This is a genomic window from Acidovorax sp. Leaf191, from assembly GCF_001424425.1.
Classification (GTDB): Bacteria; Pseudomonadota; Gammaproteobacteria; order Burkholderiales; family Burkholderiaceae_C; genus Acidovorax.
The window spans coordinates 227,784-283,522 of record NZ_LMPT01000001.1; the positions used below are offsets into that span (position 1 = coordinate 227,784).

At 68.1% G+C, this 55,739-nt stretch carries 53 protein-coding genes (2 of these 53 cut by a window edge); 30 read left to right on the forward strand and 23 right to left on the reverse strand.

Features of this window, described 5'->3' with window-relative positions; genetic code table 11:
* The 4 genes from ASG27_RS00965 to ASG27_RS00980 form a co-directional block, all read left to right on the forward strand.
* Positions 1-44: the end of a PPK2 family polyphosphate kinase gene (locus tag ASG27_RS00965; RefSeq protein ID WP_056410380.1), read on the forward strand. It extends 850 nt beyond the left edge of the window; only the last 44 of its 894 coding nucleotides appear in the window; its start codon lies off the left edge, out of view; its stop codon occupies positions 42-44.
* 164 nt (positions 45-208) lie between these two features.
* Complete coding sequence (locus ASG27_RS00970) at positions 209-1,528, forward strand: Glu/Leu/Phe/Val family dehydrogenase (protein WP_056410382.1); 1,320 nt, start codon at positions 209-211, stop codon at positions 1,526-1,528.
* A 531-nt stretch (positions 1,529-2,059) separates the two neighbouring features.
* Positions 2,060-3,718 (forward strand): class I adenylate-forming enzyme family protein, encoded by a 1,659-nt coding sequence (locus ASG27_RS00975; protein ID WP_056410384.1) that lies wholly within the window; start codon positions 2,060-2,062, stop codon positions 3,716-3,718.
* On the forward strand, positions 3,718-5,115 hold the full coding sequence (locus tag ASG27_RS00980; RefSeq protein WP_056410385.1) for an MFS transporter: 1,398 nt from the start codon (positions 3,718-3,720) through the stop codon (positions 5,113-5,115). The genes ASG27_RS00975 and ASG27_RS00980 overlap by 1 nt, the downstream gene beginning before the upstream one ends.
* 103 nt (positions 5,116-5,218) lie before the next feature.
* Here the strand turns inward: ASG27_RS00980 and ASG27_RS00985 are convergent, their stop codons facing one another.
* Positions 5,219-6,043, reverse strand: coding sequence for an EAL domain-containing protein (locus ASG27_RS00985; protein ID WP_082485694.1), 825 nt, complete (start codon positions 6,041-6,043; stop codon positions 5,219-5,221).
* Positions 6,044-6,153: 110 nt separating this feature from the next.
* Entirely contained in the window at positions 6,154-7,278 is a 1,125-nt protein-coding gene (locus tag ASG27_RS00990; protein WP_056410388.1) for a hypothetical protein, read from the reverse strand.
* A 350-nt stretch (positions 7,279-7,628) separates the two neighbouring features.
* On the opposite strand from ASG27_RS00990, the gene ASG27_RS00995 reads away from it, so the two are divergent.
* The gene (locus tag ASG27_RS00995; RefSeq protein ID WP_442854064.1) at positions 7,629-8,120 is read left to right on the forward strand and encodes a low molecular weight protein tyrosine phosphatase family protein; all 492 of its coding nucleotides are present in this window, start codon (positions 7,629-7,631) and stop codon (positions 8,118-8,120) included.
* A gap of 129 nt (positions 8,121-8,249) precedes the next feature.
* Here ASG27_RS00995 and trhP read toward each other — a convergent pair whose 3' ends face one another.
* The 3 genes from trhP to ASG27_RS01010 all read right to left on the reverse strand — a co-directional run bounded on the left by trhP (position 8,250) and on the right by ASG27_RS01010 (position 12,088).
* Positions 8,250-9,692, reverse strand: coding sequence for a prephenate-dependent tRNA uridine(34) hydroxylase TrhP (gene trhP, locus ASG27_RS01000; protein ID WP_056410392.1), 1,443 nt, complete (start codon positions 9,690-9,692; stop codon positions 8,250-8,252).
* Positions 9,693-9,881: 189 nt separating this feature from the next.
* Positions 9,882-10,832, reverse strand: coding sequence for a tRNA 2-thiocytidine(32) synthetase TtcA (gene ttcA, locus ASG27_RS01005; RefSeq protein WP_056410393.1), 951 nt, complete (start codon positions 10,830-10,832; stop codon positions 9,882-9,884).
* A 191-nt stretch (positions 10,833-11,023) separates the two neighbouring features.
* The gene (locus ASG27_RS01010) at positions 11,024-12,088 is read right to left on the reverse strand and encodes a homocysteine S-methyltransferase family protein (RefSeq protein ID WP_056410394.1); all 1,065 of its coding nucleotides are present in this window, start codon (positions 12,086-12,088) and stop codon (positions 11,024-11,026) included.
* Positions 12,089-12,436: 348 nt separating this feature from the next.
* Here ASG27_RS01010 and ASG27_RS01015 point away from each other — a divergent pair, with 348 nt between their 5' ends.
* From ASG27_RS01015 to ASG27_RS01050, 9 genes are all read left to right on the forward strand, one after another.
* Positions 12,437-12,676, forward strand: coding sequence for a hypothetical protein (locus tag ASG27_RS01015; protein WP_200912359.1), 240 nt, complete (start codon positions 12,437-12,439; stop codon positions 12,674-12,676).
* Between the two features lie 118 nt (positions 12,677-12,794).
* Positions 12,795-13,145 carry an RNA recognition motif domain-containing protein gene (locus tag ASG27_RS01020; RefSeq protein ID WP_056163143.1) on the forward strand — a complete coding sequence of 117 codons (351 nt, stop codon included), beginning with the start codon at positions 12,795-12,797 and terminating at the stop codon, positions 13,143-13,145.
* A 267-nt stretch (positions 13,146-13,412) separates the two neighbouring features.
* A complete protein-coding gene (gene recQ / locus ASG27_RS01025) occupies positions 13,413-15,305 on the forward strand; it encodes a DNA helicase RecQ (protein ID WP_235503855.1) in 1,893 nt (630 codons plus the stop codon).
* Positions 15,306-15,446: 141 nt separating this feature from the next.
* Positions 15,447-16,307: a hypothetical protein gene (locus tag ASG27_RS01030; RefSeq protein ID WP_235508462.1), complete on the forward strand. Its 861-nt coding sequence runs from the start codon at positions 15,447-15,449 to the stop codon at positions 16,305-16,307.
* Positions 16,308-16,487: 180 nt separating this feature from the next.
* Positions 16,488-17,711: a hypothetical protein gene (locus ASG27_RS01035; RefSeq protein ID WP_056410395.1), complete on the forward strand. Its 1,224-nt coding sequence runs from the start codon at positions 16,488-16,490 to the stop codon at positions 17,709-17,711.
* A 52-nt stretch (positions 17,712-17,763) separates the two neighbouring features.
* Complete coding sequence (locus tag ASG27_RS01040; RefSeq protein WP_056410400.1) at positions 17,764-18,963, forward strand: threonine ammonia-lyase; 1,200 nt, start codon at positions 17,764-17,766, stop codon at positions 18,961-18,963.
* Between the two features lie 130 nt (positions 18,964-19,093).
* Positions 19,094-19,243 (forward strand): hypothetical protein, encoded by a 150-nt coding sequence (locus ASG27_RS27210; RefSeq protein ID WP_200912360.1) that lies wholly within the window; start codon positions 19,094-19,096, stop codon positions 19,241-19,243.
* A gap of 67 nt (positions 19,244-19,310) precedes the next feature.
* Positions 19,311-20,018 carry a 7-cyano-7-deazaguanine synthase QueC gene (queC, locus tag ASG27_RS01045; protein ID WP_056410405.1) on the forward strand — a complete coding sequence of 236 codons (708 nt, stop codon included), beginning with the start codon at positions 19,311-19,313 and terminating at the stop codon, positions 20,016-20,018.
* Between the two features lie 441 nt (positions 20,019-20,459).
* The gene (locus tag ASG27_RS01050; protein WP_056410406.1) at positions 20,460-22,331 is read left to right on the forward strand and encodes a phosphoenolpyruvate carboxykinase (GTP); all 1,872 of its coding nucleotides are present in this window, start codon (positions 20,460-20,462) and stop codon (positions 22,329-22,331) included.
* Between the two features lie 213 nt (positions 22,332-22,544).
* Here the strand turns inward: ASG27_RS01050 and ASG27_RS01055 are convergent, their stop codons facing one another.
* The gene (locus tag ASG27_RS01055) at positions 22,545-22,985 is read right to left on the reverse strand and encodes a hypothetical protein (protein ID WP_056163122.1); all 441 of its coding nucleotides are present in this window, start codon (positions 22,983-22,985) and stop codon (positions 22,545-22,547) included.
* Between the two features lie 137 nt (positions 22,986-23,122).
* Here ASG27_RS01055 and ASG27_RS01060 point away from each other — a divergent pair, with 137 nt between their 5' ends.
* The 4 genes from ASG27_RS01060 (at position 23,123) to ASG27_RS01075 (ending at position 26,121) form a co-directional block, all read left to right on the forward strand.
* Positions 23,123-24,082 (forward strand): LysR family transcriptional regulator, encoded by a 960-nt coding sequence (locus ASG27_RS01060; protein WP_056411561.1) that lies wholly within the window; start codon positions 23,123-23,125, stop codon positions 24,080-24,082.
* A gap of 32 nt (positions 24,083-24,114) precedes the next feature.
* The gene (locus tag ASG27_RS01065; protein WP_056410407.1) at positions 24,115-24,960 is read left to right on the forward strand and encodes a metallophosphoesterase; all 846 of its coding nucleotides are present in this window, start codon (positions 24,115-24,117) and stop codon (positions 24,958-24,960) included.
* 116 nt (positions 24,961-25,076) lie between these two features.
* Complete coding sequence (locus ASG27_RS01070) at positions 25,077-25,499, forward strand: universal stress protein (protein WP_056410408.1); 423 nt, start codon at positions 25,077-25,079, stop codon at positions 25,497-25,499.
* 166 nt (positions 25,500-25,665) lie between these two features.
* Positions 25,666-26,121 carry a fasciclin domain-containing protein gene (locus ASG27_RS01075; protein ID WP_056410411.1) on the forward strand — a complete coding sequence of 152 codons (456 nt, stop codon included), beginning with the start codon at positions 25,666-25,668 and terminating at the stop codon, positions 26,119-26,121.
* 87 nt (positions 26,122-26,208) lie between these two features.
* Here the strand turns inward: ASG27_RS01075 and ASG27_RS01080 are convergent, their stop codons facing one another.
* Both ASG27_RS01080 and ASG27_RS01085 read right to left on the reverse strand, forming a co-directional pair.
* Positions 26,209-26,832: a TetR/AcrR family transcriptional regulator gene (locus ASG27_RS01080; protein WP_156370394.1), complete on the reverse strand. Its 624-nt coding sequence runs from the start codon at positions 26,830-26,832 to the stop codon at positions 26,209-26,211.
* Between the two features lie 113 nt (positions 26,833-26,945).
* Positions 26,946-27,857, reverse strand: a complete 912-nt coding sequence (locus ASG27_RS01085; RefSeq protein WP_056410413.1) for a LysR family transcriptional regulator ArgP — start codon at positions 27,855-27,857, stop codon at positions 26,946-26,948.
* A 117-nt stretch (positions 27,858-27,974) separates the two neighbouring features.
* Between ASG27_RS01085 and ASG27_RS01090 the strand changes: the two genes are divergently transcribed.
* From ASG27_RS01090 to ASG27_RS01100, 3 genes are read left to right on the forward strand one after another with little or no spacing between them, the layout of a single operon-like run.
* Positions 27,975-29,312 carry a D-amino acid dehydrogenase gene (locus tag ASG27_RS01090; RefSeq protein WP_056411565.1) on the forward strand — a complete coding sequence of 446 codons (1,338 nt, stop codon included), beginning with the start codon at positions 27,975-27,977 and terminating at the stop codon, positions 29,310-29,312.
* 38 nt (positions 29,313-29,350) lie between these two features.
* Positions 29,351-29,911 (forward strand): NAD(P)H-dependent oxidoreductase, encoded by a 561-nt coding sequence (locus tag ASG27_RS01095; RefSeq protein WP_056411566.1) that lies wholly within the window; start codon positions 29,351-29,353, stop codon positions 29,909-29,911.
* A gap of 51 nt (positions 29,912-29,962) precedes the next feature.
* The gene (locus ASG27_RS01100) at positions 29,963-30,310 is read left to right on the forward strand and encodes a hypothetical protein (protein ID WP_056410416.1); all 348 of its coding nucleotides are present in this window, start codon (positions 29,963-29,965) and stop codon (positions 30,308-30,310) included.
* A gap of 9 nt (positions 30,311-30,319) precedes the next feature.
* Here ASG27_RS01100 and ASG27_RS01105 read toward each other — a convergent pair whose 3' ends face one another.
* Together ASG27_RS01105 and ASG27_RS01110 are read right to left on the reverse strand one after the other, a co-directional pair.
* Positions 30,320-31,093, reverse strand: coding sequence for a YdcF family protein (locus ASG27_RS01105; protein ID WP_056410418.1), 774 nt, complete (start codon positions 31,091-31,093; stop codon positions 30,320-30,322).
* Positions 31,094-31,222: 129 nt separating this feature from the next.
* Positions 31,223-32,011 carry an alpha/beta fold hydrolase gene (locus tag ASG27_RS01110; protein ID WP_056410420.1) on the reverse strand — a complete coding sequence of 263 codons (789 nt, stop codon included), beginning with the start codon at positions 32,009-32,011 and terminating at the stop codon, positions 31,223-31,225.
* 188 nt (positions 32,012-32,199) lie between these two features.
* Between ASG27_RS01110 and ASG27_RS01115 the strand changes: the two genes are divergently transcribed.
* Entirely contained in the window at positions 32,200-32,721 is a 522-nt protein-coding gene (locus tag ASG27_RS01115; protein ID WP_056163102.1) for a flavin reductase family protein, read from the forward strand.
* 73 nt (positions 32,722-32,794) lie between these two features.
* On the forward strand, positions 32,795-33,370 hold the full coding sequence (locus tag ASG27_RS01120; protein WP_056410422.1) for an MOSC domain-containing protein: 576 nt from the start codon (positions 32,795-32,797) through the stop codon (positions 33,368-33,370).
* 54 nt (positions 33,371-33,424) lie between these two features.
* On the opposite strand, the gene yccS is transcribed toward ASG27_RS01120, so the two are convergent.
* The 7 genes from yccS to ASG27_RS01155 all read right to left on the reverse strand — a co-directional run bounded on the left by yccS (position 33,425) and on the right by ASG27_RS01155 (position 39,617).
* Positions 33,425-35,698: a YccS family putative transporter gene (gene yccS / locus ASG27_RS01125; RefSeq protein ID WP_235503856.1), complete on the reverse strand. Its 2,274-nt coding sequence runs from the start codon at positions 35,696-35,698 to the stop codon at positions 33,425-33,427.
* Positions 35,699-35,787: 89 nt separating this feature from the next.
* A complete protein-coding gene (locus ASG27_RS01130) occupies positions 35,788-36,180 on the reverse strand; it encodes a VOC family protein (protein WP_056410426.1) in 393 nt (130 codons plus the stop codon).
* Positions 36,181-36,255: 75 nt separating this feature from the next.
* Positions 36,256-36,522, reverse strand: a complete 267-nt coding sequence (minE, locus tag ASG27_RS01135) for a cell division topological specificity factor MinE (protein WP_056163087.1) — start codon at positions 36,520-36,522, stop codon at positions 36,256-36,258.
* A gap of 3 nt (positions 36,523-36,525) precedes the next feature.
* Positions 36,526-37,344, reverse strand: coding sequence for a septum site-determining protein MinD (minD, locus tag ASG27_RS01140; protein ID WP_056163081.1), 819 nt, complete (start codon positions 37,342-37,344; stop codon positions 36,526-36,528).
* 4 nt (positions 37,345-37,348) lie between these two features.
* Positions 37,349-38,155: a septum site-determining protein MinC gene (minC, locus tag ASG27_RS01145; protein WP_056410431.1), complete on the reverse strand. Its 807-nt coding sequence runs from the start codon at positions 38,153-38,155 to the stop codon at positions 37,349-37,351.
* A 211-nt stretch (positions 38,156-38,366) separates the two neighbouring features.
* Positions 38,367-38,684: a hypothetical protein gene (locus ASG27_RS01150; RefSeq protein WP_056410432.1), complete on the reverse strand. Its 318-nt coding sequence runs from the start codon at positions 38,682-38,684 to the stop codon at positions 38,367-38,369.
* Positions 38,685-38,840: 156 nt separating this feature from the next.
* Complete coding sequence (locus ASG27_RS01155) at positions 38,841-39,617, reverse strand: hypothetical protein (protein WP_235503857.1); 777 nt, start codon at positions 39,615-39,617, stop codon at positions 38,841-38,843.
* A 199-nt stretch (positions 39,618-39,816) separates the two neighbouring features.
* On the opposite strand from ASG27_RS01155, the gene ASG27_RS01160 reads away from it, so the two are divergent.
* Positions 39,817-40,746: a DMT family transporter gene (locus ASG27_RS01160; protein WP_056410435.1), complete on the forward strand. Its 930-nt coding sequence runs from the start codon at positions 39,817-39,819 to the stop codon at positions 40,744-40,746.
* A 66-nt stretch (positions 40,747-40,812) separates the two neighbouring features.
* Here the strand turns inward: ASG27_RS01160 and pssA are convergent, their stop codons facing one another.
* Positions 40,813-41,439 (reverse strand): CDP-diacylglycerol--serine O-phosphatidyltransferase, encoded by a 627-nt coding sequence (gene pssA / locus ASG27_RS01165; protein WP_056410436.1) that lies wholly within the window; start codon positions 41,437-41,439, stop codon positions 40,813-40,815.
* A 251-nt stretch (positions 41,440-41,690) separates the two neighbouring features.
* Between pssA and ASG27_RS01170 the strand changes: the two genes are divergently transcribed.
* Entirely contained in the window at positions 41,691-43,673 is a 1,983-nt protein-coding gene (locus ASG27_RS01170) for an acyl-CoA synthetase (protein WP_235503858.1), read from the forward strand.
* A gap of 124 nt (positions 43,674-43,797) precedes the next feature.
* Positions 43,798-44,835 (forward strand): Bug family tripartite tricarboxylate transporter substrate binding protein, encoded by a 1,038-nt coding sequence (locus ASG27_RS01175; RefSeq protein ID WP_056410437.1) that lies wholly within the window; start codon positions 43,798-43,800, stop codon positions 44,833-44,835.
* A 273-nt stretch (positions 44,836-45,108) separates the two neighbouring features.
* Here ASG27_RS01175 and ASG27_RS01180 read toward each other — a convergent pair whose 3' ends face one another.
* Both ASG27_RS01180 and ASG27_RS01185 read right to left on the reverse strand, forming a co-directional pair.
* Positions 45,109-47,301: an acetoacetate--CoA ligase gene (locus ASG27_RS01180; protein ID WP_056410438.1), complete on the reverse strand. Its 2,193-nt coding sequence runs from the start codon at positions 47,299-47,301 to the stop codon at positions 45,109-45,111.
* Between the two features lie 195 nt (positions 47,302-47,496).
* The gene (locus tag ASG27_RS01185; RefSeq protein WP_235503859.1) at positions 47,497-48,327 is read right to left on the reverse strand and encodes a M48 family metallopeptidase; all 831 of its coding nucleotides are present in this window, start codon (positions 48,325-48,327) and stop codon (positions 47,497-47,499) included.
* A 469-nt stretch (positions 48,328-48,796) separates the two neighbouring features.
* On the opposite strand from ASG27_RS01185, the gene ASG27_RS01190 reads away from it, so the two are divergent.
* From ASG27_RS01190 to ubiM, 4 genes are all read left to right on the forward strand, one after another.
* Positions 48,797-49,408 (forward strand): TetR/AcrR family transcriptional regulator, encoded by a 612-nt coding sequence (locus ASG27_RS01190; RefSeq protein ID WP_056410441.1) that lies wholly within the window; start codon positions 48,797-48,799, stop codon positions 49,406-49,408.
* Between the two features lie 387 nt (positions 49,409-49,795).
* Complete coding sequence (locus tag ASG27_RS01195) at positions 49,796-50,752, forward strand: alpha/beta fold hydrolase (RefSeq protein WP_056410442.1); 957 nt, start codon at positions 49,796-49,798, stop codon at positions 50,750-50,752.
* 188 nt (positions 50,753-50,940) lie between these two features.
* The gene (locus tag ASG27_RS01200) at positions 50,941-51,372 is read left to right on the forward strand and encodes a hypothetical protein (protein ID WP_056410443.1); all 432 of its coding nucleotides are present in this window, start codon (positions 50,941-50,943) and stop codon (positions 51,370-51,372) included.
* Positions 51,373-51,694: 322 nt separating this feature from the next.
* Positions 51,695-53,047 (forward strand): 5-demethoxyubiquinol-8 5-hydroxylase UbiM, encoded by a 1,353-nt coding sequence (ubiM, locus tag ASG27_RS01205; protein WP_056410446.1) that lies wholly within the window; start codon positions 51,695-51,697, stop codon positions 53,045-53,047.
* Between the two features lie 261 nt (positions 53,048-53,308).
* On the opposite strand, the gene ASG27_RS01210 is transcribed toward ubiM, so the two are convergent.
* From ASG27_RS01210 to ASG27_RS01220, 3 genes are all read right to left on the reverse strand, one after another.
* Positions 53,309-54,139 carry a class I SAM-dependent methyltransferase gene (locus ASG27_RS01210; RefSeq protein WP_235503860.1) on the reverse strand — a complete coding sequence of 277 codons (831 nt, stop codon included), beginning with the start codon at positions 54,137-54,139 and terminating at the stop codon, positions 53,309-53,311.
* A gap of 435 nt (positions 54,140-54,574) precedes the next feature.
* Positions 54,575-54,754 (reverse strand): hypothetical protein, encoded by a 180-nt coding sequence (locus ASG27_RS01215; protein ID WP_056410448.1) that lies wholly within the window; start codon positions 54,752-54,754, stop codon positions 54,575-54,577.
* Between the two features lie 28 nt (positions 54,755-54,782).
* On the reverse strand, positions 54,783-55,739 hold the 3' portion of the coding sequence (locus tag ASG27_RS01220; protein WP_156371482.1) for a hypothetical protein. 753 nt of this gene lie beyond the right edge of the window; the window shows 957 of its 1,710 coding nt (coding positions 754-1,710); the start codon falls outside the window, past its right edge; it ends in the stop codon at positions 54,783-54,785.

Below are 55,739 nucleotides of genomic sequence, written 5' to 3' on the forward strand. Positions count from 1 at the left end.
ACCCCGAGGGCGACCCGGCCCTGGCACAGCTCAAGGTCGAATGACCCGCAGTGGAGAGCGCCGGTTTTGCTGCAATGCCGCATGGACAGGCGCTTTCGGCTGGTTATGCATCAAACGCATAACCCGCAAACACTCCGGCCTTAGACAGCGTGAGGGCACAGGCATAAGCTTCGCAGCCTGAACTGATCGATCCCACAAGGAACTCACCATGTCTTCATCCACCGGCGCCCCTGGCACCACCGCTGCGGGCGCCGTCCACAGCCTGCCCTCCTACCTGCAAGCCGATCACCTCGGCCCCTGGGGCAACTACCTGCAGCAGGTCGACCGCGTCACCCCCTACCTGGGCAACCTGGCGCGCTGGGTGGAAACGCTCAAGCGCCCCAAGCGCATCCTGATCGTGGACGTGCCGATCGAGCTCGATAACGGCACCATCGCCCACTACGAAGGCTACCGCGTGCAGCACAACCTGAGCCGCGGCCCCGGCAAGGGCGGCGTGCGTTTTCACCAGGACGTGACGCTGTCCGAGGTGATGGCCCTGTCGGCCTGGATGTCGGTGAAGAACGCCGCGGTGAATGTTCCCTACGGCGGCGCCAAGGGCGGTATCCGCGTGGACCCCAAGAAGCTGTCGCTGGGTGAGCTGGAGCGTCTGACGCGCCGCTACACCAGCGAGATCGGCCTGCTGATCGGCCCCTCCAAGGACATCCCCGCACCCGACGTGAACACCAACGGACAGGTCATGGCCTGGATGATGGACACGTATTCCATGAACACCGGCGCCACCGCCACCGGCGTGGTCACCGGCAAGCCCGTGGACCTGGGCGGCTCGCTGGGCCGCGTCGAGGCCACCGGCCGCGGCGTGTACACCGTGGGTGTCGAAGCCGCCAAGCTGACCGGCCTGGCGCTCAGCGGCGCCCGCGTGGCGGTGCAGGGCTTTGGCAACGTGGGCGGCATTGCAGCCAAGCTGTTTGCCGAAGCCGGCGCCAAGGTGGTGGCCGTGCAGGACCACACCGGCACCATCTTCAACGGCAACGGCCTGGACGTGCCGGCCCTGCTGGCCCACGTGAAGACCCGCGGCGGCGTGGGCGGCTTTGCCGGCGCCGACGTGATGAAGCCCGAGGAGTTCTGGGGCGTGGACTGCGAGATCCTGATCCCTGCGGCGCTGGAAGGCCAGATCACCAAGGACAACGCAGGCCAGATCAAGGCCAAGCTCGTGATCGAAGGCGCCAACGGCCCCACGACCACCGAAGCCGACGACATCCTGAACGACAAGGGCGTGCTGGTGCTGCCCGACGTGATCGCCAACGCCGGTGGCGTGACGGTGAGCTATTTCGAGTGGGTGCAGGACTTCTCCAGCTTCTTCTGGAGCGAGGACGAGATCAACGCCCGCCTGGTGCGCATCATGCAGGAGGCCTTCGCGGGCATCTGGCAGGTGTCGCAAGAGCACAAGGTGAGCCTGCGCACCGCCACCTTCATCGTGGCCTGCCAGCGCATCCTGCATGCGCGCGAAATGCGCGGACTTTACCCTTGACCCCCCTGAGCGGCTGCGCCGCTTCCCCCCGAGGGGGACGCACCCGGTGGACTGGCAGAGCCAGATCCACGGGTACGCTGGTGGGGGGAGCGCCCTGTGGTGGGGCGGTATGAGTTGAAAATGGCCCGGTCCCTTATTCGGGAGCTGGTCTTGAGAAAACCGCCAGTGCCGTGATCCGGTGCTGGCGGTTTTTTTTTGTCTGCGGGCCGGGGGCATGCGGTCTGGACCTGCGTGTTGCTGGAGCGGCAGTTGTAACTTCGAGGGTCGTGCGCAGGCTGACCGTCACTGCGCAATGACGTTCGGTGGCCGCTCCATTTCCGGTGATTTTCTGCACGGGTCAAGGCTGGGGTTGGCCTGCTGTTGCGCGGTGGTGACGCTGTTGGCGGTGCCACCGACCGTTTGACAAGGGAAACTTACCGCAGAGGCGAAACGGAAACCAATAGATACGCATACGTACAAATCGTCATCTCTTGCTACGAGCAGTCGTGAAAAACTTCCTTGTTTTCTTCACGGCAATTTCGGGAGATTCCGGTGGCTTTACCTTCTTTGCGCAGTTTTGTGGCGCGCTTTCTCCTCAACCGCCTGCGCACCGCGCGCTCCGTGGCCCGCCTGGCCTACCGGAGGCACCCGCACAAGCCGGCGCTTATCGACCGGCGCGGCACGCTGACGTATGCGCAGCTGCAAGACCGCGTGTACCGGCTGCAGGCCTGGATGCAGGCGCAGGGTGTGAAGAAGGGCGACGTGGTGTTCACGCTGCTGCCCGAGACCGGCGAGCAGTACGAGGCGCGCCTGGCCACATTCGAGAACGGCACCATCTTTGCCAGCTTTCACAAGCACCTGCCGGCCGACGCGGCGCTGACCACCATCGGCCGCGTCAAGCCCACGGTGTTCATCCATGACCCGGAGCTGAGTGCCCCCATCCTGCAGGCCGTGCGCGAGAAGCTGCCCGGCCTGCGCACGCTGGCCATCGGCCCGGAGTACGAGCAGGCGCTGGCCCAGCACCCGCCCTCGCCCAGCACCGTGGATGTGCACGAGGACGATATCTTCGCGCTGCACATGACCTCGGGCACCACCGGGCTGCCCAAGTCCATCGGCTACAGCAACCGCAAATACCTGGACAGCGTGCGCTTCATCGCCCGGTCCATCAACTTCACGCCGCCGGTGGGCGGGCCCGATGTGAACATGCTGGGCCTGCCGCTCACGGGGCCGGGATCGGGCCTGGTGCTGCCCACGCTGCTGTCGGGCGCCGCGCTCGTCATGCCCGAGGACTTCAGCGCCACGACGCTGGCCGCCCTCATCCAGAAGCACCGCGTGTCGCGCGCCTTCCTATCGCCCTCGGCCATCATCGACCTGCTGGACGAGCCCACGCTCGACCAGTACGACCTGTCGTCGCTGACGCATGTGCCCTACGGCTCGGAGATGACGCCCGCACCCAAGATCGCCGAGGCCATCCGCCGCTTCGGGCCGATCTTCCAGCAGGGCTACGGCTGCCTGGAGGCGCTGCCGCCCATCACCTGGCTGCTGCCGCACCAGCATGTGGATGGAGAGGGCAACCCGCTGGGGCTGGAAGTGCTCTCCACCGTGGGCCGCGTCATGCCCGGCGTGCAGGTGGTCATCCGCAGCGACGACTTCAAGCCGCTGCCGCAGGGCGAGATGGGCCTGATCACCGTGCTGACGCCCGTGCGCTTCGACGGCTACTGGCTCGACCCCGAGAAGACCAGCGAGACCCTGCGCGACGGCTGGGTGGTGATGGGCGACCTGGGCTACTTCGACACGGCGGGCTACCTGCACGTGCTGGGACGCAGCGCGGACCGCGTCTCGCGCAACGGCCAATTGCTCAACCCGCGCGAAGTGGAAGAGGTGGCGCACACCCACCCCTCGGTCAAGGAGGCCTGCCTGGTGCAGCATGGTGCGCAGGCCGTGCTGGTGCTGAGCCTGCGCCAGAGCTGGCGCAAGGAGCACGACTGGCGCACGCTCGAAGGCGAGATCGCGCAGTACCTGGTGCAGCAGCTGCCCGCCCACCTGAAGCCGGACGATGTGCGCATCGTCGAGGAGATTCCGCGCAGCTTCCTGAACAAGATGCTGCGCCGCGAAGTGCGGCTGATGCTCGAAGCCGCGCCGCCGCGCGCAGCCGCCCCTGCGCCCACATCCGCCGCAGTGCCCGCGTCCGTCTCGGCGGTGGCACCGTGATGCACCCCAGCCACGCGCCTGGCAGCACCACGCCATCGCCCCTGACCCTCGGCACCAAGCTCAGCTACGCGGTCGGCAACATCGGCCTGCAGATGCTGGTCGCGGCGATGAATTTCATGCTCATGATCTTCTACACCGACGTGGCCCTGGTCGCGCCTGCCGTGGCCGGCGCGGCGCTGCTGGTGGGCAAGGTGTGGGACACCGTCAACGACCCGCTGTTCGGCTGGGTGACCGACCGCACGCGCTCGCGCTGGGGCCGCCACCGCGTCTACCTTATCTACGGTGCGATCCCGCTGGGCATTGCGGCAGCCGCTGTGTGGATGGTGCCGCCGGGCCTGTCGCCCGTGGCCGCGTTCCTGTGGATCGCCATCACGTACACGGTGTTCGACACGCTCATGACGCTGGTGCAGCTGCCCTACCAGGCCATGGCCGCGAACATGACCACCGACTACGACGAGCGCACCAGCCTCACGGCCTATGCATCGATGGGCGCGCTGATCGGCTTTTTTGCCGGCAGCGTGTTCATGCCGATCCTGGTGCGCGCCGCGCCCGACGCGCGCACCGGCTACGCGCTGGCGGGTTCGTGCTTCGGCCTGGTGGCCGGTGTGGCGGTGGCCGTGGTGGCCTGGCGCGTGCGCGAGCCCCAGGGCAGCGCCGCACCCACCGCGCAGACCGACGCCCCCGCCGACGCACGACCCATGTGGGACAGCGTGCGCGAGACCCTGCGCACCACGCTGCGCAACCGCCCCTTTTTGCTGCTGATGAGCGCCGCGACCCTGGTGCGCCTGGGCCTCACGCTGGTGCAGGCCTCGCTCGCGTACTTCGTGATCTACCAGCTGCAGGGCGACAAGGGCGACCTGCCGCGGTACATGGGCACGCTGCTCGGCGTGGTGGGCCTGTCGCTGTTCGGGTGGAAGTACGTGGTCGACCGCTGGGAGAAGAACTGGGCGTACGTGCTGGGCCTGGTGCTGTGCGCCGGCGGCTTGGTGGCGCTGTACTGGGTGGGGCCGGGCGACCAGCGCATGGTCATGGCCATACTGGTCGTCATCGGCATCGGCATGGGTGCGCACTGGATCGTGCCCTTTGCCATGGTGCCCGACACCATCGACCACGGCCACATGCAGGCCGGCGAGCGCAAGACCGGCATGTACTACGGGCTGTACGGCCTGATGGACAAGCTGGCGCGCACGCTGGCCACGGTGATGGTGGCCGGCATGCTCGACGTGACCGGCTACGTGCCCAACGTGGCGCAGTCGGCCAGCGCGCTGCAGGGCATCACCCTGATGACCGGCGTGCTGCCCGCGGCATGCCTGGTGCTGGCGATTCCGCTGCTGGTGGCCTACCCGATCACCCGCGCGCGGCATGCAGGCATCCTGTCGCGCATGGGCACGTCCTGAGCCACTGAGCCGACGAGCTTCTGCGCCATTGCGTCGCCCCCACTGCAGACCGCGCAACGCCCGGTCTGCGGTGCGGCACCGGCACCCGGGTTCAGCGCCTGAGCTACGGGCGCGGCCTGTCGAACGCTGACGCGTTCAGCGCAGCCACCGCGCGATAGGCCGGCCTGGCAAACAGGTAGCCCTGCATCAGGCGAATGCCGGTGTCGGCCAGGAAGTCGCGCTCACCAGGGGTTTCGATGCCTTCCGCGATCACCTGGATGTGCATCTCCTCGCACAGGCGCACCAGGCTGCGCACGATGGCCTGGCGCGCGCGGTTGGTGTCGACGTTGCGGATCAGGTCCATGTCGACCTTGATGATGTCGGGCTGAAAGTCCGACAGCAGCTTCATGCCCGCATAGCCGGCACCGAAGTCGTCGATGGCGGTGCGAAATCCGCAGCGCTTGTACTCGCGCAGGATGCTCGCAAACCACGGGCCGTCTTCGACACGCTCGCCCTCGGTGACCTCGAAGATGATCTGCTCGAGCGGAAAGCCGTGCGCCCGGGCCGCCTCCAGCGTGGTGCGGATGCAGACCTCGGGCCGGTAGATCGCGTTGGGCAGAAAGTTGATGGACACCGGCTGCGCCAGCCCCAGCCGGGCAGCGCCCTTGATGGCCTTGACCCGGCAGGACTGGTCGAACCGGTAGCGGTTGCGGTCGTTCACCTGCGACAGCACGGTCATCGCGCCTTCGCCGCCCGGGCCGCGCACGAGCGCCTCGTGGGCATAGACCTCGCGGCTGTGGACATCCACGATCGGCTGGTACGCGAAGTCGAACTGAAACCCCAGGCCCTCGCCCCTGCCGCAATCCTCGCAGTCCTGCCGTGTGCCCGCCAGCGGAACGAACCCGACGGGAAACGCGGCGTGGGCGGACAGGGAAGGAAGTGCGTACATGGCTGGGTGGTCCGTTCGGTTCGTAAATTATCAGCGCTGCACCTGAACGGCCGGGCCACCACTGCGCCCGCTGCAAGCACGCGCACAGCCCGGCGATGCGCACACGGGCTCTAGGCAGTGGGTGACGGCCCCACCGGATCTGCCGGCACCACGCCCCGCATCGCCAGGCAAAACGGCTGCACGCATTCGGCCCGCGCGGCATAGGGGCAGCCCACGGTCTCGCACAGGCCGGACGCGCCGTTGCGTGCCCGGTCTTCCTCGCGCGGCACCTGGCCGCTGGCCTGCAGCACGGCCATCTGCGTCCAGGGGTCCAGGCGGCCGGCCTGTTGCTGCGCCAGCATGTCGCGGCCATACACGGTGGCGGCCAGCTGGGGTTGAAAGTCCAGCACCAGCAGCGCGCTGGTGCGGGCTGATGCGGCATCGGCCCCCTGCAGCACCAGCGCCATCACGCCCGACTGCAGCGCCTGGCCCCCGCCCGCAAAGGGGACCTGCAGGGCGCCCCCGGGCAGCGCGGCGGCCGCGGTGGCTGCGGAGGGGGCTGCCTGCGCGGCCAACCAGGGCACCGGCACGCGCAGCGTGAGCGCAAAGCCGCGCGGCCCCTCGGGCGTCTGCGCCGTGCCCTGGCGCACCAGCCAGGTCTGCAGTGGGGGCTGCTCCGGGTCGATGGAGCCGTTCTCCAGCGCCTGCGCCAGGCCCACCGGCCAGGGCTGCGCGGACACCACACGCTGCGGCGCACCGCTGCCGGCCGTGACCTGCTGCACCAGCGCGCTGACCATGCGCATCAGCGGCGCGCCGAGGCCGGTGGAGGGCCAGGCAGCGCTGCCCGCTGCGGATGTAGCCGACGCCCCGGCAGGCTCGGCCGACGCGGGCGCGCCCACGGGCAGCGGTGACGGCGCCAACGGCCGCAGGGCGCTACCGGCGCTTGCGCCAGCCTGTGAAATGCTGCCCTGTGCGGCCTCCGCTGCCCCACGCCGGGGGTCGAACGCCACACCCAGTTGCTCCCGCGCTTGCGCTGAAATGCTGGCCTTATCGGCTAGCACAGGCTGGGGAGCAACAGGGGTAGGTGACGCCGTAGGCACCGGCAGCGCTGGCGGGTCGCCAGGGCGCTGACCAGGCGTGGCACCGGCCTTGTCGAGTCCCAGCAGGGACGCCTGACGCTGCAGCGCAGCTTCTGCCAGAAACTGGGCCACCGGAGGCAGCCCGGTGCGGGAGGAGGAATCAATGGGAGCAGCCATACGGGGCGGTGGTCGCGGCACCTTATTCTGGATCGATTCTCCGGGTCTGAACAGCACAGCTGCCGCACCAACCCGCCGGCTGACCCGCACGCCCCTACGCAAAATGGCAGGAATTCAAGGTCGATTGCTATGGAACCTATAGCTTCCGACGCTTTCCCATCATTCAGTAGGCAGTATCCAGCTTCAAAATAGAGGCGCCCTCTGTTCAGCGTAAACCCGCACCGCCCCGCTCCAGTTGTCAACCCAGTGACAATCCGACCTGAAGCTGCGCCTGTCTCTGCCCAGAGTAGCTCTCCAAAGTGCGATCACGCATTTCTTCATCAACACCTTCTGGCTGCACGAAGATTTCCATGTCCAACAAAGATGATTTTCCGCGCGAGAAGCAGTGGAAGAATTTGTACACACGCTCAGACAAGCTGGCTCGGGCCCAACAGTTGGGGTTCGAATATCCGCGGACCACGGAAAAGCAACTGGTGCAAGAGGAGACCATGACCGCGTCGAAAGAGAGGCTCAATGTGCTGTTCATCTGCAGCAGGAACCAATGGCGCAGCCCCACTGCCGAGCAGCTGTGGCGAAAGCACCCGAAAGTCGCGGCCCGCTCGGCAGGAACGAGTCCCAATGCCCGCCACACGGTATCCATCGACGATGTGCGATGGGCCCAGGTCATCCTGGTCATGGAAGAGAAGCACAAGTCCCGTTTGGTCGCGGAATTCACCAGGCTTCTGGAAAACAAGCCTGTGCATGTCCTCGATATTCCGGACGAATACAAATTTATGGACCCCGAGCTGGTCGAGATGCTGGAGCAGTCGGTCAACAGTCTCCTGGGGTTGGATGAGCGTTAGGCAGTGCGCCACCCGACCGCAGGCGCTGCACGAATCTCACCTTCGCCGGCAAACTCAGTGATGGGGGCGGCATGCGCACCCATGTAAGGCGCCGGTGTTGCACAGCACCTGAAAGCTGCTCGACACCACTCAGGCAATCACGGCGGGCTCCGCATTGCCTGCGGCAGTCTGCGCCTCGACCACCCGCGCCAGCAGCGCGCCTTCGTAGCGCGCAGGCAGCGGTATCCACACGCGCACCGGGTTGCCCTGCGCCACGGCGATGCTCTGGCCGTCCACGTTGCGCATCTGCTCGAGCCGGAGCGTGAGGTTGCCACTCGGGTGCACCACTTCCAGCAGGTCGCCCACGGCGAAGTGGTTCTTGGTTTCGACCTGCACCCAGTCACCGCTCAGGCCCGCTGCAGCCAGGCCCTCGGCGCCCAGCACTTCGCCCACGAACTGGCTGCGCTGCGTGGCCGAGTGGCCGTTGATGTAGTTCTGGTAATCGTTGCTGGGGCGGCGCTCCAGCAGGCCGCCGGTGTAGCCGCGGTTGGACAGGCCTTCGAGCTCGATGAGCAGCTCGGGGTTGAACGGCCGGCCGGCCACGGCGTCGTCGATGGCGCGGCGGTAGACCTGGGCGGTGCGGGCCACGTAGTACAGGCTCTTGGTGCGGCCTTCGATCTTGAGCGAATCGACGCCGATCTGCGCCAGGCGCGCCACGTGCTCCACCGCGCGCAGGTCCTTGCTGTTCATGATGTACGTGCCGTGCTCGTCCTCCATGATGGGCATCATCTGCCCGGGGCGGCCGGCTTCCTCGATGAGGTAGACCTTGTCGGCCTTGGGGTGGCGCTCGCCGTTGCCGGTGGTCGATGCAAAGGCTTGCTCCGCTTTCTGCTGCGCGGCCTCGAAGTTGAAGTCGCCCTCCATCTTCTGGGCGATGGCTTCGCCCGTGGTGGGGTCGATGTCGGCGTCGTGGGTGGCGTAGCTCCAGCGGCAGGCGTTGGTGCAGGTGCCCTGGTTGGGGTCGCGGTGGTTGAAGTAGCCGCTGAGCAAACACCGGCCCGAGTACGCGATGCACAGCGCGCCGTGCACGAAGACCTCCAGCTCCATGTCGGGGCATTCCTGGCGGACTTTCTCGATCTCGTCGAGGCTCAGTTCGCGCGACAGGATGACGCGCTCCACGCCCATCTTCTGCCAGAACTTCACCGCCGCCCAGTTGGTGGTGTTGGCCTGCACCGAGAGGTGCACCACCTGCTCGGGCCACTTCTCCTTGACCATCATGATCAGGCCCGCGTCGGCCATGATGAGGGCGTCGGGCCGGCAGTCGATCACGGGCTCGATGTCGCGCAGGTAGGTGCGGATCTTGTCGTTGTGCGCAATGAGGTTGCTGGTGACGAAGAACTTCTTGCCGCGTGCATGGGCCTCGCTGATGCCTTGGCGGATCTGCTCGAGCTTGAACTCGTTGTTGCGCGCGCGCAGGGAGTAGCGCGGCTGGCCGGCGTACACGGCGTCGGCGCCGAAGTCATACGCGGCGCGCATCTTGTCGAGCGAGCCGGCGGGCAGCAGGAGTTCGGGGGCTTTGAGGAGGGTGGTCATGGGGTGCCTCTGGATGCGTGGTGAGGGCGGATGAGGACGGACGGGTGCGGATCTGCCAGTTCACACCCCACCCGTTCGGCCTGAGCCTGTCGAAGGCTGGGCCCTGGCTTCGACAGGCTCAGCCCGAACGGTCCGGGGGGTGCAAACGCAGTCAGTAAAACCATGGCGATGGAGTGCATCGGACAGGGGTCAGCGGGGCATCACCGACAGGCCCGCCAGCGTGCCCACGGCCTGCGCCGGAAACTCTGGCGCATCGAACGCCTTGTCGCCATCGGCGTCCTGCACGCCATTGGGCACCATGCCCTTGAAGTCGAAATGGCGCGGGTCCATGAAGTGCGAAGGCACCAGGTTGCGCAGGGCCACGGCCATGTTCTCGATGCGGCCGGGGTACAGCTGCTGCCAGTCGCGCAGCATCTGGCCGATCTGCTTGCGCTGCAGGTTCTCCTGGCTGCCGCACAGCGTGCACGGGATGATGGGGAAGGCGCGGATGTCCGCCCAGCGGCTGAGGTCGTCTTCGGCCACGTAGGCCAGCGGGCGGATGATGAGGTGGTCGCCGCGGTCGCTCTGCACCTTGGGCGGCATGCCCTTGAGCTTGCCGCCGAAGAACATGTTCAAAAAGAACGTCTGCAGCATGTCGTCGCGGTGGTGGCCCAGCGCGATCTTCGTACACCCCAGCTCGTCGGCCACGCGGTACAGGATGCCCCGGCGCAGGCGGCTGCACAGGCTGCACATGGTCTTGCCTTCGGGGATGTGCTCCTTGACGACGCTGTAGGTGTCCTGCGTTTCGATGTGAAAGGGCACGCCGACCTGCGCCAGATACTTCGGCAGCACATGGGCCGGAAAGCCGGGCTGCTTCTGGTCGAGGTTGACGGCGATCAGCTCGAACTTGTGGCCGTTGCGCTGCTGCAGCATGCGCAGCACGTCGAGCATGGCGTAGCTGTCCTTGCCGCCGGAGACGCACACCATGACTTTGTCGCCGTCTTCGATGAGGCCGAAGTCGCCGATGGCCTGGGCGACCTGGCGGACCAGGCGCTTTTCGAGCTTGAGCGCGGCGTGGGCGGCGGTTTTCTCGGCGGCGGCTGCGCTGTCTTCTGCGCTGGGGACCGCAGGCGTTTCAAGGAGGGTGGCGGGTTCGGACATGGAAAAGCAGGCCGGGGTGTGGGGCAAGGGAAAAGACAAAGTTCAGCCGAAGGCGTCAGAGCCTGTGGAATGTGCCGCAGAGTCGGTCGCCCGGCAATGCGCTACCGCACGGCAGCAGTTTTCAGTTGCTACTGTTTTTATAGCTACTACCGTTGGATCAGCAAGCGGTAGCAGCCAATTCCATCCAAAAATCAGGCTTCGGCGGGGTAGAACATCTTGCGCGTGGGCACGGTCTCCACCGCCTTGGCGATGGCGCCGATGTGGTCCGGCGTGGTGCCGCAGCAGCCGCCCAGGATGTTGACCAGCCCCTCGGCCGCGAACTCGTGCACCAGGCGGCTGGTGATCTCGGGGGTTTCGTCGAAGCCGGTGTCGCTCATGGGGTTGGGAAGGCCGGCGTTGGGGTAGCAGCTGATGAAGGTGTCCTCGGCCACGCGGTTGAGCTCCTGGATGTAGGGGCGCATCAGCGTGGCGCCCAGGGCGCAGTTCAGGCCGATGGCCAGCGGGCGCGAATGGCGCACGCTGTGCCAGAAGGCGGTCACGGTCTGGCCGCTCAGGATGCGGCCCGACGCGTCGGTGACCGTGCCGCTGATGATGAGCGGCAGCCGCTGGCCGCTGTTCTCGAAGTACTCGTCGATGGCGAACAGCGCGGCCTTGGCGTTCAGCGTGTCGAAGATCGTCTCGACCAGCAGCACGTCGGAGCCGCCCTCGACCAGCGCCTCGGTCTGCTCGTAGTACGCGGCGCGCAGCTGCTCGAAGTCGACATTGCGCGCGCCCGGGTCGTTCACGTCAGGGCTGATGCTGGCCGTCTTGGGCGTGGGGCCCAGGGCGCCGGCCACGAAACGGGGCTTGTCGGGCGTGCTGTATTTGTCGCAGGCGGCGCGGGCAAGCTGGGCCGAGCGCAGGTTCATCTCGCGCGCCAGCCCGGCCATGTGGTAGTCGTCCTGCGCGATGGTGGTGGCGCCGAAGGTGTTGGTCTCGATGAGGTCGGCGCCGGCGGCGAGGTACCGCTCGTGGATGTCGCTGATCACGTCGGGCCGGGTGAGCGAGAGCAGCTCGTTGTTGCCCTTGACGTCGTACGCAAAGTCTGTGAACCGGCTGCCCGCCCCGCCGGGGCCGCTGTAGCCCTCGCCCCGGTACTGCGCCTCGCCCAGCTTGAAGCGCTGGATCATGGTGCCCATAGCGCCGTCGAGGATGACGATGCGTTGGGCAAGGATGTCGGGCAGCTGCGCGGCGCGGGTGTAGTGAAGGGCTTGCATAGCCCCGTATTGTAGGAAGCCGGGCGCGCAGGGCCGTGTGCAGGGCTGCTGCAGTGCCCGGGGTGCGGAAACGGGTAGAAAAACCTTCCAGGACGCACCCGGCGCTTTTTAGAACCATCAATAATATTGATCGACTTTTAAATTCCAATGGGATATAATTTGCCTTGCTGCAGTCACGGCTTCCGAGCCGCGCCGCCGCAGCAACGCCTGCTCAGAGACCGCTAGCAACACGTCTTTGCCACTGCAGGTGCGTTGTGCGACATGTGTCGCCCCAGTGGGCCTGCTAGAGCTGCAGCCCGCCGAGCCCCTTGATGCTCACGCAGGCCAATGTTCCGCCTGCGATATTGAATGAACCAGATTTCACAGACCGCCATTTCCATGGGCAAGTACGTCGTTTCGCCCGCGACACACCCGACCGACTGCGGCCGCTTCCGCGCCTCCTTCTCGGTCCATCGTTCAGAGAGCAAGGGCAGCTACTGCCGCGTGTTCCGTTTTGACAAGGTCTTTGCATCGCGCGAAGCCGCCCGGCTGTTCGCAGTCACCCAGGGCTGGCTGCAGGCGTGCATGCCGCACCCTCCGATGTGCTGATGGTCTGCACGCTGCAGATTCCATCCGCCTTCCCCGTGGTTGCGGGCTCCTCCCGGTCCGCACACCCACCCCAACGGTACGCCCTTCGCTGCGCGCCATCCTTTAGAAAGACTCTCCCATGAGCACCAAGATCTATGTGGGCAACCTGCCCTACTCCGTGACCGATTCCAGCCTGGAAAGCAACTTCGCCGAGTTCGGCGGCGTGTCTTCCGCCAAGGTCATGATGGACCGCGAAACCGGCCGCTCCAAGGGCTTCGGCTTTGTCGAAATGGCCAACGCCGAAGTCGCCCAGGCCGCCATCACCGCGCTGCACGGCATGTCGGTCGACGGCCGCTCCATCGTCGTGAACCTGGCCCGCCCACGCGAAGACAACCGCAGCTCGGGTGGCTACAGCGACGCAGGCTACAACGCCGGCAAGCGCTCGGACGTGGGCTACGGCAACGGCGGCTTCGGCGGCGGCCGCTACTGAACCGGGTCTTCCCGTGTCCTGAAAACCGGCTCTGTGGAGCCGGTTTTTTTTCGCCCCGGCCACGGCGCCCCGCCAGCCGCTGTGCCGCGGCCGGGGCCCTTGCGGGGCTTGGCCGCGGCGGTCCTGATGCCGGCTGTGGGGACGTACGCGGTGCCCGGCGCACAATAGCCCCTTCGCCTGCGGGCGCGCCTGCCGCGAAATATTGATCCAATTGGCCTCTACCGCTTGCCAGGCAAGCGCTGGCAGCTATCAAATTCAGAGTATCCGTTGTCGTCCTCCCGCCTGTCCTCCGCCCCCTCCGCATCCCCCGCCCACACCGTCCTGCAGGACGTCTTCGGCTACGAGCAGTTCCGCGGCCCGCAGCAGGCCATCGTCGAGCATGTGATCGGCGGGGGCGACGCGCTGGTGCTGATGCCCACCGGGGGCGGCAAGAGCCTGTGCTACCAGGTGCCGGCCATCGTGCGCCAGCAGCAGGGGCGCGGGGTGACCATCGTGATCTCGCCACTGATCGCGCTGATGCACGACCAGGTGGGCGCGCTGCACGAGGCGGGCGTGGAGGCGGCGTTCCTCAACTCCACGCTGAGCTACGACGAAGCGCAGGACGTGGAGTTTCGCCTGCAGACGGGCGCCATCACGCTGCTGTATGCCGCGCCCGAACGGCTGAACACGCCGCGCTTCCTCGGTCTGCTGGACGACCTGTACCAGCAGGGCGTGCTGAGCCTGTTTGCCATCGACGAGGCGCACTGCGTGAGCCAGTGGGGCCACGACTTCCGCCCCGAGTACCGGGCGCTCACGGTGCTGCACGAGCGCTATGCGGGCGTGCCGCGCATCGCGCTCACGGCCACGGCCGACGACCTCACGCGCGCCGACATCATCGAGCGGCTGCAGCTGGAAGACGCGCGGCTGTTCATCAGCAGCTTCGACCGGCCCAACATCCGCTACCGCATCGAGGAAAAAAAGGACGTCACCACGCAGCTGCTGCGCTTCATCGAGCGCGAGCATGCGGGCGAGGCCGGCGTGGTGTACTGCCAGTCCAGAAAGCGCGTGGAAGAGCTGGCGACCACGCTGAGCGACGCGGGCGTCAATGCCCTGCCCTACCACGCGGGCCTCGATACCAAGGTGCGCCAGAAGAACCAGGACCGCTTCTTGCGCGAAGAGGGCATCGTGATGGTCGCCACCATCGCTTTCGGCATGGGCATCGACAAGCCCGACGTGCGCTTCGTGGCGCACGTGGACATGCCCAAGAACATCGAGGGCTACTACCAGGAGACCGGCCGCGCGGGCCGCGACGGCCTGAATGCCGACGCCTGGATGGCCTATGGCCTGAACGACGTGGTCAACCAGCGCCGCATGATCGACGAAAGCCCGGCGGGCGAGGAGTTCAAGCAGGCGCTGCGCGGCAAGCTCGACGCGCTGCTGGCGCTGGCCGAGGCCACCGACTGCCGCCGCGTGCGGCTGCTGGCCTACTTCGGCGAACAGTCCACGCCCTGCGGCAACTGCGACAACTGCATCAGCCCGCCCGCGGTGTGGGATGCCACCGATGCCGCGCGCAAGCTGCTGTCCACCATCTACCGCGTGAACCAGGCCAGCGGCATCAGCTTTGGCACGGGGCACATCATGGACATCCTGCGCGGCAAGAAGACCGAGAAGGTCGCGCAGTTCGGGCACGAGAAGATCTCCACCTTCGGCATCGGCGCGGACCTGACCGAGCCCCAGCTGCGCGGCGTACTGCGCCAGCTGATCGCTACCGGCGCGCTGGGCCTGCAGAAGGTCATGCTGGACAGCGGCCACAGCTTCGACACCCTGTGCCTCACCGAAGGCTCGCGCGCCGTGCTCAAGGGCGAGGTGCCGGTGCAGCTGCGCGAATCGGTGTCGTCCGCACCGGCCAAGCGCGCCCGCAAGGGCAGCGCCCCTCCGGCCGCCGCCGCCAACCTGGGCCCGGACGCCCAGGTGCGCTTCATCAACCTCAAGTCCTGGCGCGCCGAAGTCGCGCGAGAGCACAACCTGCCCGCGTACGTGATCTTTCACGACGCCACGCTGGCGGCAATTGCCGAGCGCAACCCGACCACGCTGGACGACCTGCAGGGCATCAGCGGCATGGGTGCGAAGAAGCTCGATGCCTACGGGGCCGAGGTGCTCAGGGTGTGCACGAACGCCTGATCGCCGGGGGTTGAAGCCCTGATGCCGCGTTGGGTTTCATCGCCCGGTGCCGGACATTCGGCAGTGTCTCCTGCCGTTGCAGGCAGAGACCGTCTTGCGGATCGGCTATAACCTTCCTCGCCTCGAAGGGAGGTTCAACCAATGAGAAAGACGCGGATGTTCAAGAAAATTCTGGGGGTCGTCGCACTGTTGGGTGCAGGTCTGGCGCAGGCGTTCTCCCCCCAAGCGGGTACCTGGATCGTGACGTCGGAGATGGACGGCAAGCCCGGCCGGGGCTTCGGCATCGACGTGCAGAACACCACGCTGGTGATGCAGATGTATGCGTACGAGAACAGCGGCCAGTCGACCTTCTACCTCGCCGTGGGCGACATGGTGGACAACAAGGTGACGGCACCGCTGAACAAGTACACCGGCGGCCGCTTCTTCGGCAGTGGTGCCCGCTCGGGCACGGCGGCAGGAAGCCCGGGCAATGTGACCGTGCGATTCACCACGGGCACGACTGGGTTCATCACCTTTCCGAACGAGCCCGAAGTGGCGATTGCACGCTTCAACTTCGGTTACGGCGCCGTGGCGGAGAGCCTGCGCGGCTTCTGGACGCTGAACTCCATCGGCAGCGAAGGCCTGCAGTCGGACCTGGTGGAATTCAACACCAACCTGGGCGCGACCAGCAACGGCAACGGCCTGATGGCCAACACCGCCCAGAGTTTCGGTTGCGAGCATCAGGTGCGTGGCGCCCTGAGCGGCAATGTGCTGTGCGTCAAGATCAATTCCAGCAACCAGGTCGTGCGCACCTATGTCTTCATCTACAGCGTGAACGAAGGCGAAGGCTACTCGGTGGCGTCTGCCAACAGCGCCCAGCAGACGCTGTACATCCGCCGCCTGACCACGCCCAAGGGTGTGGGCACCGGCCTGCTGTACAAGAATGCGGAAGTGGGCTCGGGCAATGCATCCGCCTTGCAGCAGCACATCGAACACATCTCCCAGTTCGGCGTGCCCCAGTAAACACGCAGCGTCTTTGGTGTGGCGGGTGCCTCTCAGGCAACCCGCACCCGGGGCCGAGCCCTGCGCGGTGGGGCACGGCCCCACACCACGCCGGCGCAGCCCGGTGCTGCACCGTTGCCGATGCATCGGCGCCTGGCATGCCCCCGGGCGCCTCTATCGCCACACCCACTGCCAGACACCGTGCTCAATTTCTTCAAGAATCTCTTTCACCGCCCCCTCAGCGCAGACAAGTTCGCCGACATCGCGCTGGAGGCACTGCGGCGCACCTGGCCAGAACACACCTTCACGCTGGACCGGGAAAGATTCCAGATCCGGCAGTCCGACGGGCTGTTGATCAATCTGCACAACATCTTCACGGACTACCGCCGTGCCGACCCGGCGATGCGACAGCAGCAGCTGGACCGCTTCGTCCGGGGCATGGTGTCTGCAGGCAGCTCGGAGGATGTCTACGAAGAGGTCAAGGACCGGCTGCTGCCCGTGCTGAGAAACCTGTCGGGTGTGGATCTGATGCGCATCGATGCAGGCGATGAAAAAGCACTGTCGGACATCATGTGCTTTCGCCCCTTGTCGAACGACCTGGGCATTGCCTTGGCCATCGACAGCGAGCTGAACATCAAGCAGATCGGCGACGATGCGTTGAAGCGCTGGAACAAGACATTCGACGAAGTGCTGCTGGTGGCCGTCGACAACCTTCGCCACCAGGCGGCTCCCGCGTTCCATGAGATCAGCCGCGGGCTGTTCGGGTCGCACTACGGCGACTACTACGACGCCGCACGCATCCTGGTGCACGAGCTGGTCTGGCAGTTGCCCGTCGGCGCGCAGCCGGTGGCGATGGTGCCCAACCGCAGTTGCCTGCTGGTCTGCGGCGCAGACAACGAAGCCGCCTTGATCGAGATGGTCGGCCAGGCCCGCCGCATCCTCTTCGAGGAATCGCGGCCCTTGTCCGCCGACATGTTCACCCTGACCGACAAGACCTGGGCCCCGTGGACGCCACCCGGCGAGGCGGGGCAGGCGCTGAAGCGTTTGCAGCGCGAGCTTCTGGCCAGCGGCTACGCCGAGCAGAAGCAGGCGATGGACATCGCGCAAGAGCAGGCGGGCACGGATGTGTTCGTTGCCACGCACACGCTGGTGGAAAGGTCTGCAGACGGGCAGCTCATCAGCTACGCCGTCCTGCCTCGGGACGTCCATACCTGGCTGCCCACTGCGGATCTGGTCCTGCTGAGTGAAGGGGAAGGTGCAGATCCGCTGATCGTCACCATGGCGGACTTTCTGGAGATTGCAGGCTCCGGTGCCCAGCGGTTGCCGTATGTGCTGCCGCGGTATGAGGTGGTGAAGTTCCCGGATGCGGGGTGCATGGAGAGGCTGCGGGCCAGGGCCACCAGCATGGACGCGGTCAACGCGTGATGGCGTACCCGCCCTGCGGCCACCGCGCCCCGGGCTGCGCCACAATGGCGCCATGCTGACCCTCCAAGACATCCGCGACGCCGCCACCCGCCTGCAGGGCCATGTGCTCGATACCCCTTGCGTGGAGTCCAAGACGCTCTCGCAGATCGTGGGGGCGCAGGTGTTCCTCAAGTTCGAGAACCTGCAGTTCACCGCGTCCTTCAAGGAGCGCGGCGCGTGCAACCGGCTCACGCTGCTGTCCGACGAAGAGCGCGCCCGCGGCGTGGTGGCCATGAGCGCCGGCAACCACGCGCAGGGCGTGGCCTACCATGCGCAGCGCCTGGGGCTGCGCGCGGTGATCGTGATGCCGCGCTTCACGCCCGGCGTGAAGGTGGAGCGCACCCGCGGCTTCGGCGCCGAGGTCGTGCTGCATGGCGATACGCTGGAAGAAGCCCGCGCCCATGCCTATGCGCTGGCCGATGCGCAGGGGCTGACCTTCGTGCACCCCTACGACGATGAAGGCGTGGCGGCCGGCCAGGGCACGCTGGGCCTGGAGATGCTGCAGGCCGTGCCCGACCTGGACACGCTGGTGATTGCGGTGGGCGGCGGCGGGCTGATCTCGGGCGTGGCGACGGCGGCCAAGGCCATCCAGCCCGGCATCGAGATCGTGGGCGTACAGACCACGCGCTTTCCGGCCATGGTGAATGCGGTCCAGGGCACCCGCCACCCGCAGGGCACCTCGACCATCGCCGAAGGCATCGCCGTGGGCACGCCCGGCAAGATCACGCAGGAGATCGTCAAGCGCCTGGTGGACGACCTGGTGCTGGTGGATGAGGGCGACATCGAGCAGGCCGTGCTGATGCTGCTGGAGATCGAGAAGACCCTGGTCGAAGGCGCGGGCGCTGCGGGCTTGGCCGCATTGTTGCGCTACCCCGAGCGCTTCAGGGGCAAGCGCGTGGGCCTGGTGCTGTGTGGCGGCAACATCGACCCGCTGCTGCTGGCCGCGATCATCGAGCGCGGCATGGTGCGGTCCGGCCGCCTGGCCCGCATCAAGGTCAGCGCGCGCGACGTGCCCGGCGTGCTGGCGCGCATCACGGCCACCGTGGCCGACGCGGGCGCCAACATCGAAGAGGTGCACCACCAGCGCGCCTTCACCATGCTGGCGGCGCAGAACGTGGAGATCGAACTGGTGCTGCAGACCCGGGGCAAGACGCACATCGACGACGTGCTGGGCCGCCTGCGCGAGGCGGGCATGGAGGCGGCGCTGATCTGAGAACCGGCCGGCGATGGGCAGGGTTTGCGCTGGCGTGATCGTCTGCGGCGCGGCGAACCGGTCCCGCCGTTTGGAGTGTGCGCCGCTCGCGGCTAGAATTGCGCAAGTTTTAAGCATCTGGAGCCGCCCCATGTCCGAACACAACACCGCACACGCACCCGCCGAATCCCACCCCCACGACCCCGTGGAGAACGTGGTCCACGTGGCCCCGGTCGTGCTGCCCGTGGTGGGCGGCGTGCTGATCTTCCTGCTGGCGTTCATCGCCGTGTACATGGCCTGAGCCACCGGAACATCGCCACAAGCCCCGCGCTGCGGGGCTTTTTTTTGCCCTCGCCAGGAGCCTTGCCATGCGACCCGGACACGCCCTCGTTCTTTTCTCCGGTGGACAGGACTCCACCACCTGCCTGGCCTGGACGCTCACCCAGTTCGCCCATGTGGAGACCATCGGCTTCGACTACGGCCAGCGCCACCATGTGGAGCTGCAGGCGCGCCAGACGGTGCTGGCGCAGATGCGCGAGCGTTTTCCGCAGTGGCGCGAGCGCCTCGGCGAGGATCACATGCTCGACCTGGCCGTGCTGGGCCACATCAGCGACACCGCGCTGACCAGCGATGCCGAGATCCAGATGACGGCCGCCGGGCTGCCCAACACCTTCGTGCCCGGCCGCAACCTGCTGTTCTTCAACCTGGCGGCTGCGGTGGGCTACCGCCGCGGCCTGCACACCCTGGTGGGCGGCATGTGCGAGACCGATTTTTCAGGCTACCCCGACTGCCGCGACGACACGCTCAAGGCCCTGCAGGTGGCCGTGTCGCTGGGCATGGGGCAGCGCTTCACGTTCGACACGCCGCTCATGTGGCTGGACAAGGCCGACACCTGGGAGCTGGCCCGCACCCTGGGTGGGGACGCGCTGGTGGACCTGATCATCACCGAGTCGCACACCTGCTACCACGGCGTGCGCGGCACGCTGCATGCCTGGGGGCATGGCTGCGGCACCTGCCCCGCCTGCGAATTGCGCAAGGCCGGGTACGAGCGCTGGAGTGGACAGAAGACCCCCTGAGTCGCCTGCGGCGCATCGGTGGCGCGCGTCAAAGGGCGGCCTCCGGTGCCTGTCCACGCCTGTGCAGGCAGGCTCGGAGCCGCGGGCCTGCGCCGCCGAAGGGGCGCATCCGCAGTGACCTGGCTGCCAGCTCCACGGGGACACTGGCGTCGCGCGCGCCGGTTTGTGGCCGCATAACCCCATGCATTTTTTGCATAATTTTGGGGCGAGTCTGACAGACAAGTCGGCAGCAGATTCATAAAATTGACATCCCAGCCGACCCGCGGACTCCGTGGAATAGCCGCCACACCGTGGGGCTGACCCCTGCGCCCGCCCGCCGACTGAGCACGAAAGCCGTTTTTTCAAAGGCAGCGCTCAGCATCGCACCTGCGCCAGGCCTTGCCGCGTACCACCGGGTTCGCTTCCTTTGAAAAAACTGTTTTTTAACTTAGGAAGCTCCCGATGAACGCACCCACCATGCAGGGCCTGAATCTCAACGCCCCCACCTACGTGAAGAACGCCCGGCTGCTCGCCTGGGTGGCCGACATGGCCGCCCTGTGCAAGCCCGAAAGCATTTACTGGTGCGATGGCACGAAGGAAGAGTACGACCGCCTGTGCCAGCAGCTGGTCGATGCCGGCACCTTCAAGAAGCTCAACCCCGCCAAGCGCCCTGGCAGCTTCCTGGCCTGGTCCGACCCGTCGGACGTGGCCCGCGTGGAAGACCGCACCTACATCTGCTCGGCCGCCAAGGAAGACGCCGGCCCCACCAACAACTGGATGGCCCCCGCCGAGATGCGCGCCACGCTGCAGCCCCTGTTCGACGGCTGCATGAAGGGCCGCACCATGTACGTGGTGCCTTTCAGCATGGGCCCGCTGGGCAGCCACATCGCCCACATCGGCGTGGAGCTGACCGACAGCGCCTACGTGGCCGTGAACCAGCGCCTGATGACCCGCATGGGCAAGGCCGTGTACGACGTGCTGGGTGTGGAAGGCGAGTTCGTGCCCTGCATGCACACCGTGGGCGCCCCCCTGGCCGACGGCGAGAAGGACACCACGAGCTGGCCCTGCAACCCCAAGGTCAAGTACATCGTGCACTACCCCGAAACGCGCGAGATCTGGTCGTACGGCTCGGGCTACGGCGGCAACGCGTTGCTGGGCAAGAAGTGCCTGGCCCTGCGCATCGCATCGACCATGGGCCGCGACCAGGGCTGGCTGGCCGAGCACATGCTCATCCTGGGCGTGACCAACCCCGCCGGCAAGAAGTACCACGTGGCTGCGGCCTTCCCCAGCGCCTGCGGCAAGACCAACTTCTCGATGCTGGTGCCGCCCGAGGCAGGCTTTGCCGGCTGGAAGGTCACCACCATCGGTGACGACATCGCCTGGATCAAGCCCAACGCCGACGGCAAGATGGTCGCCATCAATCCCGAAGCCGGCTACTTCGGCGTGGCCCCCGGCACCAACATGCACACCAACCCCAACTGCATGAAGAGCCTGGACAAGGACGTGATCTTCACCAACGTGGCCCTCACGGACGACGGCGACGTGTGGTGGGAAGGCATGGAAAAGGACACCGGCAAGCTCCCGGACCACCTGATCGACTGGCAAGGCAAGGACTGGACGCCCCAGATCGCCAAGGAAACCGGCGCCAAGGCCGCCCACCCCAACTCCCGCTTCACGGTGGCTGCCGCCAACAACCCCGCGCTCGATGCGCAGTGGGACGACGCCAACGGCGTGGCGATCGACGCGTTCATCTTCGGCGGCCGCCGCTCCACCACAGTGCCCCTGGTGACGGAAGCCCGCACCTGGACGGAAGGCGTGTACATGGCCGCGACCATGGGCTCGGAGACCACCGCCGCCGCCTTCGGCGCCCAGGGCGTGGTGCGCCGCGACCCGTTCGCCATGCTGCCGTTCTGCGGCTACAACATGAGCGACTACTTCCAGCACTGGCTCGACATGGAAGGCAAGATCGCCGCCACCGGCAAGCCGCTGCCCAAGGTCTTCTGCGTGAACTGGTTCCGCAAGGACGAGGCCGGCAAGTTCGTCTGGCCCGGTTACGGCGACAACATGCGCGTGCTCAAGTGGATGATCGACCGCATCGAAGGCACGGCCCAGGGCACGGAGACGATGTTCGGTGTGGCACCCCAGTACGCCGAGATCAACTGGACAGGCATCGACTTCAACGCCCAGCAGTTCGAAGCCGTGACGCACATCGACAAGGCCGCCTGGGCCGAGGAGTTCAAGCTGCACGACGCGCATTTCGAGCAACTGGCGTACCACCTGCCCAAGGCGCTGCTCGATACCAAGGCCGCACTGGAAAAGCGCCTCGCGGCTTGACCCGGTAGCCTGCCCGGCCCCGCAGCCGGGTCAGCCCCGCCCCTGAAAACCGCCCCGTCTGGTGACCGGGCGGTTTTTTTGACGCCTGCCTTTGCCGCATGTACCTCGGGCGCGTGCCGCGCCAAGCCTCGGGGCACAAAAAAAGCCGTGGCGCGAACGCCACGGCTTTCAAAGTAGTTCGGCGGATCGTGCGGCCTGGCCGCACGGTCCATCTCAGTAGTACTTGCGGATGTCGCTCACCGTGGCGATGCCCATGGCGTGGTTCAGTTCAGCCATGATGCGGGGATCCTTCATGGCGACTTGCCAGGTGCGCTCGTCTTCGGCAGCGCGGCGGCGGTTTTCGGTGAAGGCCTTGCCAGCCACGCGCAGGACAGCGCTGGCGCGGCGGGCTGGCGACGTCAGCAGGGCCAGGGCGGCGAAGGCGACGAGCCACAGCACCATCCAGGCAGCCAGCAGGTGGCCTTCAGTCCAGGTGTCGACCACCTGGTGGGCCACCACCAGCAGTGCGGACACCACGGCAGCCAGCAGGAGGGTGGCAGCGCCACGGGCGCCGTCAAATTGGGTGGCAGCGCGCTTCAGGGCAGCGGCGGCATTTTCGGCGCGTACAACGCCAAGGTGTTCGGTGGGGTAGTCAACGTGTGCGAAGGTGGTCATTTCGGTTTCCCTTTTCTAACGCTTGTGGCGTGATTGCCGGGCGATGGGGTGATATTAGGGTTTACCCTTTCAGCATTCAAGTTTATATTTTGAATCATGGATATTCACATTGGTGATAATTGCTGGCAGGCAAAGCCATGACACCTTTGAACTTCCGCTCGCTGGACCTCAACTTGTTGCGTGTTTTCGACGAGGTGATGGCCGAGCGCAGCCTGACGCGCGCCGCCCACAAGCTGTCCATCACCCAGCCCGCCGTGAGCAACGCGATGCGCCGCCTACGGGACGTGGTGGGCGACGAGCTGGTGGTGCGCAGCGGCCAGGGGGTGGAGCCCACCGCGCGTGCGCTGGCGCTGTGGCCCCCGGTGCGCGAGGCGCTGGCGCAGCTGCAGGAGTCCTTTTCGCCCGGGCGGTTCGACCCTGCCACGGCCGAATCCACCTTCGTGCTGGCCATGGCCGACGCCACCGCGGCCACGCTGGTGCCGGCGCTGGTCGAGATCATCGAGCGCGAGGCGCCCGGCATCGCCATCCGCGTGCTGCCCCTGACCACGCGTGACCCGCGGCGCCTGCTCGATGACGAGGCGGCCGACATGGCCGTGGGCTACTTCCCCGCCGTGCTGGCGGACCTGACGGCACGCGCCCAGTCGGGCGATGCGGTGGCTTTCGAGAGCCGGCGTCTGTACGACGGCGAATACGTGTGCGTGATGCGCCAGGGCCACCCGCTGGCCACCGCGCCCCTGACGCTGGACGCCTACTGCGAGGCCCGCCACATGCTGGTGAGCTTCTCGGGCCGGCCGTTCGGCTTCATTGACGAGGCCCTGGCGTCGCTGGGGCGCGAGCGCAAGGTGGTAATCACCGTCAACCAGTTCTTCACGGCCGGACGGGTGGTGTCGGGCTCGGACCTGCTCACCGTGCTGCCGCGCCACTTCGTTCCGGTGACGGGCATTGCCGATGCGCTGGTGCAGCGCACCCTGCCGCTGGACGTGCCGCCCGTGCACGTGGATGCGCTGTGGCGCCGCCGCAGCGCCCAGCAGACTGCCATGACGTGGCTGCTGCAGGCCCTGGCCCGGTCGGCCCGGCGGACCTTCCCCGAAGCCTGAGCCCCAGCGCGAGGACGTAGACTGCCCGGTCCATGAAGATTCAACTGCTGTCCGACCTGCACCTGGAGGTCCACCCCCATTTCAAGCCCGAACCTGCGCCCGGTGCCGACGTGCTGGTGCTGGCCGGGGACGTGGGCTCCTACCAGACCGGCTCCCTGCTGGCCGACGACGACTTCGGCTTGGCGCGCTTTTCACCCTTGCCCCAGTACGCGGGCTGGCCCACGCCGGTGCTCTTCGTACCCGGCAACCACGAGTACGACGCGCAGGATTTCGACGAAGCCCACGCCCGCCTGCGCCGCACCTGCGAGCGGCTGGGCATTGTGTGGCTGGAGCGTGAAACGCTGACACTGCAGGGCGTGCGCTTTGTCGGCGCCACGCTCTGGAGCGACTTCGACGCCCTGGCCGACCATGAAGGCACGACCGACATCACCCGCCGCCTGAAGCACCGCGACAAGGCCTTCCGCGCCGCAAACTTCTACCTGCGCAAGACGGGCGGCACGCGCCAGGGCGAGCCCTTTTTGGCAGAGTCCATGCGCGAGGAAGCCCTGGCCAGCCAGGCCTGGCTCACGGCGGCACTGGCCACGCCCTTCGACGGCCCCACGGTGGTGGTCACGCACTTCGCGCCCAGCCTGAAAAGCGCCGACCCGCGCTACGGCCTGGTGCCAGGCACCGCAGGCTTTTGCAATGCGCTCGATGCCCTGTTGCCCCAGGCCCAGCTCTGGCTGCACGGGCACCTGCACGCCCCCAGCGACTACCTGGTGCGGGGCGTGCGCGACAACGGGCGGCCCTGGCAGTGCCGCGTGGTGGCCAACCCGCTGGGCTATGCCCGCAAGGGCGAGCAGGCTGCGTTCGAGCCGCATTTTTGCGTCACCGTATGATGGGCTTGACGGTGCCACGAGGCACCGCCAGCGCAGGAGAAAAAGCATGACCCAAGTCAAGACAACAGAAGTCCCCGCGCAGTAGTCTGACCCCATCCCTTTTTCTGGAGCACCTCATGAACATCCTGCTTGCTGTCGACGGCAGCGCGTACACCAAGAAAATGCTGGCCTACCTCGCCACCCACGAGGAACTGCTCAGCGGCAACCACCAGTACACCGTGCTCACCGTGCAGGCCCCGCTGCCCGCCCGCGCACGCTCCGCGCTGGGCAAGGACGTGGTGGACAACTACCACGCCGAAGAAGCCGAGAAAGTCCTCGCCCCCGTGTGCAAGTTCCTCGGCCGCCACGGTATCGATGCCAAGCGCAGCGTCAAGGTGGGCGCGGTCGGCGAGTCCATCGCCAAGGTCGCGGACTCGGGCAAGTTCGACCTGCTGGTGATGGGCTCCCACGGCCACGGCGCGCTGGCCACGCTGGTGATGGGCTCGGTGACCACCCAGGTGCTGGCGCACAGCAAGGTGCCGGTGCTCCTGGTGCGCTGAGCTTCCGCGCCCAACGCAGCCCCGCCCTGGCGGGGCTTTTTTGTGTCCAAATTTTACCAATCGGTCATTGAATAACCAATTGGTTTACTTTGAGACCAATTGGTTATACAGTCGCGCCACGCCCATCTTGGCGTGTCATTTCCATCGAAACCGAGAGGAACGACCCATGAAGAAGACCTTGATCGCAATCGCCCTGACTGCTGGCGCCACCTTCAGCGCCATGGCGCAGGACATCGTTGATACCGCCGTGAAGGCCGGCAACTTCAAGACGCTGGTCGCAGCCGTGCAGGCAGCCGGGCTGGTGGACACCCTGAAGGGCCCGGGCCCGTTCACGGTGTTCGCGCCCACCGACGAAGCATTCGCCAAGATTCCCAAGGCTACCCTGGACAGCCTGCTGGCCGACAAGGCCGCATTGACCAAGGTGCTGACCTACCACGTCGTGCCCGGCAAGGTCATGGCCAAGGATGTGAAGGCCGGCAAGGTCAAGACCGTGCAGGGCCAGGAACTCACCGTGTCCACCAGCATGGGCGTGATGGTCGACCAGTCCAAGGTCATCGCGACCGACGTGCCGGCCAGCAACGGCGTAATCCACGCCATCGACACCGTGCTCATGCCCAAGTGACCACCCCGAGGGCTGGCCTGCCATCGGGGCCAGCCACGCAGCAAAAAGCCCGGCAAGCCGGGCTTTTTTTCGTCGATGCGGGGCGTCTCAGCGTGCCGCCAGCCCTTCGAAGCAGGTGCGCACCACCAGGTCGATGATCTCGGCGTCCGAATACTGGCCGCCTTCCTTGAGGAAGCTCACCACCGGGTCGCAGGCGCGGGCGTACAGCGTGTAGAGCACCACCAGCGGCGGCAGCGTGGGGTTGATCAGGCCCTGCGACTGGGCCACGGTGATCCACTCGCCGATCTGATCGCTCACGGTGACCAGGCCGTCGAGGTAGTCCTTGTTGGCCATCAGCACCGCGCGCAGCGTGGAGTTGCGGCTGGGCAGCAGCGGCATTTCGTTGGTCAGCAGGCGCTCCAGCGACCAGCGCACCAGCGCCTGCAGCTTCTCCACCGGCGGCATCTCCTGCGGGAGGCTGGCCAGGTAGGCCTTCACCCGCCCCAGGATCTGCACCATGGCGGCGCTGCACAGCTCTTCCTTGCTGCAGAAATGCTTGTACAGGCTGGCCTTGGCGATGCCCACGGCGTTGGCCACGTCGTCCATGGTCATGGCGTCGAAGGCTTTTTCGCCGAGCAGCTGGCAGGTGGAGCGCAGGATGGCTTCCTCGCGGGCCTGGTGCATCTGCTCCTTGAACGACGGTTTGGTGGGCTGCGTTTGCATGCCGTCCATTTTATACATTCCGGTAGAAAAATAAATGACCAAGTTGCAATGCAACTACGTCGTTCACGACATAACCGGCATCGCAAGGCCGGCAACCGGGCACCGCAGCCTCCCCTCCGCCGTCATGGCACCAGCGAATGCGCTGCCGCGGTGGTGAGCGCGGCGGTCAAGGCATCTAGCAATTCCGATTCCAGGTTCCAGCAGTGCCAGTACAGCTGGATGGGCAACGAGCGGCCCGGCGCCACGTTGACCAGGCTGCCGTCCGCGATGGCGGGGCGGGCGAGCAGTTCGGGGATCACCCCCACCGCCCAGCCCGCGGCGACGGCCCGCAACTGCGCCTCCGAGCCCGGCACGAACAGGTGGTTCAGGGCCACACGCTTCAAGCCAAAGGCCCGGGCGACGAACTCGGCGGCCATGTCGTCCTTGCGGTTGAAGGACAGGAACGAGACCTCGCGGAAGTTGTGGGGTGTGAGCCCCTGGGGCAGGTGCTGCTCGGCATAGCGGGTGGCCGCCACCGCCACATAGGGCATGGCGCCCAGCGGCACCATCTTGCAGCCGCGCAGCGCCTGCTTGAGCGTGGTCACGCAGCCCAGCACCTGGCCCGAGCGCAGCCACTCCTGCGTGAAGTCTTGGTCGTCCACGATGATTTCGAGCGGCAGGCGCTGGCACACCAGGTCGTGCAGCGCCCCCATGGCCCAGGTGGCGATGCTGTCGGCGTTGATGGCGATGGAGATGCGCTCGTCCTCGCGCGTGCCGCCCGGCGCGCTCGGTGCCAGCTCGTGCAGGTCGCGCTCCAGGTCGGCGCGCAACAGGCGCAGCTGCTTGGTGTGCTTGAGCAGCAACTGCCCCGCCGACGTCGGCCGCAGCGGCCGGCTGCGCACGATGAGCACCGAGCCCACCTGCGCCTCCAGCGCGCGCAGGCGCTGCGAGACGGCGGACTGGGTCACGTTCAGGCGCTGCGCCGCGCGCTCGAAGCCGCCCTCTTCGACGATGGCGGCAAGGCATTCCAGGGCGGCGGGGTCGTAGGTGCTCATGATGTGACAGCGTATGAACCGGGTGCAGCGCGGCCCGCTTCATTAGGCCTGCTGATGTTTTTGGAGTAAGTTTAATTTTGCTTTTAGTGGAACGCAATGTGGATCACACTGCGCCCCATGAAAACCATCATCCTGGGCGCCGGCATCATCGGCATCAGCACCGCCTGGCACCTGCTCGAACGGGGCCATGAGGTCGTCGTGGTCGACCGCCAGCCCGATGCGGCGCTGGAGACCAGTTTTGCCAATGCCGCGCAGATCTCGGTGAGCTACTGCGAGCCCTGGGCCAACCGCGATGCGCCGCTCAAGGCGCTCAAGTGGATGTTCGACAACGAAGCACCACTGCTGTTTCGCCCGCACCTGGACTGGCAGCAGTGGCGCTGGGGCCTTCAGTTCCTCGCGCAGTGCAACGATGCGGCGTTCGAGCGCAATGTGCAGCAGATCGTGGCGCTGGGCGCGTACAGCCATGCGGCGCTCAAGGACCTGGTCAGCACCACGGGCATCGAATACAACCGCCTGGAGCGCGGCATTGCCCACTTCTACACCGACCAGAAGTCGTTCGATGCCGCCGGCCACGCGGTGGAGCTCATGCGCCGGCACGGCGTGCAGCGCCGCCTGGTGAGCCGCGACGAGCTGCTGCAGATCGAGCCCGCCTTCAAGGCCTACGGCGACAAGATCACCGGCGGCACCTACACCAGCACCGACGAAAGCGGCGATGCCCGCGTGTTCACGCAGGAGCTGGCCCGCCGCTGCTTGGAGCGTGGCGCGCAGTTCCTGTACGGCCACGACGTGCTGCGCCTCAACAAGATCGGCGATGCTATCGATTCAGTAGCTGTCATGGCACGCCAGACAAGCGGTGGCGGCAAAAAAGACTTCATAGTGAAGGGCGATGCCGTCGTGGTGGCCTGCGGCTCCTACAGCGCGCCGCTGCTGCGCACCGTGGGCGTGGACCTGCCCATCTACCCCGGCAAGGGCTACAGCGCCACGTTCCCGCTGCTCAAGCCCGAGGGCGCGCCCATGGTGTCGACCATCGACGACGGCAAGAAGATCGCCATGAGCCGGCTGGGCAACCACCTGCGCGTGGCGGGCACCATCGAGCTCAATGGCTACGACCTGTCGCTGGACAGCACCCTCGCACGCGCCCGCTGCCACATGCTGTCGCGCCGCATCGAGACCATCCTGCCCGGCGTGTGCGACACCCGCACGCCCGAAGAAGGCGGCAACCCGCAGTACTGGACGGGCCTGCGCCCCGCCACGCCCACCAACATTCCCTTCATCGGCCAGACCCGCGTGGGCAAGCTCTGGGTCAACGCCGGCCACGGCACGCTGGGCTGGACGCACGGTGCAGGCTCCGGCAAGGCGCTGGCCGAACTCATCTGCGGCGAACGGCCCGCGATGAACTTCGGCTTTCTGGGGACCGAGGCAGCACGCGCGCCCCGCGCCGTGGTTGCGGCCTGAGCCTGCAGAGAAAGGCGGGTTTCGCTACGATGCCCGCCATGTCTTCAGCACCGCACTACCTCTTTCTCACCACCTCCACCCGCGAGCCAGGCCACACCGGCAATACCGAGTGGCTGGCCCGCCAGGCTGCCGCCGCGCTGCCTGCCGGTACCGCGCAGACCTGGCACCACCTGGCGCGCATGGACCTGCCGCCTTTCGTGGACCAGCGCCACACCTCGGGCACCTATGCGCCGCCCGAAGGCGACATGAAGACCCTGCTGGACGCCACGCTCGCGGCCACGCACATCGTCTTCGCGGCCCCTGTGTACTGGTACAGCATCCCGTCGCCGCTCAAGACCTACCTGGACCACTGGAGCGCCTGGATGCGCGTGCCGGGCCTGGCGTTCAAGGAGCCCATGGGCGCCAAGACGCTGGCCCTCATCACCACCAGCGGCGACCGGGCCAAGGCCCAGCCCATGATCGACTCCGTGGAGCTGTGCGCCAAGTTCCTGTCGATGACCTGGGGCGGCGCGCTCTGGGGCAAGGGCGGGCCGCCCAATGCCGTGCAGGCAGATGCACAGGCCGTGGCCGCTGCGGCGACGTTCCTGGCCGCGGCCTGAGGCGCCGGCCACGCTGGCACAACCCCTGACGCACGCCGACATGGTGACCGGGTGACCACCCTCACGCTGCTGCTGTTACCGCCACCGCCGGGGCTGGCGCTGCAGTCCGCGGCACAGCGGGTGTTCGACACGCTGGGCGCACACGCACCGCGCTTCATCGAGCGCCATGGCGCCAACCAGAGCTACGACTTCTACTGGCAGGCGCATGGCGGTGCGGCCCTGGGGCAGGCCATCTGCAGGGTGCGCGGTGACCTGTGGGAGCCAGAGAAGCCGCAAAACAGCATCTACATCGAACTGGAGCAGCACGCCGGCGCGGCGAACGCACTGGCCGATCTGCAGCAGAAGCTCCTGGCCCGTGGATGGACCTTGCCGCCCACGCAACCCACCCCACTCACCTAGACTGCAGGCTCAGGCGGAGCCCGCCACCCTGCGCACCCACGCGCCCCCGCGCTGCGCCAAAATGCCCAGCCACTCGTGCAGCGCCAGGCTGCTGTCCGCCAGCGCCGAGGCACGCGGCAACAGCCGCTGCAGGCGGTGGGACGATGTGTAGGTGAGCCCCATGGGCGCAGGCAGCACGTCGAGCCCCTGGCGCCGGAACAGATCGGCCGCGCGCACCATGTGCCAGCCGTGGGTCACCAGCGCGATGCGCTCGATGCCCGCGGCCTTGAGCACGGGCGCGGAATTCGCCGCATTGCCCTGCGTGTCAAGCGAATGCACTTCGGTCCAGCGCACGCGGCCGCGCAGCTCATGCTCGGCCACGTCCTTCATGACCAGCGCTTCGGCCCGGGCGCCGCCGAACGAGCCGCCGGTGGCCAGCAGCGGCAGCCCGGTCTGCCGCTGCAGCGCCACCGCGTAGCGCAGCCGCTCGCGCGCGCCGCGGCTGAGCACATCGGTGCCGTTGTCGGGTGCGGTGGCGTCGGCACCGCCGCCCAGCACCACGATGGCCTGGGCACGGGCCAGGTCGGCCTGCGCGATGGACGGATACTGCTCCAGGCTGCGCACCAGCGCCACAGACACCGGCGGCCAGGACAGCGCCAGCACGGACAGCAGCGACAGCACCGCGATCAGCAGGCCGGTGCGGCGGTGGCGCCGCGCAATCCACAGGCCCACGAAGGCCAGCAGGATGCTGAGCACCGGGGGCATCAGCACGGCAGACAGGATTTTCTTGAGAAGGAACCACATAGAGGCAAAGAGAGGGGCGGCGATCATGCCGGTGCGGCGCGGCCACGGCCGCCGAGGCCCGCGCCGTCCGATGGCGCGCAGCCGCCAGCATGGCCAGGCCGCCAGCGCGGCGCATTCACCCGGCGGGCTTCAATGCAGCACCCGCGGGCGCACCAGGAACTCCATCAGCGCGCCGCCGAAGCCCTCCGGGTCTTCCAGCTGCGGCCAGTGGCCCACGTGCGGCAGGTTCAGGTGCTCGGCATCGGGCATCACCTGGGCCAGGGCCTGCAGCGCTTCAGGCGGCGTGCAGCGGTCCTGGCCGCCGCCCACCAGCAGGGTGGGCAGGCTCAGGGACCGCAGCGCCGCAGCGCCGCGGTCGAAGGTGCCCATTGCCTGCAGGGCACGCCGGTAGGCGCCGGGGTAGACCTGCGACAGCGCATGCGTGGCCAGCCGCGCGCCCTCGGGCAGCGCACCCGTGCCGATGAACCGCGGCACCAGGGTGTTCGCCAGTTGCTCCATGCTGCCGCCCTGCTCCAGCGCCTGCAGCGCCGCCAGCCGGGGCGCCACCCAGTCCTGCGTGGCCTGCGCATCCAGGGCCGGGCCACCGGCGCACAGCACCAGGCGCCGCACCGCCGCCGGCTTGCGCACCGCCACTTCCAGCGCCACCATGGCCCCCATGCCATGGCCCACCAGGGACACGGAGCCACATTGCAGGGCCTCGATCAGCAGGAGACAGCTCTCGGCCAGGCCCTTGAAGCTGTAGGGCTCGATCGGCGCGCTGCGGCCGTAGCCCGGCATGTTCCACGCCACGGCGCGGTACCCGGCGGTCGCGAGCGCCTCCACCTGCGGGGCGAACGTGAGGTGGTCGCCATCGGCGTCGTGCAGCATGAGCACGGTAGCGCCGGAGCCCAGGGTGGTGAAGGTGGGAAGAAGAGCCATGCGGTCGGGGTTGGATGAAGAACAAATCGGCGGGGGCGGCAGACATCCCGCACCTGCCATGCCCCGATTATCGGCAGTCGGGCGCGCAGGCCTTCACGCACCGGCGCAGCCCTGGCGACGGCGCGGTTACGGAGGGCGTTTCATAATGGCTGCTCTGGCCCTTGCGCCTTCGCCGTGCCGCTGCTGTTGTGAACCTGCCCTTGCCCCGCCCTGCCCTCGCCCGCCCCCCCAGCTTTTCCGTCCGCGAATTCCGCGATGCGCTGGGCATGTTCGCCACCGGCGTCACCATCGTCACCGCGCGCAACGGCGACGGTGCGCTGGTGGGGCTCACCGCGAGCTCCTTCAACTCCGTGTCGCTGGACCCGCCCCTGGTGCTCTGGAGCCTGTCGCGCGCCGCCGCGTCGATGCCGGCCTTTGCCAACGGCTCGCACTACGCCATCAACGTGCTGGCGGCCGACCAGAAGTCGCTGGCCGAGCGCTTCGCCTCCAAAGGCGTGGACCGCTGGACCGGCGTGGACCACAGCCCGGGCATCAGCAACGCACCGGTGCTGGCAGGTGCCGCCGCGACCTTCGAGTGCTTCAACCGCAGCCGCTACGAAGAAGGCGACCACGTGATCTTCGTGGGCGAGGTCGAGCGCTGCAGCCACCGCGCGGGCGTGCCGCCGCTGCTGTACCACGGCGGCCGGTTCTACACCGAGCACCCGCTGTAGCGCACGGCCCCCGGCCGCGGCGTTTTTGCGTTGGCCACCCACGCACGCCACCTGCTAGCTTCCCGTCTTCTTCATGCACATCCGCAGCATCAACATCGGCACCGCCCGGCGCCTGCGCGTGGGCGAGCGCAGCTTGCTCACCGGCATCGGCAAGTCGCCTGTGCAGGGCGCGGTCCCTGCCGGCCCGCTGGGACTGCACGGCGACGAGCAGGTGGAGCTGAGCATCCATGGCGGCCTGCAAAAGGCCGTGTACGCCTACCCGGCCGTGCACTACGCGTTCTGGCAGGCCCAGCGCCTGGAGCGCGGCGTGAGCCTCTTCGACGAAGCGCTGCCGCCAGGGTTCGTGGGGGAGAACCTCACCGTGGACGGGCCGCTGGAGCACGAGATCTTCGTGGGCGACGAGCTGCACTTCCCGGACTGCGTGCTGCGCGTGACGGCGCCCCGCGAGCCCTGCTCCAAGTTCAACGCCGTGATGGGCTTTGCGCAGGCCGGGCGCGCGATGGCGATCGCCGGCTGCTGCGGCTACTACCTGGCGGTGGACCGGCCGGGCACGCTCGCCGCAGGCCAGACGGCCACGCTGGTGCCCGGGCAGCGCAGCCTGAGCATTGCGCAGGCCTTTGCGGCCAAGTTCGCCAAGCACATCCGCTGACCGGCTGCAGCCCGGAGCCCCCCGCGAACCTGGCTCTCACGGGAGGCAGATGGATCAGGCCCGCCCCGCAGCCCCGGCGTCCGGCTCGACCAGCTGCCGGGCATGTGCCTGCAGCTGCGGAAACACCTTGCCCACCAGCAGCAGCTGCGCCGCCATCAGGCTGTGCGCGGTCGCTGGGGGCTGCGGCATGGCGGCCTGCGGCGGCGTGCCGAACTCGCGCAGCACCTGCTCGACGGCAGGGGCTGCCACCGCATGGCGCCGCCGCACGCCCGACTGCTGCTGCGCCCGCTCGAGCTCCTGCGACAGTTGCTGCAGCGACACCAGCAGCGTGCGCGCCAGCGCCTGTGTGGCGTCGTCCACCGGCTGCGTGCCTTGCGCGCCGCGCTGCGCACCCAGGGCCGACAGGTAGTTGAGCTGCGTGTGCGACAGGCACAGAAAGCTCGCCATCACCGCGGCATTGCCGCGCACGCGCAACGGCTCCTTGAGCATGGCACTGTACGAGTTGGACAGCGCTGCGTCCGCGTTGTGGGCGTTGCGCCGGGCCAGGCGGTATTCGAGGTGGTCGCACTTGCCGCTGTGGTACTGCGCCAGGATGGCGCGCAGGTACAGCGCCTGCGTCTGCAGCACCTGGGCGGCCAGCTGCGGCCACTGGCGCGACTGCCAGTGCGGCCACACCAGCCACGACGCCGCAGCCGCGATCAGGCACCCCACGGCGGTGTCGAGCAGGCGCGCCGCGATGACACCCTGCGAGGTACCCATCTGCTGAAAGCTCAGCAACAACAGCATGGTGACCGCCGCCGTGGCCAGCGTGTAGCGCGTGTGCCGCGCGCCGAAAAACACCGCCCCGGCGAACACCAGCAGCGCCGCCTGCACCAGCGCCCCCGGAAAGAGCTGGATCGCCGCCCAGCCCAGCGCCAGCCCCATGGCCGTGCCCTTGGCGCGCTGCAGCAGCCGCGTCTGGGTGGCCGCGTACTGCGGCTGGCTCACGAACACGATGGTCAGCAGGATCCAGTAGCCGTGCGGGTCGGCCGTGGCCTGCATCACGGCAAAACCCACGGCCAGCGACAGGCTCAGGCGCACGCTGTGCCGCAGCCAGGCAGAGCGGGCACTGAGCTGCGCGCGCAGGCGCGAGCCGGCATCGCGCAGGCTGCGGGGCTCGCGGTCGAACAGCGTGTGGTCCACCGCGCTGTCGGCCTGCGGGTCTGCCGGCAGCGCGAGTGCGCCCGCAAACACGCCGGCCATGGCGGTGAGGTTGTGGCCCAGCGCATGCAGCGAGCGCAGCGGGCGGGCCATGGGGTGCGGCGGCGTATTGGCAGCATCAGATGCATTGAGAGCCGCAGCCGCGTCCTGGTGGGCGATGGCCGCCTGCATGTCCTCGATGGCGCGGCCCGTGGCGCCCCAGTGCTGCGGCCGCGACTGTTCCTGGATCGCCACCGACAGCTTGAGCGCCTGCTCGCCCAGCAGCGTGAGCACGCGCTGGCAGCGGTACAGCACGTCGCTGTGAAAGAACGACTGCGCCAGCAGGTCGTAGTGCTCGTGCGACGAGCTCACGCGCTCGTGCACGTCCTGCGCGGCCAGGTACTGGTGCATGGCCGTCTGCAGCCACGGCGGCGGCGTGCCCCGGCCCATGCGGCTCATGAGGCTTTCCTTGGCGGCGTTGAGCGCATCCACCACGCGGCCGTTGTGCAGGGCCAGCGCCATGCGGCGGCGCTCCAGGTCCACGTCGCGCACGGGCTCGAGCAGCAGGGCCTTCAGCCGCAGGTATTCGCCCAGCACCGCATAGAGCCTGGCCATCCGAAAACGCACCGGGGCCCGGGGCATGGCCAGGCTCCAGACCACCGAGACCACGCCGTACCAGGCCGCCCCGGCCAGCATCAGCGGCGTGGCCTGCTCGGCCGCGGCGCGGCTGGCGTCGGCGGCCAGGGCCGCGTAGATGAACAGGATGAGCGAGCCGAACGCGATGGCGCGGTAGCGTTCGCTGAGTGCGCCCAGCAGGGTGAGCGCCCAGGCCGACACCACCATGGCCCCCATCAGCGCCCAGGGCCAGGACACCGTGGCCCACACCGCCAGCGCCATGAGGCCAAAGCACCCCAGCGCCAGCAGCTGCGCCCGCAGGCGCCCCCGCCAGCTGTCATCGGTCTCGGTGAGCGCGCTGGCGATCACACCCAGCAGCACGGGCATGAGTTCGGCCTGCCAGTCGGCCCACCAGCCGCAGGCCAGCACCGCCGCCAGGGCGAAAAAGGCCCGCGCGCCGCGCGTGAAGCCTTCGTGGTGGCGGGCGCGCTGCCAGCTGAGTTTCCAGGATTCGTCCACAGGACTGCCTCGCATTAGGGATTACCCTGATGTTAAGCAATAAGCCGGCCATGCCGGCGACCTGCCGGCATCCACCCGGGCGGTTCGGACGGAAGATCCTGCGGTCAGCCTGCCCCGTGGCAGCACACGCACAGCTTGTTGCCGTCCGGGTCTCGGAAATACGCACCGTAATAGTTCGCGTGGTAGTGCGGGCGCAGGCCCGGCGGCCCGTCGCAGGTGCCGCCGTGGCGCAGGGCCAGCGCGTGGACGGCGTCCACCGTGGCCCGGTCGGCGGCCAGCAGCGCGTTCATGGCACCGTTGCCGGGCTGGGCGGCCTGCTCGTCAAAAGGCCGGCCGATGAGGAACAGCGGCCGCGCCACGCCGGGCGTCTGCCAGCCGGCCCAGGGCCGTTCAGGCTCTGCAAACCGCAGCGCCAGGCCCAGGCGCTCCATCACCGGGCGGTAGAACGCCATGGCGCGCTCGAAATCGTTCACGCCGATGAATACATGGGACAGCATGGTGGAGGGTCCTGTCGTCAGGGGTGCGGCCCCGGGCCCCGGCAGGGACGCGTCGGCCGCACCGGCGTGCAGCGCTCAGCGCACTGTGTCCGGCAGCTCGATCTTGACTTCCAGCACTTCCAGGTTGTCCTGGCGCTCCAGGTGCACCTTGAGGTCTTCGGGGTTGATCTTCACGTACTTGGAGATCACGGCCACCAGCTCGCGCTGCAGGGCAGGCAGGTAGTCGGGCTCGGAGGCGTTGCGGCCGTTGCGCTCGTGCGCGAGGATGATCTGCAGGCGCTCCTTGGCGACGCTGGCCGTCTTCTTCTTTTCGCCGAGCAGAAAGGACAGGAAAGAAGCCATGGCTTATTTGCTCCCGAACAGGCGTTTGAAGAAGCCGGGCTTTTCCGCCTCGATGAAGCGCAGCGGCTTGTCGGTGGCGCCCAGGAAGCGGTCGATCACGTCCTTGTAGGCCTCGGACACATCGGTGCCCTGCGCGTGGATGGCCGGCGTGCCCTGGTTGGACGACTGCAGCACCACTTCGGACTCCGGAATCACGCCGATCAGCTTGATGCGCAGGATGTCCTGGATGTCTTCCAGGCTCAGCATCTGGCCGTCTTCGACGCGGCTCGGGTTGTAGCGCGTGATGAGCAGGTGCTCCTTGATGGGCTCGCCGCCGTCGATGGCGCGTTGGGTCTTGCTGCCCAGCATGCCCAGGATACGGTCGGAGTCGCGCACCGACGACACCTCGGGGTTGGTCACCAGCAGCGCCTCGTCGGCGAAGTGCATCGCCATGAGCGCGCCGCTTTCGATGCCGGCGGGGGAGTCGCAGACGATGTATTCGAAGTCCATCGCGGCCAGGTCCTTGAGCACCTTCTCCACGCCGTCCTGCGTGAGCGCATCCTTGTCGCGCGTCTGGCTGGCGGCCAGCACGAACAGGTTGTCGCACTGCTTGTCCTTGATGAGCGCCTGGTTCAGGTTGGCCTCGCCCTGGATCACGTTGATCAGGTCGTACACCACGCGGCGCTCGCAGCCCATGATCAGGTCCAGGTTGCGCAGGCCGACGTCGAAGTCGATCACGGCGGTCTTGTGGCCGCGCAGGGCGAGGCCGGTGGCGAAGCTGGCGCTGGTGGTGGTCTTGCCCACACCACCCTTGCCGGAAGTCACGACGACGATTTTGGCCATGGGTTTATTGAGTCTCTCTGGGGTTGATACGTACAGGATTTCGCAGCGGCTCGATGAGGAGCTTTTCGCCTTCCAGGCGCACCTGGGCGGGACGGCCGGCGACTTCGTCGGGCAGCGCGGTCTCGGTGGTGCGGTAGATGCCTGCGATGGACACCAGCTGCGGCTCCATGCAGGTGGAAAAGATACGGGCTTCGGTGTTGCCCCTTGCGCCGGCGATGGCGCGGCCACGCAGCGGTGCATAGACGTGGATGTTGCCGTCGGCAATGACCTCGGCGCCAAAGCTCACCACGGCCATCACCACCAGGTCGGCGCCGCGGGCATACACCTGCTGGCCCGAGCGCAGGGGCTTGTCGATGACCACGGTACCGGGGCCTGCCACAGGCACTTCGACCTGCACCTCGCGCACCACCTCGACCTCGCGGATCACCTCGCGCACTTCGGGCTCGGCCACGGGCGCGGCTTCGGCGACGCGCACCGGGGCGGCATCGGGCGCGGCGGCCAGGCCGGCGGCGCGGGCGGCCTCCATCTGGGCGGCGCTGCCGCCGCGCACGGCCACGGGCAGCGTGCTGTGGCTGCGCAAGGTGGCCACCAGGGCGGCGAAATCGATGGGGTCCTCGGCGTCCTTGACGGCAGCCAGATCGATCAGCACGGGGTCGAAATCGAAGAAGCCCGGTGCATCGGCCACGCGGTCGGCCAGGTCGGCCGCGAACTGCGCGGCGTCGGTGGTCTTGAGCACCACGGCCACCACGGGCAGCGAGGCGCTTTTGAGATCAAAGCTGGTGCGGGACTGGGCCGCCGTCGTAAGGGCCATGAATGGACGTTGTGGAAAGGGCGCGGGAACCTGTTGGGGAAGGCGCAAAGTGTACCGTGGGGCCACGCCAGCCCTGCCGCAAGGGGTGGGCGGCAGGCTCTCCCACCACTCAAGGCCATCATCCTGCAGGCACCGGCGGCCACCGCCTGCGCCACCACGACGACAAAAAGCCGGGCAAGCCCGGCTTTGTGCAGTGGCAGACAGCGCGTGCTCAGTTGCGGTCAGCGCGTGCTGGACGTGCGGGAGCCGGGGCCATGCCGGAGCCCGACGAGCTGGCGGCATTGCCCGAGCCCATGGTCGCGCCCGAAGAGCCGCTCATGCCCGCGCCAGCAGCGCCAGTGCCGCCGGTAGCGCCCTGGGTGCCCGTGCTGCCCATGGGCGTGTTCTGCGAGCTTTGCTGGCCGGCGCCCGTCGCGGGGTTGGGGTTGGCCGGGGCTGGTGGGTTGCTCTGGGCGATGGCGGTACCCACCACGGCAACGGTGGCCAAACCTGCGAGCAATGCCTTGAGCGAATTCTTGGATGTGGACATGAGGGGACTCCTTGGATCTGTGGATGATGGAATTGGCCAGCACCGTCGCCAGCTGCTGTCAGACTAAGAGGTCCTGGTGCGTTCAGCGTCATCCCCGGTCCGCAGCCTGTGTCGGACAGGGGCCTGCACGCAGCACCCGCTGTCCATCGCCCGCGTTCACCGGCGCACGGGCGCTGCGCTGCCCGGCACCTCGTACGCGCCAAACAGGTCGGCAGCGGGCCGCGTCTCGGGCAGCACGTACACCACCGCGCCGGTGCTGCGCACCGCCGGGCTCAGCACCTTTTCGTAGAAGGCCACCGGCAGGTTGATGCAGCCGTAGGAAATGCGGTTGTCCTTGGGCGTGCTCGACGCCAGCCGTTCGAGCCGGCGCTCGGACTTCACGTTGGCGCGCACGCGGTGCATGGACACCGCCGCGTCGTAGTCCACCCACACCACATCTTCACCACTTGCGTTGGTGCCGGGCTCCGCGACGAAGCGGCCTGCCGGCGTGGTGCGCTCGGCCGGCAGCACCTGGGCGATCGGCTTGTCGCCGATGCCGGGCACCGTGTGGTCGCCGATGGCCGACCCCATGAGCGCGGGCGTGGCGCCCTGCAGCTGGCCGTCAGGGCTGAAGACGTAGACCTTTGCGTCTTTCTTGTCGACCACGACCACAGCCAGCTGGCGATGGTCGCCCGAATGGAACGCCCACTGGGCGATGCGCCGTGCGTCGGCCGAGGCGCTTTCGCGCCCGAACTGCGCAAGGCGCGGCGTTGCCGGTGTCGGCTGCTGCGGCAACTGCTGCTGCTGCGCGAGCGCGCGCGGTGCCGGGCCGGGGCGTGGGGCGGGCGGCGCGGACGACTGCCCTTGCGCCGGGCCCCACGCCAGCGCCAGCACGGCCGCGCCGAGCAGCAGGCCTTGTTGCAGGGTTCGAAGGGCGGTACGACAGGGTGGCATGGGCAACGCGGGCATGGGGCATTGGGCGGTGGCAGGGCACCACGATTCACCTTCACCATACCCAACCCGTTCGCCACGGGGCGTGCGCCAATGCCGCAGCGCATGTAGGACGAGCGCTGCCGCCATGACCTGCCGCACGACGATGCACGGTGGCACGGGCGCGTCACGGCCCTTGCGCAGCGCCTTCCATAATCACCCGATGCCCTCCACCTCCACCCGCAAGACACACATCGACTCCCTGGCCATCGCCATCCTACTGGCCTGCTGCATGTTCTGGGGCTTCCAGCAGGTGCTGGTCAAAGCCACCGTGGCCGAGGTGGCGCCCGTGTTCCAGGCCTTCGTGCGCTTTGCGCTGGCCACCGTCGCCGTGGTCGCCTGGTGCCTGTGGCGCGGCGTGCGCCTGTCCGCGGCGGCCGAGCCCGCCGGGGCCGCGCGCGCGGGGCTGCTGGCCGGCGCGCTGTTCGCGGGGGAGTTTGCGTGCATCTACCTGGGCCTGCAGTACACCAGCGCGTCGCGGCTGACGGTGTTCCTGTACGCCTCGCCCTTCTGGGTGGCGCTGCTGCTGCCGCGCTTCATTCCCGGCGAGCGGCTGCAGGGCTGGCAATGGCTGGGCCTGGCGGCGGCGTTCGTCGGCGTGGGGCTGGCCCTGGGCGACGGGCTGATGGGCCCCGCCAATGCCGCCCTGCCCCGCGCCTGGCTGGGCGACCTGCTGGGTTTGGCCGCGGGCCTGATGTGGGCCCTGACCACGGTGGTCATCCGCACCACGCCCCTGGCCGCCGTGCCACCTGCCAAACAGCTGCTCTACCAGGTGGGCGTGAGCACGGCGGTGCTGCCGGTGATCTCGCTGGTGCTGGGGGAGCCCTGGGTCTGGCAGTTCAGCACCTTCGCCTGGGGGTCGCTGCTGGCGCAGGCGCTGGTGGGGGCGTTTGCCAGCTACCTGGCCTGGATGTGGATGCTGGCGCACTACCCGGCGACCAAGATCTCGGTGTTCGTGTTCCTGACCCCGGTGTTCGCCCTGCTGTTCGGCGCGCTGTGGCTGGGTGAGCCCGTGACGCCCGGGCTGGTGGTGGCACTGGTGCTGGTGGCCACGGGCATCGTGCTGGTCAACCGCAAGCCCGCGGCACGCTGAGATTTGAATAAAAATAGCTGCTACCGCTTTTCTGGCAAGCGGTAGCAGCTATGTTTTTTGTAGCAATCAGAACTTCGGTATCTTGATCCGGCTGATCATCAGCGAGCCCGACACCGCGAAGATCAGCACCAGCGGGTGCAGCGTGAAGCCGCCGATCAGCATCTTGCCGAACCACAGGTTCTCGCGCACCGCGCCCAGCCACGCGGCCAGGGCCATCAGGGCGACCAGCACGATGGAGGTGGGGATCGGCGTGCCTTCAAAGTACTTCACCTTGCCCGTGCCTTCGGACAGCGTCTCGGCCGTGACGTTGTAGCGCGCCAGGCGCGACACGCCGCAGGCCACGAAGTACGCCAGCACGATGCGGTCGAACAGCCCCTGCATGCCGCAGGCATACGCGATGATGGCGGGCGCCACGCCGAACGAGATCACGTCGGCCAGCGAGTCGAGCTCGCGGCCCATGGCCGAGCTCTTCTGGCGCCAGCGCGCGATGCGGCCATCGAGCACGTCGAAGATCAGCGCGGCCAGCACCAGGGCGGCGGCGAAGTACACGTGCACCACGTCGCCGGTTTCCAGATACGTCATGGACGAGAACAACGCGCCCACGCCACAGACGGCATTGCCCAGCGTGAACCAGTCGGCCAGGTGGAATTCGCGGATCATGGAGAAACGCTTGGGATGTTGAGGTGTGTTCATGTCGAGGGCTCCGTTCACGCCGTGGTGGGCAAGAACGCGGTTACGTTCTCAGGACGCCGCATTATGAGCGGCTGTGCGCGGCGTTTTCTGTAGGCACACCGCCCGCCCGGCAGAGCGCAGACGCCCGCCGCGGGCGCCTGGCGCGGCAGGGTTCCCCCTGGGGACGCCCCGACGGTCCCCCTGGGGACGCCCCGAGATTGTCAGGACGGCCCGCCGGCCCAACAATGCCTGATCCGTCCACTGCCGACCCCATGACCACCACCTCCGCAGCCCCGTCCCCCGCATCCGCACCGCCCCTGAACCCGCCCTTCGCCCGGGTGGCGAGCATCCGCAGCCTGGCCGACGTCGAGCGCCTGGAAGCCCGGCCCCTGGCCGAAGCGCTGCCGGTGCAAAGCACCTACGAAATTTTCTGCAATGCGGCCCATGCGTTCGGCGACAAGACCGCGCTGACCTTCCTGCCCACCGCCAATCCGGACGACACGCCGGTGCGCTGGTCGTTCAACGACCTCTTGGCCGGCATCCACCAGACCGCCAACCTGTTGCACACGCTGGGCGTGGGGCCCCAGGATGCGGTGGCCGTGCTGCTGCCCGGCTGCCTGGAATACCACCTGGCCCTGTGGGGCGGCGAGGCGGCGGGCATCGTGCAGCCGCTCAACCCCATGCTCACCGACGAGAAGATCGCCGCCATGATGGCCCTGGCGCGCGCCAAGGTGCTGATCGCCTGGGGCGACGAGCGCACCGAAGGCGACACAGGCCTGTGGGCCAAGGCCTTGCGCCTGCGCGGCCAGGTGCCGACGCTGACCACCGTGCTGCGCGTGGCGCCGCACGGTGAGGTGGGCTCCACGGTGGCAGGTGCAGCAGCACTGCCCCATGGCCTGATGGACTTCGCGGCACGCACCGCGCAGCCCGCAGACCACCTGGTGAGCGGCCGGCGCATCGCGGCCACCGACATCGCCGCGTACTTTCACACCGGCGGCACCACGGGTGCGCCCAAGCTCGCGCGCCACAGCCACGGCGCGCAGGTGTTCACCGCCTGGGGCAGCGTGCAGATGCAGGGCATCACGCCGGGCGACGTGGGCATCAACGGCTACCCGCTGTTCCATGTGGCGGGCGTCCTGCCGGGCTCGCTGGCCGCGCTGTCGGCGGGGGTGGAGACCATCATCCCCACCACCGGCCTGTTCCGCAACCGCGAGGTCATCGCCAACTACTGGCGCCTGGCCGAGCGCTACCGCTGCACCTACCTCTCGGCCGTGCCCACGGTGCTGGCCGCGCTGGCCAACGTGCCGCTGGATGGCGCCGACATCCGCTCGCTGCGCTACTGCCGCACCGGCGCGGCCATCCTGGCGCCCGAACTGGCAGCGCGTTTCGAGCGGCTGTTCGGCCTGCACGTGCACGAGAGCCTGGGCATGACGGAGATGGCGGGCATCTCCACCATCACGCCGCCGGGCGTGGAGGCCCCCGCGGGCTGCGTGGGCTGGCGGCTGCCGTACACGCAGCTGCGCATCGTGGCGCTGGATGCGCACGGCAATGCGTCGGACCAGGACATGCCGCCCGGCGAGGCGGGCATGGTGCTGTTCAAGTCGCCCAACCTGTTCTCGGGCTTTCTGGACGCGGCCGACACGGCCCGCGCCTTCACGCACGACGGCTGGCTGGCCACGGGCGACCTGGGCTTGGTGGATGGCGAGGGGCGGCTGCACCTGAGCGGCCGCTCCAAGGACCTCATCATCCGCAGCGGCCACAACATCGACCCCAAAGTGATCGAGGATGCGCTGGGCGCCCACCCCGCCGTGCAGCTGTGCGCCGCCGTGGGCGCGCCCGATGCCTATGCGGGCGAGCTGCCCGTGGTGTACGCCACGCTGGTGCCGGGCGCCGAGGCCACCGAGGCCGAGCTGCTCGCCTTCACCGCCGAGCGCGTGGACGAGGCCGTGGCCCGCCCGCGCTGGGTGCAGGTGCTGGACACCATGCCGGTGACCAACGTCGGCAAGATCTTCAAGCCCGAGCTGCGCCTGCGCGCGGCCTGCCACACGGTGGCCGCGCTGGTGGATGCAGCCTGCGCGGAGCTGGGTGCCGACGGCGCGCGCGATGTGCTGCCCGACGGGGACAGCGCCGTGCGCGTGGTGATCGCCAGCGGCGGCAGCCCCGGCGCGGCAGAGGCCCTGAAGGCGCGGCTGGACGCGGTGCTCGCGCCCCTGCCCGTGCGCACCACGGTGCAGGTGGTGCAGGCCAAGGCCTGATCCGGCCGACCCGCCGGGCTGCGCCCACCCGTTCTTTCTATCTATCTATCTTTCTTGATCTGCCTGTTTTCGCTGCGTTCTGCTTTGCTGCTTTTCCGTCCATAACCATTCCAGGAGACACCGCATGACCACATCGGCCCCGAAGACGACGACAACAACGAAGAACATCCACGCGATGAACCGCCGCGCCTGGCTGGGCGCCGCGGCGCTGGCGCTGTCCGCCGGCAGCGGCACAGCCGCGTTCGCGCAGGCTGCGCCGTACCCGAGCAAGCCCATCAAGGTGGTCGTGCCCTTTGCTGCCGGCGGCGCCACCGACGTGCTGGCGCGCGTGCTGGCCGAGAAGATGGCCGTGGGCCTGGGCCAGCCCATGGTCATCGACAACAAGCCCGGCGCGGCCGGCATCATCGGCACCGACGCGGTGGCCAAGGCCCCGCCCGACGGCTACACATTGCTGCTGGGCCTGAGCAATTCGATGCTCACCAACCAGTTCCTGTACACCAAGCTGCCTTACAGCCCCGAGCGCGACATCGCGCCCATCTACCAGATCGCGATCGCGCCGCTGGTGTTGGTGGCCCACCCCAGCGTGCCCGTGGCCACGGGCCCCGAGCTGCTGAAATACGTGGTGGCGAACAAGGGCAAGGTCGCCTACGGCTCGTACGGCACGGGCGCCTACCCGCACCTGGCCGGCGCGTACATGAGCCAGTCGCAGAACGCCGACATGAGCCACGTGGCCTACCGCGGCGAGGCGCCCATGGTGCAGGACCTGCTGGGCGGGCAGATCCAGATCGCGTTCGCCAGCGCGCTGCAGGTCAAGCCCCACCTGGAGGCCGGCAAGCTCAAGGCCATCGGCGTGAGCGGCGAGCGCCGCATGGGCACCCTGCCCAACGTGCCCACGCTGGCCGAGCAGGGCCTGAACGACGAGGCCTACCGCGTGGCGGGCTGGCTGGCCTTTGGCGCCCCTGCAGGCACGCCCCCGGCCATCCTGGAGCGGATCGCCGACGAAGTGCGCAAGGCCACGCAGCTGCCCGATGTGGCGCAGCGCATCGCGGCGATGGGGTTCGACGTGCAGAGCAGCTCGCCCGCGCTGTTTTCCGCCGCGATTGCGAAGGAGCGGCCGGTGTGGGAGCGGTTGATCAAGGCGTCAGGGGCGAAGCTGGATTGAGGCGTGGATGACTGGGGGCCTGTCGCCCTGACCACATCGCCGATAACGCCCCGAAACTCCCTCTCCCCTTGCGGGAGAGGGCGGGGGAGAGGGGGTGATAAGGCACAGCCCCCCGCACAGGCCCCCTCTCCCCAACCCTCTCCCACGAGGGGAGAGGGAGCTAAAGCCGGGCGCCGCTAATGCTTGGTGGATCTGGGGTCGACAAGGTCTTCGCGCACTCGCGTAAAACCAAGTCCAAACGGCCGCTACCGCTTATTCCACCTGCGCTAGCAGCTATGCCTTTTGTAGCATCGCAGCCCGCTCCCCCGCAAACGCCACATACCACTCCAGGCACCCCGGGTTCGCCATTGCATCCTTGTTGACCACCTTCTCGATCGGCTGCCCCAGCAGCAGCTTCTTGATCGGCAACTCCTGCTTCTTGCCGCTCAGGGTGCGCGGCACCTCGGCCACCACAAAGATGTCGTCCGGCACAAAACGGGGAGACAGCGCCGTGCGCACCGCACCGTTGATGCGGCCACGCAGGGCGTCGTCCAGCACGCTGCCGGGGCGCAGCACCACGAACAGCGGCATGTAGCTTTCGCGGCCCAGGTACTCCAGGTCCACCACCAGGCTGTCGAGCACTTCGGGCAGGGACTCGACCGCGCTGTAGATCTCGCTCGTGCCCATGCGCAGGCCGTGGCGGTTGATGGTGGCGTCGCTGCGGCCGTAGATGACGCAGCCGCCGTGGGCGCCGATCTTGAGCCAGTCGCCATGGCGCCATACCGCCCCCATGCTGGCGGGGCCGTCGCCACCGCCGGGCTGGCGGCCGTGGCCTGCGGGGTACATGTCGAAGTAGCTCGACAGATACCTCGACCCGAACGGATCGCCCCCACGCTTTCCCACTGCGTGTGGGTCGCTGCCCCCCAGGGGGGCCTTCGCACCTTGGGGCGGCCCGGCGGTGCTCACGTCGCCCCACAGGTACAGCGGCATCGACGGGATCGGCTGCGCGCAGACCAGCTCGCCCACTTCGTCCGTCACGGGCAGGCCCTCGGCGTTCCAGGATTCCACCGCCGCTCCCAGCATGCGGCATTGCATCTCGCCGGGCACCTGGGGCATCTCGCGATGGCCGCCGATGAAGGCGCCGCAAAAATCCGTGCCGCCCGAAATGTTGTTCCACCAGATATCGGATGTGCCCAGCGCCTCGAATTGCGCAGTCCCCCACTCCTGCACCTCGGGCGACAGCGGCGAGCCCGTCGTGCCCAGCGCGCGGATGCGGGTCAGGTCGCCGTAGTCCGCGAGCGTGATGCCGGCCTTCATGCAGTTGGCAAAGAACGCCGCACCGGCGCCGAAGAAGGTCACGCCCGTCTCGGCCGCGAACCGCCACAGCACGCCCCAGTCAGGGTGCTCCTTGCTGCCGCCCGGATTGCCGTCGTAGATCACGCAGGTGGTGCCCGACAGCAGGCCCGAGAGCTGCGCATTCCACATCACCCAGCCGGTGGAGCTGTACCAGTGGTAGCGCTCGCCGAAGCTGTTGGGCTCGTAGCTGCAGCCGATGTCGTTGTGCAGCACCTTGAGCTGCAGCGCCACCAGCACCGTGCCGCCGTGGCCGTGCACGATGGGCTTGGGCAGGCCGGTGGTACCGCTGGAATAGACGATCCAAAGCGGATGGTCGAAGGGCAGCCACATGGGCTCGAAGGCCGCGGTGTCGGGGTCGTGGCGGGCGGTAGCGCTCGCCCAGCCCGCCCAGCCGTCCGTGGACGCGGATGCATCGAGGTTGCCCAGCAGGACCGCATGCTGCACGCTGGGCAAGGCCTCGCGCAACTCCGCCAGCACCGCCGTGCGGTCGTGGTCGCGCCCGCCGTAGGTGACGCCGTCCACACCGATGAGCACCTTGGGCTCGATCTGGCGGAAGCGGTCCAGCACCGCATGCGTGCCCATGTCGGGCGCGCAGATGCTCCACACGCCGCCGATGCTCACCGTGGCCAGAAAGGCGACCATGGCCTCGGGCACGTTGGGCAGGTAGGCGGCCACGCGGTCGCCGGGCTCCACGCCCTGGGCCTTCAGGTGCAGCGCCAGCGACGCCACCTGGCGGCGCAGCTCGGGCCAGCTCATTTCGCGGTGTTGGCCCTTTTCATTGCGGCTGATGATGGCCGGCAGCCCTGCCGCGTGTGCGGCATCCACATGCCGCAGCGCCTGCCGTGCGTAGTTGACCTGTGCGCCCGGGAACCACTGCGCACCCGGCATGGTGTTGCGTGCCAGCACGGCGGTGTGCGGCGTGGGCGACTGCAGGTCGAAGTAGTCCCACACGCTTTGCCAGAAGGCGTCGAGCTCCGTGGTGGACCAGCGCCACAGCGCGTCGTAGCTGTCGAACGCGATGCCGCGCTCGTCGCGCAGCCAGTTCTGGTACAGGCGGATCTGGGGAATGTAGGGCGGTCGTGCGCCCTCGGCCGAGGTACCTGGGCCGACGGGGGGTGTTGTTGTCTCCATCGCCTGCAAGGTAGCAGCGCATCCGTGCAGGCGCCACCGCGGACAGTCACCTGTTGGACATCCACCACGGCGGCGGCGGCCCCCCAGCACGCCGCCAATAAAGAAATGGGCCTCGCAATGCGAAGCCCATTTTTTTGATGATTTCTGGCCCAGCCGCTAGTCTGCAGAGCGCCAGCAGCTATGTTTTCAATAGCATTATTTCTTGCCGGCCGCCTTGTCACGCATGCGGTCCGCACGGGCGCCTGGGTCGGGGTGCGACGACAGCATCTGGTCCATGCCGCCTTGCTTGCCGCCCAAGGCAGCGAGCTTGCGGAAGGCCCCTTCCATCGCCTTGACGTTGTACTTGTGCTTTTGCATGAAGGCCAGGCCGTAGTCGTCCGACTCGGTTTCCTGGCTTTGCGAGAACTGGCTGTTCAGCAACTTCTCACCCAACTCGCCCAGGTCCGAATCCGCGATCCGCGACCCGGCGCCGCCCGAGGCCGCCACGGCCTTGCGGCCGGCCGAGGCCATGTAGGCGGTGCGCATGGCGCTCATGGTGTGGGCATGCTTGACGTGGCCGATTTCATGGCCGATGACACCCAGCAGCTCCTGGTCGTTCATCAGGTCCATCAGGCCCGAATAGACGCGGATCGAGCCATCGGCCGTGGCGTTGGCGTTCACCTCGTTGCTCAGGTACACCTTGAAATTGAGCTTCATGCCGTCTTCGTTGACGTGCTTGGCCGTCAGGCGGGCCAGGCGCTTCGCATGCTTGTTGCCGGCGGGTGCGAGTTTTTCCGTGCGGTCGCCATAGGCGCGGTATTGCAGCGCCACGGACTTGAGTTCGTCGTCCGACACGGTGGCGGCTTTGAACACGTCGAGCACAGCGCCTACCTTGTTCTCTGACTTGCTGGCGCCGGAACCCCCGGAACTGGTGGAGCCCAGGGCGGAAGAAACGGAGGACAGGCCGCTGGCAGAGCCACCCTCGGTGGTTGCACAGCCGGCCAGGCACAGCGCGCACGCCATGGCGATGTAAGTCAGTCGTTTCACAGAATGGTTTCCCTCTTTGGATGAATTTGCGATGGAGCAACGCGCCGCTCCGGCGGCGCAGGCGCAACGGCCTGGTGACGCATTTGCAACCGCTGCAGCGGCTTGTTTCAAATGGCGGGCGATTGTTTCATGCAGCTACCGGCCGCTTCTTGACAGGCTGCACTCGATTGCAACCGTTCGTATCGTCGAGAGCGGGCAGCGAGCATCGTGCTGGCGGCAGGCCAACGCGCCAACGGCGTCACCGTGATCTGGTGCAAAGCGCTTCAAGTAGCGTATTGCTGCCGCCCTGGCGGCTCAGCGGCTGTGGCCTGAAGTTCAACTGCAAGGCCTCCCGCCAGTGGCGCACGGCTTACATGCACTCACAATTCCGAAGGCTGCCAGCAAGCCATTGCGAAGAGCAAATGCTGGCCTTCAGAGGGCGCGCAGGCTGCCATTTCATTTTTAGCACATGTGTGCTAAATTTCGATCCATGGACGCCAAGACCCAAAAAGCAGAGCTCACCCGCGCCGCCATCGTCGGCGCCGCGCTGGACCTGGCTGCCGCCGAGGGGCTGGAGTCGATCACGCTGCAGGCCGTGGCCGACCGCGTGGGCTTGTCCAAGAGCGGCGTGTTCTCGCGCGCCGGCTCGCGCGAGGCCTTGCAGAAGGCGGTGATTGAAGAGTTCGGCCGCCGCTTTCTGGCCGACGTGTTCGTGCCGTCCATGCAGCACCCCAAGGGTCTGCCGCGCCTGAACGAGATCGTGCGCCGCTGGATCGCCCGCACACGCGATGTCGAAGCCTTCACCGGCTGCATCTACACCGCCGGCGCCTTCGAGCTGGACGACCGCGACGGCGAGCTGCGCGACCAGCTGCACGGCGAGATCACACGCTGGCGCGCCGCCCTGCGGCGCACGGTGCTGCAGTCCATCGAGGCCGGACACCTGCCGGCCGACACGCCCGCAGACCAGCTGGTGGGCGAGATCTACGCGATGATCATGGGCCTGTTGCACGATGTGCGCTTTCTGCGCGATCCGCAGGCCGTGCAACGGGTGGAGGCGTCGTGGGCGCGCCTCATCCAGAGTTACCAGCCGACGGCGGCCTGAAGACGGTGCGCCATGGAAATCTCTTGCTTTGTTTTGCCCCAATTTCGCACAACCGTGCGAAGAAAGGAGAAGCCATGTTGATCTTGCTGATACTGGCAGCCGCCATCGCCGTTGCGCGCGCCGTGCAGGCACTGCGCGACACACTCGCCCAGCTGCCGCGCAGCAACCGCGACTGGATCTTCTACTGAGCGCGGCCCACACGAAGCTGCGGGCGCCGTGGCCGCGCGCGGGTTCGTACGACGACCCGCGCTGCCTGCAACGCAGCGCGTGGCCAGAGCAGCTTTGCCGCGTTGTGTGGCCCGCCCTCAACGCCCGCGCCCGGCCCCAGGCCGCGCTGCGCCAACCACCCCACCCTCCCCTGTGTGTTTGACTTTCCGGAGCACCGCCATGAGCCATTCCAACGCCCTGCAGGCCACCACCCACTTCTACGGCGGACATGCCGGCATGCGGCTGCTGCGCACCGCCCTGGGCGCTGCCGAGCGCCTGTGGCCCGCCCTGGCCGTGCGCGCGGCCTACCGCCTGTTCGGCACGCCCTTGCCTTTGCGCAGACCCGGCGGCAACGCCCTGCCCGCCGGTGCGTGGCGCACCGAGCGCTGGCCGTTCGAAGACGCCGAGATCACGCTCTACACGCCCCAGGCGCAGCCCCATGGCCCCGCCGTGCTGTTGCTGCACGGATGGGGCGGCCACGCGCGCCAGATGCTGCCGCTGGCCGATGCCCTGGCCGCGCGGGGCCTGCGACCGGTGCTGGTGGACCTGCCCGCGCACGGCGGCAGCCGGGGCCGCGTGAGCAACCTGGCGCAGTTCGCCCGGGCCATCGAATACGCCACGGCCCGGCTGCACGCGCAGGACTCGGCGCCCACCGCGGTGGTGGCGCATTCGCTCGCGGCCAATGCGGCTGCGCATGCCGCCAGCCGCGGCCTGGCCACCGGGCGGCTGGTGCTGCTGGCGCCGCCCGCATCGCCGCACGAATACACGCGCCTGTTCGCGCAGGTGTTCGGCCTGTCGGAGCACACGCGCGCCGCCATGCAGCGGCGCATCGAGGCGCGCGAAGGCATTCTGATGCGCCAGTTCGAGCCGCCCGCCGTGGGCCCGCGCATCGCCCTGCCCACGCTGGTGGTGCACGACCGGGGCGACCGCATCAACCGCTTTGCCGACGGCGAGGCCTACCGCGACTGCATTGCGGGCGCCACGCTGATGCCCACCGAAGGGCTGGGGCACCGCAAGATCCTGCAGCACGCCGAGGTGCTGGCCGCCGTGGCGGATTTCGTGGCGCAGCCGGTGCCTGCGCAGCAGCCGGCAGGCACCGGGCCCGGCCGGCTGCTGGCCGACGGCTGCCCGAAGTGATGGGCCGCGGCTTGAACCGTGGGGCGGCCTGTCGCCAACAGTTACAGCCGCCATGGCGACGCGGGCAGACAGCGCCTATCATCCGGGACGCCGCTGCGCCGCGAGAACCGTTCCTGCGGGCGCAGCGGCCGATGAATGGCCGGTGACCGCACCGGCCGCCCCACGCTGCTATCCGACTGGCGCCTGCAATGCACCTTCTCACGTCCGCCTGGCCTGCACTGGCCTACCTGCTGCCCGCGCTGGTGCTGGTGTCTGCGATCTACTTTCTGGCCAAGGGCGACCGGCGCGCGCTGGCGCACCTGATGGCGCTGCTGGCGTGCTTCCTGATCGGTGCGCTGCTGATGGAGTTCTTCATCTTCATGGCCGCGCGCATGGCCCGCTCGGGCAGCCGCGATGCCGTGCTGGGCATGGGCACCCGCCAGCTGCTGGAGACCATGGCCAACCCACGCTCCATCGCCGCGCAGCCCCTGACGCTGGCGGCCGTTTCCGCCTACAGCGTGCTGGCCGCGTACCTGTGGCTGCTGGTCACCTGGGTGCTGCACCTGCGCGGCAAGCCCGCGGGTGGCGCCCGCAAGAAGAAGCCCGCCAAGGCATCCGCCCGCAAGCCGGCGCGCGCCTGAGCCGCAGGTTTTTTTTATCACGCACCTTTTTTGAAGGTTTTTGATGGCCTACCGCTGGATGGACGGGCGCCAGAAGCTATTTATTGGATAGCAACTGCCTTGACGGGCCATCTGCGTGGCTTCGTCATGCGCCCACAGCCCGGTAGACCCCCATCGCCACCGCATGGCGCGTGCGTGGTTGATGTGCGGCCAGCCGCCAGCACCTCCCAAGGCCAGGCTTGATGCAGGGCAAAGCCTGCCGCCCGGGGCGCATCCACAATGCAGGCCGTCGCCTCCGCTTGCAGGGGCGTGCGTACCGGGCGGGTCCACCCGCACCTCGGCGATGACATCCACCACCACCTCCCCATCTCACAGCGACGTCCTCATCGTCGGCGCGGGGCCTGCGGGCCTGTCGTTGGCCATCTCCCTCGCACAGGCCGGGTTCACTGCCACCGTGGTCGAGCAGCAGCCGCAAGCCGCGCTGGCCGACCCCGCGCCCGACGGCCGCGAGATCGCCCTGACCCACCCCAGCCGCGCCACGCTGCAGCGGCTGGGCACCTGGACGCAGCTCGCGCCGCACGAGACCGGCGCCATCCACGCGGCGCAGGTGCACGACGGGCCGCTCGGCCAACACAGCGCGCTGCAGCTCGATGCCCGGCGCGCGGGCGCGGGCCATGAAGCGCTGGGCTTCATCGTCCCCAACCACGCGCTGCGGCGCACCGCGTATGCCGTGGCGGCGCAGACGCCCGGGGTGCGCATCGTCACCGGCGCCCAGGTGACGCGCGTGGCGACCCTGGCCACGCATGCCGAGCTGGAGTACCGCCTGCCGTCCGATCCCGCGGCGCGCCCCGGCACCCACGGCGCGACACCGCCGACCGAGCGGCTGCAGGCACCGTTGCTGGTGGCGGCCGACAGCCGCTTGTCGGCCACGCGGCGGCAGCTGGGCATCGGCGCGCGCATGGCGGACTTCGGCCGCACCGTCATCGTCTGCCGCATGCGCCATGCCCTCGCCCACGGCGGCGTGGCGCACGAGTGTTTTGGCTACGAGCGCACGCTGGCCATACTGCCTCTGCCGGATGCGATGGACACGGTGGGCGCGGCGGACGCGGCCGGCACCGCGCACCGGTGCTCGGTCGTCGTCACCGCAGGCGCTGCAGATGCAGCCGCTCTGATGGCGTTGCCGGCCGGCGCGTTTGCGGCCCAGGTACAGGCGCAGTTCCGTGGCCGCCTGGGCCCTATGCAGCTCGACGGCGAGCGCCATGCCTACCCGCTGGTGGCCGTGTATGCCGACCGCTTTGCCGCCCACCGCTGCGCCCTGCTGGGCGACGCCGCCGTGGGCATGCACCCGGTGACGGCGCACGGCTACAACCTGGGCCTGGCCGGTGTGGAGCGGCTGACCACCGCCCTGCAGACTGCGCGCCGCCAGGGCCGCGACATCGGCGACCACCGCGCACTGGCCGCCTACGCCCGCGCGCACCACCACCACGCCTGGCCGATCTACGAAGGCACCAACGCCATCGTGCGGCTGTACACCGACGCACGCCCCCTGCCCCGCCTGCTGCGCCAACTGGTGCTGCAAGGCGCGCGCCGCCTGCCGCCCCTGCAAGCCGCCATCGTGGGCCAGCTGACCGGCAAACCGCCTGGCTGGATGCAGGCGCTGGCGCCCGGCCGTCCCACAAATCTTCAAAAAACATAGCTGCCAGCGCCCGCCTGGATTGGCGTGCAGCCGTACTTGTACCGCAACCCAACCCCAACAAGCGCCACCAGCTATATCTTCAATAGCAAGCTACCTCTGCAACTGGCGCGCCCCAAGGCCAGTGCCACCGTGGAACTGGCTCCGCCAGGCCACGGGTAGCGTCGCCCTGCGGGGGAAGGCGCCATAGGCGACTCAAGGGGGGCTTCCATGCTTCCAGGCCACGGGTGGCGTCCCCCTGCGGGAGAAGGCGCCGAAGGCGACTCAGGAGGAGTCGTGCACCCCCAGCGTCACCATGCCGTACAGCGGCGCGCCCAGCCAGGGCCACCACAGCGTCTCCAGCGCCAGGCCCGCCCAGCCATAGCATTCCGCCACGCTGTGCTCGTGCAGCAGCTCCAGGCGCGGGTGCACGGCGGCCAGGTCGGACAGGCGCGCCACACCCCAGCGGAACTCGGCCCCGGTGGGCCCCACGCTCGCATGGCGGGCCGCCGTGCCCACAGCGCGGTGGGTCAGCACATCCAGCACCAGGCGCGAGCCCGCGGGCGCGCACTGCGCGAACTCGGTCAGCACGGCCTCGACCTGCGCGGGCTCCAGGTACATCAGCACGCCTTCGCACAGCACCAGCACGGGCTGCGGCGGCGGCGGCTCGCCGGCGGCGGCATCACGCGTCGGCAGGCCCAGGCGGCCCCACCAGCCGGGCTGGGTGATGTCCACCTCGGCCAGGCGGGCGCGCGGGCACTGCGCAGGCAGCAAGGGGCGGCGCAGCGCCATCACCTCGGGCAGGTCGGCGTCCAGCCAGTGGTTGGCACCGGTGTCCAGCCACTGGAAATGGTGCGACAGGCCGCAGCCCAGGTTCACGCCCTGGGCCCCGGGGTGCATCAGGAAGAATCCCTGCGCCGTGTCGCGAATGAACCGCGTGCGCCACAGCACGTTGAGCACCGTGGGCAGGTCGTTGAGGTAGGCCTCCACGTCGGCGCCCAGGCGCTCCAGCAGCTCGGCAGCCACCGCATCGCCGCACGCCAGCCACGGAAAGTAATGGTCGCCCCGCGCCCGTGCGGCCAGGGGGATGAGCAGGGTGCTGGGTACGGGGGGCAAAGGCGCTTGCTGCACCAGAAGCGGGCCTGGCGCGGCGGCGCGGCGGGGCGCGGCTTTGCGCGAAGCAGCGGCCGCAACGGCAGGCGCTGGCGTGCGGCCACGGTGTCGGCTTTGGGTCGTCGGCGGCTGCAGCGGCAAGATCGTCTCCTCGTGTGGCCGGCAGGCGCCACGATGGGTTGTCACACGGACGAGGTAGGGAGGGCCCGCAAGGACAAGGCCGTCCCCATTGTGAACGGGTTGTGGTGACACGCGGTAAAAGCTCTGCGTGGAGCAGGGAATCAAACAGCCTGCCTGCGCCACAGCCTCAGCGCCCCGGAAAACAGAAAAGGCCCGGCAGAAGCAGGCCCTCCGCCCTTGCCGCACACAAAAGGCGCGCGGATCAGCGCCGCGTTGAAGAAGAATCACTGCCCCACGGGATACGCCGACCGGGGCAATTCAAAGTGAGGTGGCGCCGCTGGCGACAAAGACGCGCTGCTCTTGCAGGGTGCGTTTGCCGTCCACGACGGCAAAGTCGATGGGCGTGATGTCAATGGCTCTTTGGACCACGGCAACGAGGTCCGCATGAACGCCGTCGAGTTCGGCCACAGACTTGGCTCCCAGGTGGTAGGCAGGCATCGGGGTTCTCCTTTCCCATCGATCGAACTCAGGGGCAGCCGGTGCCTGCACCGGGCACAAACGGTGCCTTGACAGCGCTTGTCAGGTCATCGCCCTTGGCGATCTTGAGCCCGCCATCCTGCGCAGCCTTTTGCTTGAGCAGGCCCAGCAACACCGCGGTACGAGAATCGACCTCGGCATTGGCTGCGTACGCCACGCGGTCCACGCGGTCTGCAGCGGCCACGGCATTGGCTTGCGCCTGAGCCAGAACCAGCTGTGCGTTGACGCGTTTGGCAGGGTCCGACTGCACAAGCTGCCAGTGGGTTTGTGCATTGACGAGTGCCTCGGTGACCGCGGCCAGCGCCGAAACACACTGCGTCAGTACGCCCGGGGGCTGGCTCTGGATCAGCGGCTTCAGCACGGCCTCGGACAACGACTGGGCCACCGCGCTCCTCAATGCACCAGGGTCCATGGCCGCCGGTGCCGGCTTGGAGTCCTTCTCCTTCTCCTTTGTCTTTTGCTCTTCCTTTTCCTTGAACTCGCTGTAGGTACGGGCTGTCAGCTGGGCCGCGCTATCGATGTGCAGGGCGATGCGCGCCTGCGCACTGCGGGCGACCATGACGCGCGAATCCGGCGTCGGCTGCTCGACCGGTTTTGTCGAAGACACCAGCATGGAGGGCACGTCAGCCCCGGCTATCGCCACCAGCTTTTCCAACTGGCCGTTGTCCAGCAGGTCGGCCGACGAAGCCTGGCTCAGCGCTCTCAAGGCGGCGTTGCCGGCAATGACGCGCGCTGCGGTTTTGAGACCGGGGCTTTCCACTTCGCGGATCGCTTCCTGAGCTTCGATCAATCCCGAAACGGTGGAGCAAGTGCCATCAATGACGATGGCATCGTTGATGGCCGCCTCCATGGAATAGTCCTCCACGGACTTGCCCTGGCGGGCCTCGACCAGTTCTTTTCTCAGGCGGTTCTGGCGCAGCTCAATGCCCTGCACGATGACGTGGGC

What these genes read in the sequence shown, in the direction of transcription:
- ASG27_RS00970 (WP_056410382.1), top strand. Translation starts at nt 209, where the DNA reads ATGTCTTCATCCACCGGCGCCCCTGGCACCACCGCTGCGGGCGCCGTC.
- ASG27_RS00980 (WP_056410385.1), top strand. Translation starts at nt 3,718, where the DNA reads ATGCACCCCAGCCACGCGCCTGGCAGCACCACGCCATCGCCCCTGACC.
- ASG27_RS00985 (WP_082485694.1), bottom strand. Translation starts at nt 6,043, where the DNA reads ATGTACGCACTTCCTTCCCTGTCCGCCCACGCCGCGTTTCCCGTCGGG.
- ASG27_RS00990 (WP_056410388.1), bottom strand. Translation starts at nt 7,278, where the DNA reads ATGGCTGCTCCCATTGATTCCTCCTCCCGCACCGGGCTGCCTCCGGTG.
- ASG27_RS00995 (WP_442854064.1), top strand. Translation starts at nt 7,629, where the DNA reads ATGTCCAACAAAGATGATTTTCCGCGCGAGAAGCAGTGGAAGAATTTG.
- trhP (WP_056410392.1), bottom strand. Translation starts at nt 9,692, where the DNA reads ATGACCACCCTCCTCAAAGCCCCCGAACTCCTGCTGCCCGCCGGCTCG.
- ttcA (WP_056410393.1), bottom strand. Translation starts at nt 10,832, where the DNA reads ATGTCCGAACCCGCCACCCTCCTTGAAACGCCTGCGGTCCCCAGCGCA.
- ASG27_RS01010 (WP_056410394.1), bottom strand. Translation starts at nt 12,088, where the DNA reads ATGCAAGCCCTTCACTACACCCGCGCCGCGCAGCTGCCCGACATCCTT.
- ASG27_RS01015 (WP_200912359.1), top strand. Translation starts at nt 12,437, where the DNA reads ATGAACCAGATTTCACAGACCGCCATTTCCATGGGCAAGTACGTCGTT.
- ASG27_RS01020 (WP_056163143.1), top strand. Translation starts at nt 12,795, where the DNA reads ATGAGCACCAAGATCTATGTGGGCAACCTGCCCTACTCCGTGACCGAT.
- ASG27_RS01030 (WP_235508462.1), top strand. Translation starts at nt 15,447, where the DNA reads ATGAGAAAGACGCGGATGTTCAAGAAAATTCTGGGGGTCGTCGCACTG.
- ASG27_RS01040 (WP_056410400.1), top strand. Translation starts at nt 17,764, where the DNA reads ATGCTGACCCTCCAAGACATCCGCGACGCCGCCACCCGCCTGCAGGGC.
- ASG27_RS27210 (WP_200912360.1), top strand. Translation starts at nt 19,094, where the DNA reads ATGTCCGAACACAACACCGCACACGCACCCGCCGAATCCCACCCCCAC.
- queC (WP_056410405.1), top strand. Translation starts at nt 19,311, where the DNA reads ATGCGACCCGGACACGCCCTCGTTCTTTTCTCCGGTGGACAGGACTCC.
- ASG27_RS01050 (WP_056410406.1), top strand. Translation starts at nt 20,460, where the DNA reads ATGAACGCACCCACCATGCAGGGCCTGAATCTCAACGCCCCCACCTAC.
- ASG27_RS01055 (WP_056163122.1), bottom strand. Translation starts at nt 22,985, where the DNA reads ATGACCACCTTCGCACACGTTGACTACCCCACCGAACACCTTGGCGTT.
- ASG27_RS01060 (WP_056411561.1), top strand. Translation starts at nt 23,123, where the DNA reads ATGACACCTTTGAACTTCCGCTCGCTGGACCTCAACTTGTTGCGTGTT.
- ASG27_RS01065 (WP_056410407.1), top strand. Translation starts at nt 24,115, where the DNA reads ATGAAGATTCAACTGCTGTCCGACCTGCACCTGGAGGTCCACCCCCAT.
- ASG27_RS01070 (WP_056410408.1), top strand. Translation starts at nt 25,077, where the DNA reads ATGAACATCCTGCTTGCTGTCGACGGCAGCGCGTACACCAAGAAAATG.
- ASG27_RS01075 (WP_056410411.1), top strand. Translation starts at nt 25,666, where the DNA reads ATGAAGAAGACCTTGATCGCAATCGCCCTGACTGCTGGCGCCACCTTC.
- ASG27_RS01080 (WP_156370394.1), bottom strand. Translation starts at nt 26,832, where the DNA reads ATGGACGGCATGCAAACGCAGCCCACCAAACCGTCGTTCAAGGAGCAG.
- ASG27_RS01085 (WP_056410413.1), bottom strand. Translation starts at nt 27,857, where the DNA reads ATGAGCACCTACGACCCCGCCGCCCTGGAATGCCTTGCCGCCATCGTC.
- ASG27_RS01090 (WP_056411565.1), top strand. Translation starts at nt 27,975, where the DNA reads ATGAAAACCATCATCCTGGGCGCCGGCATCATCGGCATCAGCACCGCC.
- ASG27_RS01095 (WP_056411566.1), top strand. Translation starts at nt 29,351, where the DNA reads ATGTCTTCAGCACCGCACTACCTCTTTCTCACCACCTCCACCCGCGAG.
- ASG27_RS01105 (WP_056410418.1), bottom strand. Translation starts at nt 31,093, where the DNA reads ATGTGGTTCCTTCTCAAGAAAATCCTGTCTGCCGTGCTGATGCCCCCG.
- ASG27_RS01110 (WP_056410420.1), bottom strand. Translation starts at nt 32,011, where the DNA reads ATGGCTCTTCTTCCCACCTTCACCACCCTGGGCTCCGGCGCTACCGTG.
- ASG27_RS01120 (WP_056410422.1), top strand. Translation starts at nt 32,795, where the DNA reads ATGCACATCCGCAGCATCAACATCGGCACCGCCCGGCGCCTGCGCGTG.
- yccS (WP_235503856.1), bottom strand. Translation starts at nt 35,698, where the DNA reads ATGCGAGGCAGTCCTGTGGACGAATCCTGGAAACTCAGCTGGCAGCGC.
- ASG27_RS01130 (WP_056410426.1), bottom strand. Translation starts at nt 36,180, where the DNA reads ATGCTGTCCCATGTATTCATCGGCGTGAACGATTTCGAGCGCGCCATG.
- minE (WP_056163087.1), bottom strand. Translation starts at nt 36,522, where the DNA reads ATGGCTTCTTTCCTGTCCTTTCTGCTCGGCGAAAAGAAGAAGACGGCC.
- minD (WP_056163081.1), bottom strand. Translation starts at nt 37,344, where the DNA reads ATGGCCAAAATCGTCGTCGTGACTTCCGGCAAGGGTGGTGTGGGCAAG.
- minC (WP_056410431.1), bottom strand. Translation starts at nt 38,155, where the DNA reads ATGGCCCTTACGACGGCGGCCCAGTCCCGCACCAGCTTTGATCTCAAA.
- ASG27_RS01150 (WP_056410432.1), bottom strand. Translation starts at nt 38,684, where the DNA reads ATGTCCACATCCAAGAATTCGCTCAAGGCATTGCTCGCAGGTTTGGCC.
- ASG27_RS01155 (WP_235503857.1), bottom strand. Translation starts at nt 39,617, where the DNA reads ATGCCACCCTGTCGTACCGCCCTTCGAACCCTGCAACAAGGCCTGCTG.
- ASG27_RS01160 (WP_056410435.1), top strand. Translation starts at nt 39,817, where the DNA reads ATGCCCTCCACCTCCACCCGCAAGACACACATCGACTCCCTGGCCATC.
- pssA (WP_056410436.1), bottom strand. Translation starts at nt 41,439, where the DNA reads ATGAACACACCTCAACATCCCAAGCGTTTCTCCATGATCCGCGAATTC.
- ASG27_RS01170 (WP_235503858.1), top strand. Translation starts at nt 41,691, where the DNA reads ATGACCACCACCTCCGCAGCCCCGTCCCCCGCATCCGCACCGCCCCTG.
- ASG27_RS01175 (WP_056410437.1), top strand. Translation starts at nt 43,798, where the DNA reads ATGACCACATCGGCCCCGAAGACGACGACAACAACGAAGAACATCCAC.
- ASG27_RS01180 (WP_056410438.1), bottom strand. Translation starts at nt 47,301, where the DNA reads ATGGAGACAACAACACCCCCCGTCGGCCCAGGTACCTCGGCCGAGGGC.
- ASG27_RS01190 (WP_056410441.1), top strand. Translation starts at nt 48,797, where the DNA reads ATGGACGCCAAGACCCAAAAAGCAGAGCTCACCCGCGCCGCCATCGTC.
- ASG27_RS01195 (WP_056410442.1), top strand. Translation starts at nt 49,796, where the DNA reads ATGAGCCATTCCAACGCCCTGCAGGCCACCACCCACTTCTACGGCGGA.
- ASG27_RS01200 (WP_056410443.1), top strand. Translation starts at nt 50,941, where the DNA reads ATGCACCTTCTCACGTCCGCCTGGCCTGCACTGGCCTACCTGCTGCCC.
- ubiM (WP_056410446.1), top strand. Translation starts at nt 51,695, where the DNA reads ATGACATCCACCACCACCTCCCCATCTCACAGCGACGTCCTCATCGTC.
- ASG27_RS01215 (WP_056410448.1), bottom strand. Translation starts at nt 54,754, where the DNA reads ATGCCTGCCTACCACCTGGGAGCCAAGTCTGTGGCCGAACTCGACGGC.